At 48.2% G+C, this 56,449-nt stretch carries 58 protein-coding genes (1 of these 58 running past the window's edge); 22 read left to right on the top strand and 36 right to left on the bottom strand.

Features of this window, described 5'->3' with window-relative positions; translation table 11 throughout:
• Positions 1-1,038: the 5' portion of a sensor histidine kinase gene (locus ACI1P2_RS11475; RefSeq protein ID WP_355319820.1), read on the bottom strand. The gene continues 561 nt to the left of window position 1, outside the view; the window shows 1,038 of its 1,599 coding nt (coding positions 1-1,038); the start codon lies at positions 1,036-1,038; the stop codon falls past the left edge of the window.
• 219 nt (positions 1,039-1,257) lie between these two features.
• Here ACI1P2_RS11475 and ACI1P2_RS11470 point away from each other — a divergent pair, with 219 nt between their 5' ends.
• The 4 genes from ACI1P2_RS11470 to ACI1P2_RS11455 are packed head-to-tail and all read left to right on the top strand — an operon-like array spanning position 1,258 to position 5,809.
• The gene (locus tag ACI1P2_RS11470) at positions 1,258-2,283 is read left to right on the top strand and encodes a Bug family tripartite tricarboxylate transporter substrate binding protein (RefSeq protein ID WP_355319818.1); all 1,026 of its coding nucleotides are present in this window, start codon (positions 1,258-1,260) and stop codon (positions 2,281-2,283) included.
• Between the two features lie 56 nt (positions 2,284-2,339).
• Positions 2,340-2,795 (top strand): tripartite tricarboxylate transporter TctB family protein, encoded by a 456-nt coding sequence (locus ACI1P2_RS11465; RefSeq protein WP_355319816.1) that lies wholly within the window; start codon positions 2,340-2,342, stop codon positions 2,793-2,795.
• A 21-nt stretch (positions 2,796-2,816) separates the two neighbouring features.
• Positions 2,817-4,343: a tripartite tricarboxylate transporter permease gene (locus ACI1P2_RS11460; protein WP_355319814.1), complete on the top strand. Its 1,527-nt coding sequence runs from the start codon at positions 2,817-2,819 to the stop codon at positions 4,341-4,343.
• A gap of 44 nt (positions 4,344-4,387) precedes the next feature.
• The gene (locus ACI1P2_RS11455; RefSeq protein ID WP_355319812.1) at positions 4,388-5,809 is read left to right on the top strand and encodes an NAD-dependent malic enzyme; all 1,422 of its coding nucleotides are present in this window, start codon (positions 4,388-4,390) and stop codon (positions 5,807-5,809) included.
• Positions 5,810-5,922: 113 nt separating this feature from the next.
• On the opposite strand, the gene ACI1P2_RS11450 is transcribed toward ACI1P2_RS11455, so the two are convergent.
• The 3 genes from ACI1P2_RS11450 to ACI1P2_RS11440 form a co-directional block, all read right to left on the bottom strand.
• Complete coding sequence (locus ACI1P2_RS11450) at positions 5,923-6,630, bottom strand: aspartate/glutamate racemase family protein (RefSeq protein ID WP_408976201.1); 708 nt, start codon at positions 6,628-6,630, stop codon at positions 5,923-5,925.
• A 290-nt stretch (positions 6,631-6,920) separates the two neighbouring features.
• Positions 6,921-7,595, bottom strand: a complete 675-nt coding sequence (locus ACI1P2_RS11445; RefSeq protein WP_355319810.1) for a pectate lyase — start codon at positions 7,593-7,595, stop codon at positions 6,921-6,923.
• A gap of 273 nt (positions 7,596-7,868) precedes the next feature.
• Positions 7,869-8,012, bottom strand: a complete 144-nt coding sequence (locus tag ACI1P2_RS11440; protein WP_355319808.1) for a hypothetical protein — start codon at positions 8,010-8,012, stop codon at positions 7,869-7,871.
• Between the two features lie 26 nt (positions 8,013-8,038).
• Here ACI1P2_RS11440 and ACI1P2_RS11435 point away from each other — a divergent pair, with 26 nt between their 5' ends.
• Positions 8,039-9,532 carry a peptide MFS transporter gene (locus ACI1P2_RS11435; RefSeq protein ID WP_355319806.1) on the top strand — a complete coding sequence of 498 codons (1,494 nt, stop codon included), beginning with the start codon at positions 8,039-8,041 and terminating at the stop codon, positions 9,530-9,532.
• Positions 9,533-9,691: 159 nt separating this feature from the next.
• Here the strand turns inward: ACI1P2_RS11435 and rlmN are convergent, their stop codons facing one another.
• The 4 genes from rlmN to ACI1P2_RS11415 form a co-directional block, all read right to left on the bottom strand.
• Entirely contained in the window at positions 9,692-10,756 is a 1,065-nt protein-coding gene (gene rlmN / locus ACI1P2_RS11430) for a 23S rRNA (adenine(2503)-C(2))-methyltransferase RlmN (RefSeq protein WP_355319804.1), read from the bottom strand.
• A gap of 310 nt (positions 10,757-11,066) precedes the next feature.
• Positions 11,067-11,252 (bottom strand): aspartyl-phosphate phosphatase Spo0E family protein, encoded by a 186-nt coding sequence (locus ACI1P2_RS11425; protein WP_355319802.1) that lies wholly within the window; start codon positions 11,250-11,252, stop codon positions 11,067-11,069.
• Between the two features lie 405 nt (positions 11,253-11,657).
• Positions 11,658-11,786, bottom strand: a complete 129-nt coding sequence (locus tag ACI1P2_RS11420) for a hypothetical protein (protein WP_355319800.1) — start codon at positions 11,784-11,786, stop codon at positions 11,658-11,660.
• Positions 11,787-11,880: 94 nt separating this feature from the next.
• Positions 11,881-13,257 carry a helix-turn-helix domain-containing protein gene (locus ACI1P2_RS11415; protein WP_355319798.1) on the bottom strand — a complete coding sequence of 459 codons (1,377 nt, stop codon included), beginning with the start codon at positions 13,255-13,257 and terminating at the stop codon, positions 11,881-11,883.
• Positions 13,258-13,599: 342 nt separating this feature from the next.
• On the opposite strand from ACI1P2_RS11415, the gene ACI1P2_RS11410 reads away from it, so the two are divergent.
• On the top strand, positions 13,600-14,490 hold the full coding sequence (locus tag ACI1P2_RS11410; RefSeq protein WP_355319796.1) for an AraC family transcriptional regulator: 891 nt from the start codon (positions 13,600-13,602) through the stop codon (positions 14,488-14,490).
• Positions 14,491-15,056: 566 nt separating this feature from the next.
• On the opposite strand, the gene ACI1P2_RS11405 is transcribed toward ACI1P2_RS11410, so the two are convergent.
• The 8 genes from ACI1P2_RS11405 to ACI1P2_RS11370 all read right to left on the bottom strand — a co-directional run bounded on the left by ACI1P2_RS11405 (position 15,057) and on the right by ACI1P2_RS11370 (position 21,662).
• Positions 15,057-15,356 (bottom strand): helix-turn-helix transcriptional regulator, encoded by a 300-nt coding sequence (locus ACI1P2_RS11405; protein WP_408976200.1) that lies wholly within the window; start codon positions 15,354-15,356, stop codon positions 15,057-15,059.
• Complete coding sequence (locus ACI1P2_RS11400; RefSeq protein WP_355319792.1) at positions 15,353-15,733, bottom strand: type II toxin-antitoxin system RelE/ParE family toxin; 381 nt, start codon at positions 15,731-15,733, stop codon at positions 15,353-15,355. Before ACI1P2_RS11400 ends, ACI1P2_RS11405 begins: the two co-directional genes overlap by 4 nt.
• A gap of 202 nt (positions 15,734-15,935) precedes the next feature.
• Positions 15,936-16,559, bottom strand: a complete 624-nt coding sequence (locus ACI1P2_RS11395; protein WP_355319788.1) for an AAA family ATPase — start codon at positions 16,557-16,559, stop codon at positions 15,936-15,938.
• Between the two features lie 5 nt (positions 16,560-16,564).
• The gene (locus tag ACI1P2_RS11390; protein ID WP_355319786.1) at positions 16,565-17,431 is read right to left on the bottom strand and encodes a class II fructose-bisphosphate aldolase; all 867 of its coding nucleotides are present in this window, start codon (positions 17,429-17,431) and stop codon (positions 16,565-16,567) included.
• Positions 17,432-17,487: 56 nt separating this feature from the next.
• A complete protein-coding gene (locus ACI1P2_RS11385) occupies positions 17,488-17,886 on the bottom strand; it encodes a tetratricopeptide repeat protein (RefSeq protein WP_355319784.1) in 399 nt (132 codons plus the stop codon).
• 13 nt (positions 17,887-17,899) lie between these two features.
• A complete protein-coding gene (locus tag ACI1P2_RS11380) occupies positions 17,900-19,189 on the bottom strand; it encodes a PTS sugar transporter subunit IIC (protein WP_355319782.1) in 1,290 nt (429 codons plus the stop codon).
• Between the two features lie 27 nt (positions 19,190-19,216).
• Positions 19,217-19,525, bottom strand: coding sequence for a PTS sugar transporter subunit IIB (locus ACI1P2_RS11375; RefSeq protein WP_355319780.1), 309 nt, complete (start codon positions 19,523-19,525; stop codon positions 19,217-19,219).
• A gap of 34 nt (positions 19,526-19,559) precedes the next feature.
• Positions 19,560-21,662: a BglG family transcription antiterminator gene (locus ACI1P2_RS11370; protein ID WP_355319778.1), complete on the bottom strand. Its 2,103-nt coding sequence runs from the start codon at positions 21,660-21,662 to the stop codon at positions 19,560-19,562.
• Between the two features lie 241 nt (positions 21,663-21,903).
• On the opposite strand from ACI1P2_RS11370, the gene mntA reads away from it, so the two are divergent.
• The 3 genes from mntA (at position 21,904) to ACI1P2_RS11355 (ending at position 23,756) form a co-directional block, all read left to right on the top strand.
• A complete protein-coding gene (gene mntA, locus ACI1P2_RS11365; protein WP_355319776.1) occupies positions 21,904-22,308 on the top strand; it encodes a type VII toxin-antitoxin system MntA family adenylyltransferase antitoxin in 405 nt (134 codons plus the stop codon).
• A 4-nt stretch (positions 22,309-22,312) separates the two neighbouring features.
• The gene (hepT, locus tag ACI1P2_RS11360) at positions 22,313-22,723 is read left to right on the top strand and encodes a type VII toxin-antitoxin system HepT family RNase toxin (protein ID WP_355319774.1); all 411 of its coding nucleotides are present in this window, start codon (positions 22,313-22,315) and stop codon (positions 22,721-22,723) included.
• Positions 22,724-22,871: 148 nt separating this feature from the next.
• A complete protein-coding gene (locus tag ACI1P2_RS11355; RefSeq protein WP_355319772.1) occupies positions 22,872-23,756 on the top strand; it encodes a TIGR01777 family oxidoreductase in 885 nt (294 codons plus the stop codon).
• A gap of 56 nt (positions 23,757-23,812) precedes the next feature.
• On the opposite strand, the gene greA is transcribed toward ACI1P2_RS11355, so the two are convergent.
• The gene (gene greA / locus ACI1P2_RS11350) at positions 23,813-24,289 is read right to left on the bottom strand and encodes a transcription elongation factor GreA (protein WP_355319770.1); all 477 of its coding nucleotides are present in this window, start codon (positions 24,287-24,289) and stop codon (positions 23,813-23,815) included.
• Between the two features lie 96 nt (positions 24,290-24,385).
• A complete protein-coding gene (locus tag ACI1P2_RS11345; protein WP_355319769.1) occupies positions 24,386-25,327 on the bottom strand; it encodes a ParA family protein in 942 nt (313 codons plus the stop codon).
• A 351-nt stretch (positions 25,328-25,678) separates the two neighbouring features.
• On the opposite strand from ACI1P2_RS11345, the gene ACI1P2_RS11340 reads away from it, so the two are divergent.
• On the top strand, positions 25,679-27,022 hold the full coding sequence (locus tag ACI1P2_RS11340) for a helix-turn-helix domain-containing protein (RefSeq protein ID WP_355319767.1): 1,344 nt from the start codon (positions 25,679-25,681) through the stop codon (positions 27,020-27,022).
• Positions 27,023-27,295: 273 nt separating this feature from the next.
• Here ACI1P2_RS11340 and chrA read toward each other — a convergent pair whose 3' ends face one another.
• The 4 genes from chrA to ACI1P2_RS11320 form a co-directional block, all read right to left on the bottom strand.
• The gene (gene chrA, locus ACI1P2_RS11335; RefSeq protein WP_355319765.1) at positions 27,296-28,456 is read right to left on the bottom strand and encodes a chromate efflux transporter; all 1,161 of its coding nucleotides are present in this window, start codon (positions 28,454-28,456) and stop codon (positions 27,296-27,298) included.
• Between the two features lie 203 nt (positions 28,457-28,659).
• Positions 28,660-28,866 (bottom strand): FeoB-associated Cys-rich membrane protein, encoded by a 207-nt coding sequence (locus ACI1P2_RS11330; protein WP_355319764.1) that lies wholly within the window; start codon positions 28,864-28,866, stop codon positions 28,660-28,662.
• A gap of 33 nt (positions 28,867-28,899) precedes the next feature.
• Positions 28,900-30,909 carry a ferrous iron transport protein B gene (gene feoB / locus ACI1P2_RS11325; protein ID WP_355319762.1) on the bottom strand — a complete coding sequence of 670 codons (2,010 nt, stop codon included), beginning with the start codon at positions 30,907-30,909 and terminating at the stop codon, positions 28,900-28,902.
• The gene (locus ACI1P2_RS11320; protein ID WP_355319760.1) at positions 30,906-31,133 is read right to left on the bottom strand and encodes a FeoA family protein; all 228 of its coding nucleotides are present in this window, start codon (positions 31,131-31,133) and stop codon (positions 30,906-30,908) included. Before ACI1P2_RS11320 ends, feoB begins: the two co-directional genes overlap by 4 nt.
• 346 nt (positions 31,134-31,479) lie before the next feature.
• On the opposite strand from ACI1P2_RS11320, the gene ACI1P2_RS11315 reads away from it, so the two are divergent.
• Positions 31,480-31,779, top strand: a complete 300-nt coding sequence (locus ACI1P2_RS11315) for a type II toxin-antitoxin system Phd/YefM family antitoxin (protein WP_355319759.1) — start codon at positions 31,480-31,482, stop codon at positions 31,777-31,779.
• Positions 31,780-32,169, top strand: coding sequence for a type II toxin-antitoxin system RelE family toxin (locus ACI1P2_RS11310; RefSeq protein ID WP_355319757.1), 390 nt, complete (start codon positions 31,780-31,782; stop codon positions 32,167-32,169).
• 423 nt (positions 32,170-32,592) lie between these two features.
• Here the strand turns inward: ACI1P2_RS11310 and ACI1P2_RS11305 are convergent, their stop codons facing one another.
• Together ACI1P2_RS11305 and ACI1P2_RS11300 are read right to left on the bottom strand one after the other, a co-directional pair.
• Entirely contained in the window at positions 32,593-33,327 is a 735-nt protein-coding gene (locus tag ACI1P2_RS11305) for a Bax inhibitor-1/YccA family protein (protein ID WP_355319755.1), read from the bottom strand.
• A gap of 171 nt (positions 33,328-33,498) precedes the next feature.
• On the bottom strand, positions 33,499-34,488 hold the full coding sequence (locus ACI1P2_RS11300; protein ID WP_408976199.1) for a radical SAM protein: 990 nt from the start codon (positions 34,486-34,488) through the stop codon (positions 33,499-33,501).
• A 232-nt stretch (positions 34,489-34,720) separates the two neighbouring features.
• On the opposite strand from ACI1P2_RS11300, the gene ACI1P2_RS11295 reads away from it, so the two are divergent.
• The gene (locus tag ACI1P2_RS11295; RefSeq protein WP_355319752.1) at positions 34,721-35,089 is read left to right on the top strand and encodes a DUF805 domain-containing protein; all 369 of its coding nucleotides are present in this window, start codon (positions 34,721-34,723) and stop codon (positions 35,087-35,089) included.
• A gap of 106 nt (positions 35,090-35,195) precedes the next feature.
• On the opposite strand, the gene ACI1P2_RS11290 is transcribed toward ACI1P2_RS11295, so the two are convergent.
• The 3 genes from ACI1P2_RS11290 to ACI1P2_RS11280 form a co-directional block, all read right to left on the bottom strand.
• Positions 35,196-36,404 carry a DUF4179 domain-containing protein gene (locus ACI1P2_RS11290; RefSeq protein WP_355319750.1) on the bottom strand — a complete coding sequence of 403 codons (1,209 nt, stop codon included), beginning with the start codon at positions 36,402-36,404 and terminating at the stop codon, positions 35,196-35,198.
• Positions 36,391-36,927 (bottom strand): sigma-70 family RNA polymerase sigma factor, encoded by a 537-nt coding sequence (locus ACI1P2_RS11285; protein WP_355319832.1) that lies wholly within the window; start codon positions 36,925-36,927, stop codon positions 36,391-36,393. Before ACI1P2_RS11285 ends, ACI1P2_RS11290 begins: the two co-directional genes overlap by 14 nt.
• A 99-nt stretch (positions 36,928-37,026) precedes the next feature.
• A complete protein-coding gene (locus ACI1P2_RS11280; RefSeq protein ID WP_355319749.1) occupies positions 37,027-37,734 on the bottom strand; it encodes a DUF421 domain-containing protein in 708 nt (235 codons plus the stop codon).
• Positions 37,735-37,817: 83 nt separating this feature from the next.
• Between ACI1P2_RS11280 and bluB the strand changes: the two genes are divergently transcribed.
• The 5 genes from bluB (at position 37,818) to ACI1P2_RS11255 (ending at position 41,894) form a co-directional block, all read left to right on the top strand.
• Positions 37,818-38,474 (top strand): 5,6-dimethylbenzimidazole synthase, encoded by a 657-nt coding sequence (bluB, locus tag ACI1P2_RS11275; protein ID WP_355319747.1) that lies wholly within the window; start codon positions 37,818-37,820, stop codon positions 38,472-38,474.
• A 116-nt stretch (positions 38,475-38,590) separates the two neighbouring features.
• On the top strand, positions 38,591-40,342 hold the full coding sequence (locus ACI1P2_RS11270) for a carboxylesterase family protein (RefSeq protein ID WP_355319745.1): 1,752 nt from the start codon (positions 38,591-38,593) through the stop codon (positions 40,340-40,342).
• Between the two features lie 130 nt (positions 40,343-40,472).
• Positions 40,473-41,258, top strand: a complete 786-nt coding sequence (locus tag ACI1P2_RS11265) for a MerR family transcriptional regulator (RefSeq protein ID WP_355319743.1) — start codon at positions 40,473-40,475, stop codon at positions 41,256-41,258.
• The gene (locus tag ACI1P2_RS11260; RefSeq protein ID WP_355319742.1) at positions 41,236-41,580 is read left to right on the top strand and encodes a DMT family transporter; all 345 of its coding nucleotides are present in this window, start codon (positions 41,236-41,238) and stop codon (positions 41,578-41,580) included. Before ACI1P2_RS11265 ends, ACI1P2_RS11260 begins: the two co-directional genes overlap by 23 nt.
• Positions 41,580-41,894 (top strand): DMT family transporter, encoded by a 315-nt coding sequence (locus ACI1P2_RS11255; protein ID WP_355319740.1) that lies wholly within the window; start codon positions 41,580-41,582, stop codon positions 41,892-41,894. The genes ACI1P2_RS11260 and ACI1P2_RS11255 overlap by 1 nt, the downstream gene beginning before the upstream one ends.
• A 6-nt stretch (positions 41,895-41,900) precedes the next feature.
• On the opposite strand, the gene ACI1P2_RS11250 is transcribed toward ACI1P2_RS11255, so the two are convergent.
• Positions 41,901-42,488, bottom strand: coding sequence for an NAD(P)H-dependent oxidoreductase (locus ACI1P2_RS11250; RefSeq protein WP_355319738.1), 588 nt, complete (start codon positions 42,486-42,488; stop codon positions 41,901-41,903).
• Positions 42,489-42,606: 118 nt separating this feature from the next.
• Here ACI1P2_RS11250 and ACI1P2_RS11245 point away from each other — a divergent pair, with 118 nt between their 5' ends.
• A complete protein-coding gene (locus ACI1P2_RS11245; protein ID WP_355319736.1) occupies positions 42,607-43,035 on the top strand; it encodes a MarR family winged helix-turn-helix transcriptional regulator in 429 nt (142 codons plus the stop codon).
• Between the two features lie 140 nt (positions 43,036-43,175).
• Here the strand turns inward: ACI1P2_RS11245 and ACI1P2_RS11240 are convergent, their stop codons facing one another.
• The 8 genes from ACI1P2_RS11240 to ACI1P2_RS11205 all read right to left on the bottom strand — a co-directional run bounded on the left by ACI1P2_RS11240 (position 43,176) and on the right by ACI1P2_RS11205 (position 52,449).
• Positions 43,176-44,234, bottom strand: a complete 1,059-nt coding sequence (locus tag ACI1P2_RS11240; RefSeq protein WP_355319734.1) for an LLM class flavin-dependent oxidoreductase — start codon at positions 44,232-44,234, stop codon at positions 43,176-43,178.
• Between the two features lie 186 nt (positions 44,235-44,420).
• A complete protein-coding gene (locus ACI1P2_RS11235; RefSeq protein ID WP_355319732.1) occupies positions 44,421-44,906 on the bottom strand; it encodes a DinB family protein in 486 nt (161 codons plus the stop codon).
• Positions 44,907-45,053: 147 nt separating this feature from the next.
• Positions 45,054-45,965, bottom strand: coding sequence for a LysR family transcriptional regulator (locus tag ACI1P2_RS11230; RefSeq protein WP_355319731.1), 912 nt, complete (start codon positions 45,963-45,965; stop codon positions 45,054-45,056).
• Between the two features lie 406 nt (positions 45,966-46,371).
• Positions 46,372-47,082 (bottom strand): DUF6518 family protein, encoded by a 711-nt coding sequence (locus tag ACI1P2_RS11225; protein WP_408976198.1) that lies wholly within the window; start codon positions 47,080-47,082, stop codon positions 46,372-46,374.
• A 284-nt stretch (positions 47,083-47,366) separates the two neighbouring features.
• Positions 47,367-48,383, bottom strand: a complete 1,017-nt coding sequence (locus ACI1P2_RS11220; RefSeq protein WP_355319727.1) for an SDR family oxidoreductase — start codon at positions 48,381-48,383, stop codon at positions 47,367-47,369.
• 228 nt (positions 48,384-48,611) lie between these two features.
• Positions 48,612-51,008: a carbohydrate-binding domain-containing protein gene (locus ACI1P2_RS11215; protein ID WP_355319725.1), complete on the bottom strand. Its 2,397-nt coding sequence runs from the start codon at positions 51,006-51,008 to the stop codon at positions 48,612-48,614.
• Between the two features lie 21 nt (positions 51,009-51,029).
• Positions 51,030-51,713, bottom strand: a complete 684-nt coding sequence (locus ACI1P2_RS11210) for a DUF4956 domain-containing protein (protein ID WP_355319723.1) — start codon at positions 51,711-51,713, stop codon at positions 51,030-51,032.
• Positions 51,706-52,449, bottom strand: a complete 744-nt coding sequence (locus ACI1P2_RS11205; protein WP_355319722.1) for a polyphosphate polymerase domain-containing protein — start codon at positions 52,447-52,449, stop codon at positions 51,706-51,708. The genes ACI1P2_RS11210 and ACI1P2_RS11205 overlap by 8 nt, the downstream gene beginning before the upstream one ends.
• Positions 52,450-52,701: 252 nt before the next feature.
• On the opposite strand from ACI1P2_RS11205, the gene ACI1P2_RS11200 reads away from it, so the two are divergent.
• The 3 genes from ACI1P2_RS11200 (at position 52,702) to ACI1P2_RS11190 (ending at position 56,352) form a co-directional block, all read left to right on the top strand.
• Complete coding sequence (locus ACI1P2_RS11200; protein WP_355319720.1) at positions 52,702-53,382, top strand: response regulator transcription factor; 681 nt, start codon at positions 52,702-52,704, stop codon at positions 53,380-53,382.
• Positions 53,382-54,662: a sensor histidine kinase gene (locus ACI1P2_RS11195; RefSeq protein WP_355319718.1), complete on the top strand. Its 1,281-nt coding sequence runs from the start codon at positions 53,382-53,384 to the stop codon at positions 54,660-54,662. The genes ACI1P2_RS11200 and ACI1P2_RS11195 overlap by 1 nt, the downstream gene beginning before the upstream one ends.
• A 664-nt stretch (positions 54,663-55,326) precedes the next feature.
• A complete protein-coding gene (locus ACI1P2_RS11190) occupies positions 55,327-56,352 on the top strand; it encodes a type II TA system antitoxin MqsA family protein (protein ID WP_355319716.1) in 1,026 nt (341 codons plus the stop codon).
• Positions 56,353-56,449 lie beyond the last annotated feature (97 nt).

Below are 56,449 nucleotides of genomic sequence, written 5' to 3'. Positions count from 1 at the left end.
CAGCCCGTAAATGGTATACAGCTTGTTGGAATATTCGTGGGTCTGCGTGCGGAGCGCCTCCGCATACCGCTTTACTTGGGTCAGTTCCTCCGTAACACGCAGCAGCTCCGATTTGTTGCGGAAGCTGGATACCGCGCCGATGATCTGCTGCCCGTGATCGCGGATCGGAAGACGATTCACGACAACCGTGCTGCCGTTAATCAGCATTTCCTGATCGGACTCCGCTCTTCCCGTCCGCAGCACTTCCATCAAGCGCGATTCCGGCAGCAGCTCAAGAATGGGTGTGCCGATGATTCCCTCCTCTTCTTGTCTGCTCAGCAGCTTCATCGCCGTCTGGTTAACCAACGTTACGCCGCCCGCAGCATTCACGGCAATAATTCCTTCGTGAACGGTTTCCAGGATGGCTTTCTTTTCCTGATACAGCATGCCGATTTCATGGGGCTCAAGCCCAAAGATGGACCGCTTCACCCGCCGGGCGATCCATATGGCGCCTGCACAGCCGGACAAAAGAGTGAAGGCGGCGGTAAGCAAAATGTTGGTCCGGTAGGCGGCCACTTCCCGCTGCAACTTCTCAATCATAAAGCCTACGGAGACGACGCCGACGACCTGGCCGGTGCGGTCAAATACAGGCGCCTTCCCCCGCACCGAGGACCCCATCGAACCGACCGCCTCCGATATAATGGCATGCCCCTGCAGCACCGGGCCGTTATCGCCCCCCACCATCTTCATACCGATCCGCTCTTCAATGGGATGGGCATAGCGGATGCCGTCCCGGTTGCCGACCACAATGAATTCGGCACCGGTTTCCGTCCGTATCTGCTCGGCGACCGGCTGAATGACAGAGGAGGGATCATCCGCCTCAAAACCGCTGCGGATCACCTCCATCGAGGCCACCGCCTTGGCGATTTTCAGCGCGGCCGCGCCTGTATTCTGCTGCTGCACCGCAGCCAGCATCCGTTCAAAGCTCAGGGTCAGCACAATAATTGTGACCAGCAGCAGCGTGCCGATCAGGAGAATAAGCCTTGTCTGCAATCGCATCTCTGGTCCCCCCTGCAAGGTGAAGCTCTTGATGTATATGCATAATCATCTAAAAATCCCGTGAACTTTATGAACAAAATGCACAGTAAGGCCTTTTTTTAACTTATGTTCATATGCTGTGCAGCGAAAATATGGAGTGGTAGTATAAGCATACGAATTTGAGTAAGCGTTTACAAAAAAATTTTGAATACTCACTTTTGCTCAAGGAGGAATCGCTTCATGAGAACAAAACGGAAATTTTGGACCGTCCTTCTGCTGACTGCTATTACTGCCCTCAGCATGACGGCATGCAATTCTGCGTCATCGGGTGACGGGAAGAAATCTGCCTCCGGGTATCCCGAAAAGCCACTGATTATAACCGCTCCATCCGGGGCAGGCGGAGGCTGGGATAAAACCGCAAGGTCGCTGACCAAAGTGCTCTCGGAAGCCAACCTTGTCGATCAGACAATGACGGTCGAGAATAAGCCGGGCGGCGGCGGCACTGTCTTTCTGGCTGAATATGTGACCAAGGATAAAAACGATCCTTATAAGCTGTTCGTCAGCTCTCCTCCACTGCTCATCAACAAGCTGAAAAAGGAGGGCAACAGCCCTTACGGCTACCAGGACGTTACCCCGCTGGCCCAATTGACGAAGGACTACGGCGCCATTGCCGTGGCGGCTGATTCCAAGTACAACGATCTCCAAAGCCTGATTGACGACATTAAAGCCGATCCCTCGCAGGTTACGCTTGCAGGCGGCTCTGCGCCGGGCTCCATGGATCATTTAATCAGCATTTTACCAGCATTCAAATCGGGTGTCGACCCGAAAACTATTAAATATCTTTCTTATGACGGGGGAGGAGAAGCCATCGCCGCTCTACTCGGCAGCAACGCCGATGCCATCGGAACCGACGTCTCCTCACTCGGCAGCTATCTGAAGTCCGGTAAAATCAAAATCCTCGCCGTAACCTCCGCGGAACGGCTGGATGGCGATTTCAAGGATATTCCAACCTTGAAGGAGTTGGGGATCGATTCGGAATTTACGATCTGGCGGGGCGTGTTTGGTCCGAAGGGCATGTCGGAGGGGGAAATCGCTTACTGGGATAAGACGCTGCAGGCCCTCTCCGAGCATGATGTCTGGAAAAAGGAACTGCAGGCGAATGACTGGCAGAGCGAATATCGCAACTCCACCGATTTCGCCGCGTTCCTGGAGGAGCAGGACAAAGTGGTGCTTGAACTGCTGACCGCGCTCGGCATGCAAAAATAATATCCGCTGAGGGGCCCATGACTCCCCTCATTGCAAGCATCAGGAGGTGTATTTCCTTGAACAAAACGTTTGACCGCTATGCCAGCATTGTGTTCCTGCTGCTTGGCATCGGATTCATGTGGCAGAGTACGCAGATCAGCGCGTCTGCCTACGGGAGCACCGTCGGGCCGAACATCTTCCCCTTCTGCCTGGGCGGGCTGCTGATTCTGCTCAGCATCCGTCTTTTCTACGAAGTGCTGGTTTCCAAGGGTGGAGATTACAAGGCGGCAAAGCTGGATTACAAGCGCTTCCTGCTCATTTTCGTTTCAGCCGTGCTCTATGCGCTATTGTTTGAAACGCTCGGGTACATCCTTACCACCTTCCTGTTCCTGCTGTTCTGCTTTCAGGTGCTGGAACGGGGAAAGTGGCTGAAATCGGTGCTGATTGCCGCGCTCTTCGCGGTTGGCGTATACGTTCTTTTCGTAGTTATTCTGGAAGGCTCCATGCCCGGCTTCCCGGTATGGTTCTCATGATCGGCAGAAGGAGGGACATTCATGGGTACACTGCAATATCTTGCTGAAGGATTCGCCACCGCCCTGCAGTGGCACAATTTGCTGTTTGCTTTTATCGGTGTGCTGATCGGCACGGCCGTCGGGGTGCTGCCTGGCATCGGACCGATGAGCGGGGTTGCTCTGCTAATTCCGGTCACAGCATCAATGACTGGGGGGCTGAGCCCTGAAGCGGCGGCCACGAGCTCCATTATTCTGCTTGCAGGCGTCTATTACGGAGCGATGTATGGCGGCTCGACCACCTCCATCCTGCTGAATACGCCGGGGGAATCCTCCTCCGTCGTCACGACGCTGGACGGGTATCAGATGGCCCGCCAGGGCCGGGCTGGCCCGGCGCTCGCGATTGCGGCGATCGGTTCGTTTGTCGCGGGTTTGGTCGCTCTGGTGGCCCTCATTCTGCTGGCGGACCCGCTCTCCAATGTGGCCATCAAGTTTGGGCCCGCCGATTACTTCTCCCTGATGCTGCTCGGGCTCTGCGCCGTCAGTGGCCTGGCCGGCAAATCAGTAACGAAAGCGCTCATCATGACGGTCAGCGGGCTGCTGCTCGCCACGATCGGCATGGACACCGTTTCCGGAGTGGCACGGTTCACCTTCGATATTCCCATTCTGTACTCCGGTCTCGAATTTCTGACCGTGGCCGTCGGCCTGTTCGCCCTCGGCGAAGTGTTCAAGACCATCCTGGAAAAGGATTACTCAGGAGGCAAGATCGCCAAAATCGGCCGCATCCTGCCCACCCGCCAGGATATGAAAGACAGCGCCGGACCGATTGCGCGCGGCTCGCTGCTCGGCTTTTTCATCGGCATCCTGCCCGGCGCGGGAGCCACGCTCGCTTCCTTCTTCAGCTATATTGTAGAGAAGAAGGTGAGCAAGCATCCGGAAACGTTCGGCAAGGGCAATATCGCAGGTGTGGCGGCCCCCGAATCGGCGAATAACGCAGCCTCCGGCGGCGCCATGATCCCGCTGCTCACCCTGGGCATACCGGGGTCCGGCACGACGGCCATTTTGATGGGTGCCCTGATCATGTACAACATTCAGCCAGGCCCGCTGCTCTTTGATGAGCATCCCCAGGTGGCCTGGGGGCTGATCGCCAGCATGCTGATCGGCAATTTGATGCTGCTGGTGCTCAACTTGCCGCTGGTCAAGGTGTTTGCCAAGATTATTCAGACGCCGCCCAAATATTTGCTGCCCATCATTATCGCCATCTCGATATTTGGTGTATATGCCGTGCAGGTGCAGCTGTTCGATCTCCTTCTGCTGCTCGGATGCGGCGTGGCCGGCTTCCTGCTGGCGCGCAACGATTATCCGCTGGCTCCGCTGGTGCTGGGACTGGTTCTGGGGCCGATGATTGAAAACAACATGCGCCGCGCGCTCACGACCTCCAACGGCGATTTTATGATTTTTCTGCAGAAACCGCTGTCCGCCGTCTTTCTGCTAATTGCCGTACTTTGGCTGCTGGTGCCTGTTTTCATGAAAAAGAGAGGGAAACAGGTGGTCGTTAACGAAGAAGTGTAGAGGCGATATGCCAATTCAAATCACGTGAACCGGAGGAGACTGCAATGGGGAATACCAGACTTGGGGGAAAAAGCATCATACTCAGACTCGAGATTCAAACGGACACGATTAATTTCGGACAGGTAGCGTCCGTGATCTTCGCCGCCGGCGGAGATATTGTGGCCATTGATGTGATTTCGACGAGCCGGAACATGACCGTACGCGACATCACCATTACCGTGACAGACAGTGTGGATATCAGCATCATTACGGAAGCGGTAAAAAATATGGAAGGCGTACGTCTGGTTAACATTTCGGACCGCACCTTTCTGCTGCATCTCGGCGGTAAAATCGAGACCCAGCCCAAAACCCCGATCCAGAACCGGGACGATCTGTCACGTGTATACACCCCGGATGTGGCGCGCGTCTGCATGGCGATCCATGAGGAGCCGGACAAAGCCTATTCCTTGACGGTAAAAAGAAACACGGTCGCCGTCGTGTCCGACGGCAGCGCGGTGCTGGGACTCGGCAATATCGGCCCGTACGCCGCCATGCCTGTAATGGAGGGCAAATCCATGCTGTTCAAGCAGTTTGCCGGGGTCGATTCCTTCCCCATCTGTCTGAACACCCAGGATACCGAGGAGATTATCGCAGCGGTTAAAGCCATCGCTCCCGCCTTCGGAGGCATCAATCTGGAGGACATCTCCTCTCCGCGCTGCTTCGAGATTGAAGAGCGGCTGCGCCGGGAACTGGATATTCCCGTCTTCCATGACGACCAGCACGGCACTGCTGTAGTTCTCTACGCCGCCCTGATCAACGCCCTGAAAATCGTCGGCAAGTCCATCGACAGCCTTAAAGTGGTGGTCTGCGGCATTGGCGCCGCCGGCATCGCATGCAGCAAGATTCTGCTGTCCGCAGGTGTCAAAAATATCATCGGCGTCGACAAGATGGGAGCCATCTCTGCGGGCAACCAGTACGACAACCGCATGCTGCAGTGGTATGCAGAGCATACGAATCCGGAACGCGTGCAAGGGACGCTGCAGGAAGTCATCCACGGAGCCGACGTATTCATCGGGGTGTCCGCAGGCGGCATCCTCAGCCGCGAGGATGTCCAAAATATGGCCGAACAGCCCATTGTATTCGCCATGGCCAACCCGGTGCCGGAAATCCGGCCGGAGGAGATCGAGGATATCGCCGCCGTTATCGCCACCGGGCGCTCCGATTATCCGAATCAGATCAATAATGTGCTCTGCTTTCCCGGGATCTTCCGGGGAGCGCTGGACTGCCGTGCCTCGGAAATCAACGAAGAGATGAAGCTTGCGGCCGCTGAAGCCATCGCTTCCGCCATCTCGGAGGAGGAGCTTAATCCGCTTTATATTATTCCGAGCGTCTTCAACCAGCAGGTGGTCAAAGCCATCCGCGACAAGGTCGTGCAGGCCGCCATGCGTACCGGCACGGCCCGCAGAATTCCACGCGAATACAGATAATCCGCAGGTCTTGGAACCCGAAGCCGTCATGCTGGAGGCAGACAAACCACCGTTTTCAGGAGCCAACCTGGTCCCGGTGGTTTGTCTTGTCTCACGCGGCTTTCCAGATATTTTTACCGGCGCTCCAGCCCCAGTGTAACGGTCAGGGAAGGAACAAGCGCCTTCAGCGGGTTGCCGATTTCGCAGCGGCACTGCCTTTCAACCGCCTCGGCCGCCTCTGTCATGGACAGCTGCGCCGCAAAGATCATGCGCTGTTCTCCGGTTTGAATCAGCTCCTTCATATAACCGGACACTCTCTCCAGGTACTCTTCCTTCTTCCCTTCCATAATGAGCCCGAAGCTCCCTTCGATCAGTTGTGCTTCCACTTGCGGTACTTTGCCCACCTCATCTGCAAAGGCATGCAGTCTTCTCATTGTGCCTTCCACCGTCCCCGGATTCGTAAACAGCACAATTTGCGGCTGTTCATTGCTGCACAGGACATCAAAAAAAGGCTCATTGATTGTGATCACCGGCACCTGCCACTCCTGCCTGCTCTCTTCCAGCAGCGCTGCGTATTGGGTGCAAGTCACCAGCACGGCATCCGCACCGCAATCCATCATCCATTCCAGCTGATTCGTTGCATGTTCCAGAGCCTCTGCCTGGCTAAAACGCGGATCGGACGACATGCGACGGATGAGCCCGGGGTCCGTGTAATGCACAAGCTCCAGTCCGTAGGGAGCGAGAGCCTGTTCTATGTATTCAACATTCGAGTAGTGGGCATGCAAACAAGCCAGCCTTTTCATCACAGCACCTGCCTTCTTAATATCCTGCAAAATATTCAATTGGCATTCAGCCCGGATTCATATGCTATCCCAAATATTTTGGGGTGGGCTTTATTTCAATTTGAAGTGGTACACCATTGTCTTCATCGGTAAATTGTAACAGCACCTCATTATGCTCAACAAGTCTGCCGCTCTTGATGAGAAGCTCGTCCACACATTCTGGTATGACAGTCAGGCCTGCTAAGAAAGCGGCCATAGGCGAAAAAAGCCTGCCCCGCGAGAGGGACAGGCTTTACTTATGCTTTGAACCCCTGCCGCTTACAAGCCCTGCTGCATAACTTTAAGCAGGCTTAATACTCTGTATTGCCTGACTGGCTTGTCTTGCCGGATGCAAAGCCTTTGAACAGCGTTGGTACATTCGAGTATCTCGTGTTGGTTATTTTCGCCGTGCTTTTGCTGCTGTCTGTTCTGAAGATGGAGTCCTTGACATCGGAAATGTCCGAGTTGTCCAGCGTGAAGTTCACCTGATAGGACGTGCCGCCGTTCTGGCGGGCCAGCTTGCCGATATCATTGGCCTTGAAGTTCTTGATGTTAATGGTTCCTTCTGCATTCGCCTGGAACACTTTGTCATATGCTTTATAGGCTCCTCCGCCTGTAATGTTAACCGTACCTTTGGCTTTCAATGTCAGAGCATCTTCTCCTACATCCTGCCAGGTTACATTCGAAATAGTAGCGTTTCCATAACAATGTACACCATCGGCTCCCGGAGCGCCGATAATTACATTTTTAAGTGTGGCTCCGTTCTCAAGGCGGAAAATGGGCTTCTGCCCTTCATCTTGGCTGCCGTCTCCGAGTGTATCCGGATTAGCCACATAAGTTTGTCCTTTTCCATCAAATGTCTCGCCCGCCTTTACGAGAATCGTTTGCGAAACCACCTGAGGCGCGGCGTGCACCTTGCTGCTTACGGCGCCGAATGAAGTGATCAACAATGCGGATAACAAAAGAGCTGTCAAACCTTTTTTCATAGCCTTTGCATCCTTTCTATACCTTGAGATTTACGATAAGACCCACCCCCATTTCTCATGCTGTTTTCCTAAAAGAGATGTGCACCTCTCTTTTGTGAACGTTTTCAATAACCAACGCGAAATGGAAATCACCTTATCATATTGGTATATTTTTCAATTATAATCATTTCTGCAATTCCTTCAATCCTACCTTGTAACTATACAGAATAGAGGCCGTTTAACCCATTGGCCTCCCGAACTCTTAGTTCGTTTATACTAAATTTTTCCATATCATCAAATCCACAGCCCGGGTTCCAGCCAGCAATCTGCCAGAACGGAGCCGATTATATCTACCAGATTCTCTTTATGGGAATTACGCGGCGACAGGTTCATGCTGTTAAAAGACTTATTCGTCTCCAACATGGGTAATATATTCATTGACGTTATAAAAAGGAGGTTATTACGTGGCGGATTCTACAAAAGAAAGGGTATCTGCCAGCGTGCCGCAGACAGGCTTTTTCGGCCATCCCCGGGGATTGTTCACGCTGTTCTTTACGGAATTCTGGGAGCGGTTTTCTTATTACGGCATGAGAGCTATTCTTGTCTATTACATCTACTACGAAGCAACCCGGGGTGGTCTGGGGCTGCCCGAGCCAACGGCTCTCGCCATCATGTCCATTTACGGTTCGCTGGTGTATATGTCTGGTATTATCGGGGGATGGCTGGCTGACCGGATGCTCGGAACTTCACGAGCTATATTTTACGGCGGTATTCTGATTATGCTGGGCCACCTGGCACTGGCGGTTCCCGGAACCGTCTATATGTTTTTCATCTCGATGGTGCTTATCGTTCTTGGTACGGGGCTGCTAAAGCCGAATGTATCCAGCGTTGTCGGTGAATTGTACAGCGAAAAGGACGAGCGGCGGGACGCGGGCTTCAGCATTTTTTACATGGGAATCAATCTTGGCGGCTTCCTGGCACCTCTAATCGTGGGCACCGTGGGCATGGATTACAGCTTCCATCTCGGATTCGCCATCGCCGCGGCAGGGATGTTTCTCGGGCTGGTTCTGTTCGTCTCTACGCGCAAGAAATATCTGGGCCTCGCCGGCACTCTCGTACCCAACCCGCTGTCGCCTCAGGAGAAAAAGAAGGTGTTCGGCATACTGGGTCTGTGTGCGGCCATCATCGCTGTGCTAGTCGCGATTGCGATTCCTGCAGGAGCTCTCACCTTTGACAGCTTCATCACGCTGGTGGGGATCCTCGGCATATTGATCCCGATTGCCTACTTCGTGGTCATGTACAAAAGCTCAAAGACCACCGCCGTAGAACGGTCCAGAGTGCTTGCATATATCCCCCTGTTCATCGCCGGGGTAATGTTCTGGGCGATTCAGGAGCAGGGCTCTACCATTTTGGCCAATTATGCGGATCAACGGACACAGCTGAATTGGGCGGGAATTGAGCTTTCCCCGGCATGGTTTCAGTCGCTGAACCCGCTGTTTATCATTGTGCTTGCCCCGGCGTTCGCCTGGCTCTGGGTTAAGCTGGGGCGGAGGCAGCCCACTATTCCGCGTAAATTCTCGTTCGGCCTGCTGTTTGCCGGGCTGTCCTTTCTCGTCATTCTGCTGCCTGCCTATTGGAGCGGCCCGGATTCGCTGGTGAACCCGCTATGGCTTGTGCTCAGCTATTTCCTCGTTGTGATTGGCGAGCTGTGCCTGTCACCGGTCGGCCTGTCCGCCACTACCAAGCTGGCACCTGCCGCCTTCTCCGCGCAGACCATGAGTCTCTGGTTTCTGTCCAACGCGGCCGGTCAAGCTATTAACGCGCAGGTCGTTCAGCTCTACAGCGCGGAGAATGAGATGGCCTACTTCGGTATCATCGGTGCGGTATCCATCATTCTTGGCCTTCTCCTTTTCGCGGCAGCGCCAAAAATTCAGAGCTTTATGCAGGGGGTGCGTTAGATCGGAAGCCTGCATTAGCTGCTGAGCAGCCGTTCCGGTATCGGCGGCGTAAGAGAGCTGGAGAGAAAAGTTCTTATCGCGAAACGGTAAGGTGTTGAGCCTAGGTAAAGAAAGAGCCATAAGAACGGTTAAAACCGCTTTCTTATGGCTCTTTTCGGGTCAGGCTGTATTTTTGCGGATCTGTTTGCTGCGCAGCTGGCCGCAGGCCGCATCAATGTCCGTTCCATGCTCCATGCGTACCGTACAGTTGATCCCCTGCTTTTTCAGCGTATCATAAAAGCCGAGGATCGACTCCTGCTCGCTGCGCTGATACTGGCTGTGTTCATCCACCGGATTGTACGGGATCAGGTTCACGCTGGCGAGCCGCTGTTTGTCCTGCAGCAGCTCCGCAAGCTCCAGCGCGTGCTCCTTCTGGTCATTGACATCCCGGAGCAGGATATATTCGAACATAATTCTCCGCTTGGTCTTCTCCAGATAGTAATCGACCGCTTCCATCAGCTGTTCTATCGGATAGGCACGGTTAATCTTCATAATCCGGGTACGAAGGTCATTGTTTGCGGCATGAAGCGAAATCGCCAGATTGACCGGCAAGCCGCTGTCAGCAAATTCCCTGATCTTGTCAGGCAGCCCGCTCGTCGATACCGTAATACGGCGCACGCCAATGGCAAGGCCCTTATGATCCTTGATGATGTTAAGGAAATCAAGCAAATTGCCGTAGTTGTCGAACGGCTCCCCGATGCCCATCACCACCACATGGGTCACCTTCTCCCCCTGCTGCTTCCCGTCCAGGTGAAGCTGTACCTTCATAATCTGCTCAACGATCTCACCGCTCGTCAAATCCCGGCTCTTCTTGATCAGACCGCTCGCGCAAAAGCTGCAACCGATATTGCAGCCGACCTGAGTCGTGACACAGACCGACAGGCCGTATTTCTGGCGCATCAGCACCGTTTCAATAAGATTCCCGTCTTCCAGTCTGAACAGAAACTTGATCGTTCCGTCCGACGCTTCCTGTCTGACATGCTCTTCAAGTGTCCGGATGACAAAATGCTCTTCAAGCAGTTGAATGCAGGATGGGTGAAGCTCCGTCATCTCGGAAAATGCCGCAACACGCTGGCGGTACAGGTATTCCCACACCTGGGTAGCGCGGTGCTTCTTGTGGCCTCTTTCCTCCAGCCATGCCGTCAACTGTTCTATCGTCAATCCATAAATGGATGGTTTATTCATTCAACACCCTCATTTCCATCTATATCGTGAAAAATGTTTCCACGTGAAACATTTTGTCGGATTTTGCAGGCCTGGAGCGTTTCAAAGCCTAATTCTTATTTTCCCAAAATTTCAGTGTATAAACAAGAGGAACCGGCAGGGATTTTTACGAAAGCATGCGGGGAGCGCTGGCTGATTGTCTTGTGGCAGGAGAGCTTGCAGCTGCCGTGGCAAAAGTATGTCTTAAAATAATTTCGCTGACCTTTTCATGATCTGATAAAATAAAAGGGCGAGGCAACCCGGTAAAAGTTTCTCGCCCAAAGTCGATTGTTTACGCAATCGGCTTTTTAATTTTCTCTTTCCCCATTCGGTTGTACTGATTGATTAGCTCATCCAGTCGAATGGATTGTTTAAGTACTCTTGGATGACTCAGTTCTCCATACTTCTGTACCATCAGATGCAATCTTTGCCGCTCCCGCTCAATGCGGATTCGCAGTATTACTTTGCTGCTTGTCATAGGCTACAACCCTCCTTATGTGGTATTTTAGGTTTATTTGTCAAATAATTGCATAAGACAAAGATGGTAAGTAACCAGTTATTGGAACCCGGTGGTATCAACCCGATCGCTATCCTGGTTTTCTGCCCAAGCTTCCCCATTCAATCCAGCCGACCGGAGCGGCCCAGGCTCCTGCAACTGAATGATCTCCAAGCCCTAAACCAACCTCATTGTCCAGGCTTGGTTTAAACCAAACCCAGGTTGCAATCCGGCCAGAAAAATGTTGGTCCCACAGCTATCTGCTAAGAAAAAAAGACCTTCCGTATGGAAAGTCTTCAAAAAAATACTGCCAATATAAAAAATTATCCTCCGCCTATTCCATGACCCATTGTTGTTACAACCGTCGAAACAACTACAACCACAAAGCTACTCGTAACCAAGGATAACCAAATTCCTATTTTTCTCATTGATCTGATTCACCTCACCTGACAGCAACTTGAAATCCTGTACTTCTTCCTCGCTCGCCCAATCCATGTACATTTCAAATAGCGTCATATCATTAAGGAAGTTCCTTGATATAAAAAATTAGCCTCCTCCCCATCCATGACCCATTGTTGATACAACTGTCGAAACAACTACAACCACAAAGCTACTCATAACCCAGGGCAACCAAATACCTATTTTTCTCATTGATCCGATTCACCTCACTTGACAGCAATTTGAAATCCTGTATTTCTCCCTCGCTTGCCCATTCCCTGTACATTTCAAATCGTGTCAAACAGTTAAGAATATTCTTTATGCTGTTGATTCTAATCGATAATCGCAAACCTTCGAGTATGGGGTTTATTACATTACCCTGGCTCTTTTTGAATCGGTATGCACCTAAATCGCCATAGAATTGGGCAAGCTTTTCCTTCACCACAGAGTTATTATATGGACCATATTTTCCTTCCATCTCTGTAGATGGTATATACGCCGAGAAGCGCTCCAATATGTGATCAATATTAAAATTAAAGCGGTTAGCTGCTTTGACCATATAGCCCAACGCATAAAAGATTTCATCTGGCCGGGAAGCGACAAAATCGGCGTACTCCTCTAACGCGTCAGATTGTCCGGATAATACTCGGTATAAATAGGTATTGGCCGTTGCCCATTCCGCAAATTGGTGAATATGCCTACGCGCTTCTTCGTCTTTCTCACGAATCCACGATTCTCCTTGTCCGTACTGTGAAACATAATTTAAAGCCCCATCGAAATCCTCGAATTCATCACAGACAGTGGAGCGAGCAAGCCAGCCATACAAAATATAAAAATAGAACGGCCGTTTCGGTTTTCGCTCAGTTGAAGGCTGTTCATACTGGATCGTAGCGATCCGAAGCATTTCCACTGCAAGTTCATCTACCTTTTTCCACTTATGAGCGGTCACCATAACATCAATCAATTCTTTCAATGCATCGAGCTGATCCGCTTCATCCAAACGACTCACATACGCCTCAAACAAAATAGCCGATCTTAAATTCTCTTCCAGGTCATTTCCTAACGAGAGTTCGAATAAGCGATAACGGCAAATAGCCAATCGTTCTGAATGCTGGAATCTTTCCGCTTCGCTCACCTGGTTATAAATAATCGCCGCAGCTTGTCTATGTTCAGAAGCAAATAAGTCTTCTGCCATATCAAACAAAGCGGAAGTGTACGACAGATCATCCAATAACCGATGAACAATCCGTTCGATCAAGTCTACTCGGTTCAGTTCAGCACACCGAAAAATAAAAGGGCGAATCCGCCGCATGCTTGTGGTGAAAGCAAAGCATTCTTCAACATAGGATTCAAACAAAAAATCCTCGGGTAACTCCATCGCTGATGTTATAGACTCTAACTGCCGCATTGAAATTGGCTTCGTACCTTGAAGAATCCGGCTCAACGTGCCGGCATTCAGGCCTGAAATTTGTAGAAACTGAGTGAAACTTAAATTATGTTTATGCATGTATGTATTGAGTGTTTCACGAATTATATTGTCTGACTTCAAACCAGACTCACCCCCTCTACCACACATGAAAAAACCAAAATTTAGTATTAATCTATAGATTATAGTATCCGATAAATTGAACGTTGGTCAATCACTTAAAAACGTCAATATCGAGCAAATAAAGCTGAAAAAGTCGAATTTTCCAGCCAATAAGCTTTATATCTCCTGTCTGTAGGTATATGTAGAGCCACTACTACGTCAGGCTATGGCTGACAGGGCGGAACTAAGGAATTCGTCTCCCAAGAAGTGCACCACTTTTCCTTTTTGTGTGATATGTTAGTTTTAGCAAAATCTGTCCAATGACAGCACGTTAGAACAGGAAGGCTCCAGCATGCCGGTGGTATGATCAAGGCAAGGAAGGTGAAGAGGTTGGAATGGTTGACACGCATGAAGGATGCTTTGGATTATATCGAGGAGCATATGGAAGAACCGATATCCGCCAGTGACATTGCCAAGGTCGCCAGTTCCTCTACATTCCATTTTCAGCGGATGTTTCATATGCTGACGGGCATGACGGTTGCTGAATATATCCGCAAGCGCAGGCTGACGCTGGCCGCACAGGAGTTAGCAATCTCCTCCTCGAAGGTGCTGGATACGTCGCTCAAATACGGCTATGACTCGCCTGAGTCCTTCGCTAAAGCATTCCGCAAGCTGCACGGGATTTCACCCTCGGAAGCGCGTGAGCCCGGGGTAAACCTGAAGGCCTTTCCGCGCATATCCTTCCATTTATCCTTGAAAGGAGATCAGGACATGGATTACCGTATTGTGGAGAAAGCAGGCTTTACCGTTGTAGGCAAGTCGATTCAGGTGTCAATGAAGGATGGAGAGAACTTTAGGGCGATTCCCGCCTTCTGGGAACAGAGCAACTCCGACGGCACGACTGATGAGTTGATGGCACTAAGAGAAGATGGCGTAACTTTGGGAATATGCATGGCAGTAACGGACGATCCAGATCAGCTTACTTACATGATCGCTGCAGAGAGTGAAAAGGATGCTGCTGCATCGGATGACTTCATTACGTATGAGGTGCCTGCCTCCACCTGGGCCGTATTCCCTGTGGTCGGTCCCATGCCTGGAGCCATACAGGACGTATGGCAACGGATCTTCCAGGAGTGGTTCCCTGCCACTGGTTATGAGCATGCCGATGCACCGGAGCTTGAGGTGTATCCGCCCGGCGACCCGACAGCGGAAGACTACCGTACGGAAGTATGGATTCCAATTATGAAGAAATAAAAACGTCTATCGACGTAACCTCAAAGAAGACATACCGCAATTAGCGAATTTTTTTCTTGCGATATCAGGAAACTTTTACTTCGAAGCTTATTTTTTTGAAATTATAAACAACAAAAATCCGGTGAGAGAGCACCTCTACCGGATTTTTGTTTCACGCTTATTCACTCAAAAGACATATTTATGTTCTTTGTGCACATATTTTTCTTAGAAGGGATTGTTAATGTTGAAAAGCTTAGCTGGAAACTTGGTTCTTACGTTTTTTACTGCTCTCTTCGCTATTTATTTGTTTTCTGGAAAAGTAGATTTATATGGTTTAATCGTTTGCTTAATTAGCACAGGAATAGTAGCACTCGGTTATCTGTTTGTGTACTTAATAAAGAAAATCCGTAAATGAAACCGCATTTTTAATGCTAATTCGATTCCGGAATTTTTCGGCGTATCCTACATCTCTTAACAGACCTCATAGAAGCGTGGCAGATGCCTTCTGCTCTCACACTGTACATGATAAATTTCTTTCGTTTTATAAATTACAGTACAATCGAATACTATAACGCATCCCACCAGCCTTAGCCTATACTCACAGTCGCAGCCTCCTCCGCTCCATGCAAGCTTAGCTTCATCCCTAGGGCAATCGCTAGTTTAAATACTGTATCTAATCGGGGAATAGATCCACCATTTTCAATTCGCGCAATGGATTCCTGATGAAGCCCTACTTTATCGGCTAACTCCTTTTGTGTCCATCCAAGTTCGATTCGTCTTTGATGAATAGCATTCACAAGTTGGGCAACAGCTTCAAGCTCATTCATCCGTATTGGATCTATGGACTTTAACTCCTTCTTCTTATCGCTCCAGTTTTTCATCATCATTCACTCCTTTCGTTTCTCAGCAGCCAACTGTCCATTCGTTTTTTAGCAATCGCAATTTCCTTTGGAGGTGTCTTTTGCGTTGTTTTGGCAAAGTGATGTAGGAGAACAAGGTGATTTCCATTCCATCCAAAAAAGAGAATACGATTATGACCTGGGCGTAGCTCCCATATATCACCTGAAATCCTCTTAGTAAACCTCTCACCAGCTCGTGTTCCTCTATCTTCTAATCGATTCAAGCAGTAGAAGATCTGTTCCAATTGAACTCTTGCATTCTTATTATTGAGCGCGGCAGCATCAAGCTCATCAATGAAGTTCTCAACTGGCTTGTTACCGTTTTCGTCCTCATAAAATAATATATTATACAAAGCTGCCTCCATTTTTATAAGTGTACTCCCTCATCAATCTAATTATAACATATAGATCATAAATAATGTTAAGCTCCGTAACTAGGAACAAAGAGGTTATACAAAGGACTTCCTTTGTGATGGATCAAAAAGCAGCCGAAGATTAAAAAAGACTCCACAAACGTGAAGTCCCTAATTGCGCAGTCTGACACTTTTGAATTTTTCTTATACTTGCTCAATTCTCTGTATGATTACTTTCATCCCACAGTTTTATATCTTCCAACAGCTTAGAATAATTCACTTTTGTATAATCCGTTACATCTACTTCATATAACTTTCCTAACTCAAACGTGTCATATCCTCTTGTTGAGCATCTTTTTATAAATTCTTCATACGTCAATAAATGATCCGCTTTGCTTCGATCGGCCAGATACTGCCCCTTGTGGTATGAGGTTACAATATGACTTAAATGCCTTGTTGGATCCAAATCCCGTTTTTTTTGCCGTTCAAATAAAACATCCAGATCTGCAATTAATCGAATAGTCAGAACCCTATAATCATAATCTTCCGTTAATTTCTGAATAATGGGTTTCTGCTTCTGACTAAAAGGATAATCAGATAGGATATTGCTGCCTGCTTGCATTTGCTGCTCCATGATTTTATAGTATTTGGCCCATGCTGTCTGTTCTACTTCCCGCTTTTCGTTTAAATTATTAAAACCATACAAATCACAATAATATTCTTTTAGACTATCCTGGGAAAGCATATAAAATGAACCGAAAAAATTATTCAGGATATTACTGAGATAGGTTTTTCCCGTTCCCGGCAGACCTGCCAATAAGATCAGAACTCTATCCATTCCTGTCACCTCATGGTATTGAGACGACCCTCTTTATTCATAAAGATGCCTATTTTATGTTTTACAATTTCCTTCACTGCTTCATTACATGGGATAATATTGTGACGTAATGATTTACTCACTTTTGTTTCTTTAAAGTTCTCCTTCGCTGTTTGCGTCCATGTGACTAGCAACTCCGTACCTACATTAAATTTACGGATTCCGTTATCGATTAATTCATGAATATCCTCTTCCTTTACTCCCGTACCCCCATGAATAACCAAAGGCACATCGACTGCCGCATTGATTTCTTTTAATAGCGGTATATTTACTTCTGTTTTGGACTTATATTGACCGTGATTAGTACCGATGGCAATGGCCAAGGCATCTACCCCTGTCGCTCTGACAAACTCTGCGGCATCTTTGGGGTCCGTATAAACCTTCTTATCTTCATCGACATGGATCCCTTCTTCAGTACCGCCAATTGTTCCTAATTCACCCTCTACCGAAACACCATGTTTGTGTGCATAGTCTACTACCGCCCTTGTCTTCATAATATTCTCTTTAAAGGGCAAATGAGAGCCATCATACATCACGGATGTATAGCCTTTGTCAATGGCCTCTTTAATATCATTGAAATCTCTAGCATGGTCCAAATGCAGCACCACATCTACCATTTCTGTTGTGGCCATAGACTTGCATACAGCAACGAAATTTTCATGACCCACATATTTCGCTGTATCTATACTTGTTTGAATAATAATCGGTGCTCCTTGCTCTTTTGCCGCACGTATCATATCAGGTAACATCTCTAAATTATGGGCGTTAAATGCACCAACGGTATAATTTAATTCTTCCGCTCTGCGTGTCGCTTCTTTTAATGTGATATACATGAATCAGTTTCCTCCCCATATTAACTTTTTGAACTCACACTGTTTGTTTTTCTGCCTTATCGCACACCACGCGTAACATCTTTGGAAACCTGCATCATTTGATCCATCTTTTTTAAATAGAGCTGTAGTGATTCTTCATCATTTATTTTTGCTGCTTCCGCGCGTTTCTTGTTATATAGTTTTAATAAAATCTTATACCCCTCTCCAACCGACTTTTTCGCTTGCAGACTTTTTTCAAACGCATCCATCGCATGATCCTCTTCACCAAGCTCATACAATGCCAAGCCGATCTCCTCATAAACTTTCGCTTGTTCCTCTCCGGCTATTTGATTGACTTCTTCCTTCTTCAAAGCGATCGTACGTAATAGTTCTTCCTTACGTTCTTCGGTTAATACCACTTCTGCTGCCTCTTCTTTTTTCGATTCTTTATCCCTCTTCTTGCCAAATCCGAACATGATGCAAACCTCCCTAAAATGCTTTCAGAAGTGGACCAATGATCCATGCATATAGTAAAGCGGCTGCTACGGTATCCACATCTGTCGCTGTTGCATTGACAAATCCCATATTGTTGAAAATGGTAACTAGCAGTGCCGGCAGCAGTGTAATGAAGAAGCCGTGCACAATACCTCCAATAATGGCTCCACGGCGTCCGCCTGTTAAGTTGCCAAAGATACCGGCAGTACCACCCGCGAAGAAGTTTGTTAGAATACCTGGCAAAATCATAGCCCAACCAAAGACAGGCAATACAAACATGGCAATAATGGAACCGATCGTAGTTGTGATGAACCCTACAATGACTGCATTAGGGCTATATGGAAACAATACTGGACAATCCAGCGCAGGCACCGCATTGGGAACCAGGCGCATGGCGATCCCTCTGAATGCCGGAACAATTTCACCCAGCAATAAGCGAACCCCGGCCAATAAGACATACACCCCTACTACGAATTGAATAGACTGGATGAACGCAAACATGATATAGTTGGTGCTTCCTGATAAGGTAGAACCAAACTCTTGACCTGCAAACGCGGCCGTAATGATATAAAGAGGAACCATGACTACCATTAATGATAGATACGTGTCTTGCAAAAATTCGAATTGCGCAGGTAATTTCAAATCTTCAACTGATTTTTTCTTTTCACCTTTTTCACCAAATAGCTTCGCTACACCCGCTTCCAGCACATAACCAATCGTACAAAAATGCCCCAGAGCAATTTCATCCATACCGGTAATCCTGCGGACAAACGGTTGTGCGATCGCCGGCATAGCTACGGCAAAGACGCCCCCAATGAAACCGCCTACTAAAATCAATGCAGCACCACGCAAGCCTGCAAAATAACCAAACACCGTTGTCATCGTTGACATCCAGAGAATAGCCTGACCCGTTAAAAAGATATACTTCCATTTCGTAAAGCGGGCAATTAAAATGTTAAATACAAAGATAGCTAAAAATGTTAGTGCGATATCCCGGCCTAAGCCTAATTCATTCATTGCCTGACCGTTAATTGCTTCAATCGAAGGAATAATCCCTTGCATATGGAAGCCTTCTGTAAAAATCTTGCCAAAATAGGTTAGACTACCGACGATAATACTGGAACCCGCCGACAGTACCATGAACCCTAACAATGTCTTTAACGAACCGGAAATGATTTGTCCTACGGACTTCTTTTGCAAAATCAATCCCAACATCGCAATCAACGCAACGGTGATGGATGCTTGTGTCAAAATGTTCTGGATGATAAAGTTTACAACTTCCATTTTCCCCCTCCTCCTCTTGGGAAGCTATTAAGCTAAAACGCCCTTTTCCTGTAATACCGGGGTGATTTTTTCTTCAATTTCTTGTTTGGATACAATATTTTTCAAATAAATAATGGTCGTCTGTTTAGGATCAATCGAGAATTTTTCAAATTGAGTGCGGAAATTTTGCGCGGTCATGATAATATCCGGTTTATTCGACACTGCGGACGAGATATCGCTATGATCCAGTTTTGCATCAACACCTAACTTACTTAGAACATCCTCAGCCGCCATTTGACAAGCGAAACTGCTTCCCAAGCCTGCTCCACATACGAATAAGATGTTTACCTTTTTCATGCTGCTCTCCCCTTTATTCGATTTATTTTGGTTACTATATATCATGAATGGGGGTATCCCCATGCAACGCCTGATTAAATGTCCTCACATCTTTGGCAACAAATAACTTATCTAATTTTTCAGTATCATCAATTAACTCAACCAGACTTTTCATCACTTTGATATGCGAATGAGAATTCACTGCGGCTAAGCAAAAGACAATTTTCACAGGATCATTATCCGGATGGCCGAAATTCACTGGCTCCTTTAATGTCATGACACTGAGGCCTAATTTATTCACCCCATCTTCCGGCCGCGCGTGTGCTAAAGCTAAATGCTTCCCTACCACGATATAGGGCCCAAATTCTTCAACAGACTTGATCATGGCGTTGATATATCGCTCTTCAATGACCTCCTCTTTGACCAGAGGCAGCGCAACCTTTGTTATTACCTCCTTCCAGTCCTTCCCTTCTTGATTTAGTAGAATATTAGAACCCTTTAAAACATCCTGAAGCATCGGCTGTATCTCCCTTGTATTAATTTTCAAATCATGTTTTTTAAAAGTTTCTTCTACTTTCTGATAGCTTTCCTGTGTTATCGTACCGCCGCTTTCTACAATCAACGCCAGCACATCCTGCATCAGCTTTGTGGCATCCAATTTGTTGGAAACCATTCTTTTTTTGTCCTCATTCTCAAATAAAAACGCTTTCAATTCTTTTTTATCACTTTCCCTTAAAATCGGATTCAGTAATAAAACCGGTTTTTGGGGATATTCAATCGGTATTGAAGTGAAGATTAAATCTACATCCAACTTGTCAATAAAGGCCAATTCATACGAGCTCAAAACCGCTACAATCTCGATATTAAATTGCCTTTTTAAATTCGCAGCCAGCAGCTTTCCTGTTGAAATCCCATGATTACAGACCACAACCGCCTGATACACATACTGTTCTTCCTCGTTCATCCGGCTAGCTGAAGTGGAAAAATATACGGTCAGGAAGCCGATCTCATCTTCCGATAATGCTTTCTTTGTATATTCCTCTATTCGCTTACTAAAGCAAGCAACTGCATCATACATGACTGCATAAGACTCTTTAATTGTATCTTTTAAAGGGTTACATGCCTGTAAATCATTCTTTGCTCTGCTTAACAACCCGGTGATGTGCTTATATAAGCCTTCATACAAGTCTCCTTCTTCCTGAGAAAAAGGAATTCCCGTTACTTTCTCGACATGCTCTATTAATTGAATAGCTAATAATTGTGCTGCAACCCAATCCAATGAATTATTCATATCTTTGGGATTGAACGATTCGATGGTGAAAGTAATATATTTAATTTCATTTAACGAAGGGTATAATGAAAAATCCGCACAAATCGCATCTACAAAATTTCTTACCGGGCCATTCTCGATCGCTGCTCTTACTTTTGCAAATTCACTAACGGTATTTCCTTCTTGCATGCGTCTTACCCATATACCTAAGAACAGAATGATCTGATTGCGATACACATGATTAATCTCCACTCTGGACTTTTTCAAGACTTCATCATACTGTGCCCCAAGTACCTGCAATACACTTTTATCCAAATAATCCAGGACAAATTTATTTACAGCATCTGGATCTCCGTCCCGCATGAGATGATCAATATCTGTCATACTATGAATCACACCATACAGCATAGATCGTATGGACCGCTCATCCCCTTCCAATACAATACCTTGCTTCGTTAAACTCACTACTGAAATGGCATATGGATTTAAATATTGACGAAGTTTACGCATATCCTCATCCAACGTACTTTTGGATACCTGCAACTTCTCTTCCATTTCATATAGCAGTGTAGTTTTTGTGGAATCCGCGATATCCAAAAGCAATGCAAGAAAACGTTCATCTGGCCGATAATAACCTTTTTCCCAACTGCCACCGACTTGCGCCAACAACTTTTCAGATTCTTGAGCAGGCAGGATTAATTTCATTCCTTTACCTCTTGTGGTAGTCACCATTGGATAATGATGCTCAGCCAAGTATTCATTAATCAGCACCAGTTCGTTTCGTAAAGTACGTTCACTAATACGGAATTCTTTGCTCAAATCCTCAAAAGTCAACGGTGTATTCACTCTTAAAAATCTTGCAAATATTCGCTGTGTACGCTCCTTCATGAAATGTAACCCCTTTCTTGACTTTGATTATAGGTTTTCAATTTACAAAAGTTTAGTGTAACTTTTTGCAACTTCAATCCGCAAAAATGTAAGCGCTGCACATAATGCACTCCATATATTGAAGGGGAAATTAAGCATCGAACGGCTTGCTTGTATTTCTGCACGTTTTTGGATACGCTCATGGTAAGGGTATCACTTGAAGGAGTCGCCCAAATATGATTTATTGAATGGATGGTGTGTCATGCCTTATCCGGGACTCGAACCAAGGCAAAAATCAGCCATAACCGATTATTTGAGTGAGCGTTTCAATGCTTATACTGTGATTTTATTCGGATCGGCTGCCAGGGGAGAAATGCGTCAAGACAGCGATGTGGATATTGCTTTTATATCCGATATCCCAGCCCCTTCCCCTTATGAATTATTTATGGCTTCATCAGAATTGGCCGATCTTGTCAAACGTGAAGTAGACCTGATTTATTTTCCTCAAGCCTCCTCTGTTTTTAAGGCCCAGATTATTGGAACAGGCGAGGTACTGCATGATTCGAAGCCTTATGTACGTCAGACGGCATTTATGCGGGCTTTGAAGGAATATGTCCTGCTTAACGACGAGCGAAAAGAAATCATGGAGAGCTACCGGAGAGGGTGAAGAAATGAACCGAGATATAGTGGCTAACAAATCGGAAACCATCAACAGATGTATGAGACGAATCAAGGAAGAATACGATGGAAAAATGGATAATCTCCTGAACTATACCAAGCAAGATTCCATTATTCTGAACTTGCAGCGAGCCTGTGAGGCATGCATCGATCTGGCCATGCATCTTGTTTCAGAAAATAAATGGGGAATCCCTCAAACCAGCCGGGATGCTTTTGATCTACTGATGGAAAATGGAGTGATTGACGAATCGCTTAACCGTAACTTGAAGGCCATGGTTGGCTTCCGCAATATTGCCGTACATGATTACAGAAGCATACGAGTCGATATCGTCCAGGCTATTATAGAGAAACACATGGATGATTTCGCTTTATTTGTGACAAAAATCAGAGATTGGGGTTCATAAATTCCCCAATGTCTGCAACAATCGCCGTAGAGTAATTTAAATCAATAAAACTACACTTTACCCCAGTTCCTGTGCAGCCTGCCGTCAGAAATGTAGTATACTCATGATGTACGCCCAAATCCATCCAATTTGGAAGCGAGTTGATTTCATGACACGTAAGGTTGTTTTAGCCGGCGGTACAGGCTTCATCGGGCGTTACCTTGAAGAACAATTCACTCAGCTCGGATACACTGTCGAAATCATTTCCAGACAGCCCGGGCATATTCCATGGACAGATCAAGCGCGCATCATTTCATCCCTGGAGGACGCCGAACTACTGGTCAACTTGGCAGGAAAGTCGGTGAACTGCCGGTATAACAGCACCAATAAAGCAGAGATTTTAAACTCCCGGACCCGGACGACCCGCATACTCGGTGAAGCACTGCTCGCGTGTAACAATCCCCCTGCGTTATGGATCAATTCAAGTACCGCAACGATCTACAGGCATGCGGAGGACCGCCCCATGACAGAGCAGGGCGGGGAGATCGGCACAGGCTTCTCCGTTGACGTGGCGCGGGAATGGGAGCAGGCCTTCTTCTCCTTCAAGCTGCCACGGACACGCCAGGCCGCGTTAAGAATCGCCATCGTGCTGGGCAAGGGCGGCGTCATGGGCCCTTACAAAAATCTGGTGCGCTTCGGCCTCGGAGGCTCCCAAGGCTCTGGACGGCAGAAATTTAGCTGGATTCATGTTGACGATCTGTTCGGCATCATTCGTTTTTTGCAGAGCAGGCCTGATCTGGACGGTATTTTTAACGCCTCCTCGCCCTATCCCGTTACAAACCGCGAGCTGATGCAGCAGCTTCGGGAAACGATGCATCAACGCATAGGACTTCCTTCTCCCCGCTGGATGCTAGAGCTTGGCGCAATTCTGATTCGCACCGAAACGGAGCTGATTCTGAAAAGCCGCTGGGTCCTGCCCGAAAGGCTGCTGAATGAGGGGTACGCCTTCCGCTTCGAGCGGCTTGACAGCGCACTTCAGGATATATTGGGCTGACGCAAAAAGCCATCTACCCGCTGTCCGTAAGGTAGATGGCCGTTTCGCCTGTTTTGTTAAGCTTTAATCTCCAGCAGCTCGTACTTCAAAACGCCGACCGGGGCATCCACACTGATGATGTCACCGACTTTTTTGCCAAGCAGCTCTTTGCCGAGCGGGCTTTCATATGAAATGGTGTTTTCTTCCACATTCGATTCTGCCGGCCCTACAACCCGGTACTCGATCTTCTCGCTGAACTCAATATCGTTCAGCACCGCAACCGAACCCACGCTGACCGTTTCCAGGTTCATTTGATCGGCCTCTACCACGCGGGCCGTCTTCAGCATCCGTTCCAGCTGCAAAATCCGGGTCTCCATAAAAGCCTGATCTTCCTTGGCGGAATGATATTCGCTGTTCTCCTTCAGATCCCCGTAACTGATGGCAACCTTCAGCCGTTCGGCGAGCTCTCTTCGTTTGGTGCCCTTGAGCTCACGAAGCTCCTCTTCCAGCTTCGCAAGTCCTTCCTTCGTTAAAATCGTTTCCTCATTGCTCATTTGCTACACCCCCTTGCGCTCTTACCTTCTATTTTACCCAATTCCCTCCCATCTTTCTATTCGTTGTATTGAAAAGACGAGCGTAATGAGTTCGGACTAATTTCCAGTTTGAATAGCATCCGACAGGACATCGTATAAGGAATCTAGACTACGATTTATCCTCTCCCGAGTTTGAGAAAACAGTTCATATAACTGCTGCTTCTTTTCCTCTTCTCTTGTTTCATCAGAAGAACACTCTTCAGAAGTTTCGATAAAATTCAGTAGATGCTTCAATAAATCATGAACTGCATTTTGATATTCAAAATTACTTTTTGAAGGTGTGAAAGATTTGTTCGTGTCAGGGAAATGCCCTTGTTGAACATGAAACTGGAGCTTTTTTAATGTTTCATAAAAATCGGGTATATCGATATTTCCAAACCCCTTAGCACCGCAGTATTCACGCACTAACGGCAACATTTCCGCGTTTAGTCCGGTGACTTCGTCCACCTTCATGGCCACGACGCCATCGATGATCAGTTCCGGGCGATAGTTTTTCTGAAAATTCAGAATGATATCAGTCATCTGAACCAACGCAGCTACCGCAAACAACTCCGGCTCGAATGGGATGATGATCCGATCGGCAGCCCCTAGAACATTGCTCGTGAGCATCCCAATATCCGAAGGGATATCGATAAAAATAAAATCGTACTGTTCCCGAACCTCCTCGATCATACCTTTCAGCAAATCCAGCGGATTGGGGGAAGCGGCAAAAGGAAAGTTGAACATCCTCTGATTGGCGGGGATGAGATCGAGCCCGTCGATAAGCGGAACTTTGACGTCCTGGATAGGGACCTCTCCAGCGAGCACATCATAAATGGTGAGCGTAAATTCTACAGGAGACTTCCCGAAGGCGATGGCTAAATTCCCTTTGGGGTCTGTGTCCACGAGCAGCACGCGAGCATGAGGCTGCGTTCGAGCCACGGCTGCGCCTAGGTTGCTGACAAAGCTTGTTTTCCCTACACCGCCCTTGGTTGTTGCAACTGCGTAAATCAAACCCATAGCAATTCACTTCTTCCTCAAAGTTGTATTTGCTCTATTCTATGAAATCAAGCCGCAAACTATTACATGGAAAAAATAGTATAATGATTCCGTTATCTACAAACCAGGGGGAATTGAATATGTGAACATTTTTGCATGGCCCGATATTCCGCAACTTAATTACGATATTTCGGGCAGATTTCTCTTAAAAAAGTGCCTGAAAAATATACACATCCCTACCAAAAAGCAGTATACTGATTCAGACAGGTAAAATATCCTCAGTTTGTTTGGTGAAGGGATGCGATATCGAAGTGAGCTGAGTTTGACATCAGGATTTACTGAACATGTCAACTTATGAAGGAGTGGTTTCATATGAGCAACATCACCACCATACGCTCGGAAGTCGAAAAATTTATGGAGCGTGAACAGCTTTCACTTAGCGATTTAGGACGCAAAACGGGACTGAATGTAGGGACTCTCAGCTCGATCTTCACTGGTGGCAGAATCATGTCGGTGAATCAGCTTGACCGGATCACCTCACTGATGGGGCTTCCCGAGGGCCATTTTTACGAATTATACATACAACAAGATAATATGGATGCAACCCAGCCGAACTGGAGACGTCTCAGACCCTTTATATTCAGATGTGCCGAATTGAACAAGCTGGATTGCATTAGGTACGCCACCGGTTGGCTGCTGGATAACATCGTATATTGTCCCGTGCTGTTTGATGCGGCGGAAGAGCTGCTGCGGGAAGGAAAAAAAGAAGCCGCAGCCATTCTTTACGAAAGTGTGGCCATCACGGAGCACTCCCAGCATTCCGAACGTCTGGCCCTCTGCCAATACCGCTTGTTTACGATCCGATTAGGTGAAGATCAGGCGCAAAATTTACAGGTCGCCGCCCAATTTGAGCCGTACGTGGAGCGCTTGGACGAGGTAATGCAATTAGATGCGCTCAAGGATCTGGCGAACGTCTACCGTTCCCTGCGAAAATGGGACAAAATGGATAAATTTGCTGAAATGATGGGAAACAGAGCAAGAAGGCATTACTTTGCAGAGACCCGGAGAAAGAGGAGTGGGGAAGACCTTTATTCCAAACTGAGCAGACCGTTGTTTGTGTATATTGCATTCAGTGATTTGCTTCGTGGTGAGATGTGTCATGAGCTTGGAGAATATGGGCAGGCTCTGCAATTTATTTTAAATTATACGGATTTGAGCTGGGTTAAGGAAAACGATACAGAGGCTTTGCGCTGGAAAGATCTTTTTCTGGAATGGGCAAAAACGAATATGTATGTCACTAAATTGTTTTCCGGAGATTTGAGCGTACTGTCGGAATATATAGCATATATTGATACTCAAAGGGATGACATTCTCCTGTCCTTGCTTAACATCGCTGAATTGGCGAACCGGTTTCACATTAATGTTGATGAAACTTTCGAGCATTTCAGCCCGGAGATTCTGTTGTTGTTAGAAACAGAAAACATACCGGGGATTCACCATAAGAGTCTAAACACAGAACGACTTACACGCTTACTTGATGAATTATCTGAATACTACTTGCGAAAAGGCGAGGTTCAAGCTGGATTTAAATATTTATTAAATAGTTTAGCAAAATCAGCTACAATAAACTATGATAGCAACATGTTTAAACGCGTAGAGTTATTTGAGTATTTCAGGGAATATGCGGATTCCGAAACATATTTGAAATACCAATAACTTTTTACAGGGGTGTACCAAAATAAAAAAACAATCGTCTTGCTCGTAACCGTCGTTAGCCTTTTACTTACGACCCCTGTACAAACGCCGTCGCCTTACCAAGTTATGGACCATAAGGGCGGGGCATAAAAAAGTAACATAATCGAATCAGACAGGCCAGCTTCCGCAGCTGGCTTTTTAACATTCAACCTTTCCGAGGTGCCGTTATGAATACAGTGACAGGCCGATCCCTCAAGGGTATCGGACTGCTGTTCGTTTAAAATTCTACTTATGCTAATAAATCAAAGCACCCGCGATTGCTCCGGCGATAACCACAACCCAGGGCGGCAGCTTCCAGAAAATCAGCATGACGAAGAGGATGGCTGCTATTGCAAAATCCAGCGCTCCCCGGACGGAACTCGTCCAGATCGGATCATAGAGCGCAGCGAGCAATATCCCAACTACGGCGGCATTTACACCCGATAGCGCTCCCTGCGCTCGGGGCAGACTGCGGATGAGCGTCCAGAAAGGCAATGCGCCGGCTACGAGCAAAAATGCGGGTAGAAAGATCGCGACAGTAGCGACCAATGCTCCCTGCCATCCGTCAGCAGCCGCCCCGATATAGGCGGCGAACGTAAACAGCGGACCGGGAACGGCCTGGGCGGCTCCATAACCGGCCAGAAACTGCTCGCCGCTGAGCCAGCCTGACGGCACGGTCTCCCTTTCCAGCAAGGGCAGCACGACATGTCCACCGCCAAACACCAGCGAGCCCGCTCTGTAAAAGCTATCGAACAAAGCAAGCCGGAAAGACGGGAACGCCTCTCGAAGCAGCGGCAGCAGGAACAAGAACGCAGCAAAAATGAGGAGACAGGCAGCGCCAGCCTTGCGGCTGACAGTCGTTTGCGCCGCTGCAATGATCGTCGCGTTCGTACTGCGGTACAGCACTAATCCTGCAATTCCGGCGGCAACTACAACAATCAGCTGACTTAAAGCCGTAGGCCAGAGCAGAACTATCACCGCAGCCAGAACGGCAACGGTCGCTCTGCTTCGGTCAGGCGCCAGCTTTTGTCCCATCCCCAATACGGCCTGGGCAACAATCGCCACCGCCACCAGCTTCAGCCCGTGAATCCAGCCGTCATTCATCATATCCGTACCCTGTAGCAGATAAGCGAACAGCGCCATGGCCACGGCCGAAGGCAGTGTAAAGCCGATCCAGGCAGCAAGCGCCCCGAGCCAGCCGCCCCGGAGCCAGCCGATGCCTATTCCCACCTGACTGCTTGCAGGGCCGGGCAAAAATTGGCACAGTGCCACCAGATCGGCATAGCTCTGTTCATCCATCCATTTTCTGCGCCGGACATACTCGTTATAAAAATAGCCCAGGTGAGCGACAGGACCTCCAAAGGAGGTCAGGCCCAGCTTGGCGGATACGCTCAGAATCTCCAACCATGATTTCATATTGCCCATTTCTTTAGTTGTCACCCCAACTCATGTTTGCCGCTCGATACTGAAGCTTGCTGTTCTATTATCACTGCCTTTTGTTTGTGATGTTATCGGTTTGCATTATCACAATATCAATTCTATTTCACGATTGCCCGCTTTTGAAAGCAAAAAAAGAACCCGAGCCACAATCGCAATCCGGATTCCTTTCCAAGATAATTTTAAATTTTTGATTGCTCTCCCTCTGACAGTCCATGCTCGCCGTATTTTGCCTCCGGCCGTGGTGCAGGACTGCACTGGGAAGCCCCGCACGAATCGGACAGGCTGCAGCCGGCGCATTTGCCTGCTTTCGTTCTACGGACATAAGCAGCGATGGTCCAGCCTGCATACCCGAAAACCAGGATACCGATGACAATGCTCACCAACACTGTACCACTTCCCTCTCCCTTAACGAGATTTGTTCAGCTATAACCCAACATTCTTCCCACATATACAATGGCCAATGAAATACCGTAGGCAATGATCAGGCCGTACAGTACGGAAAACCATGTCCAGCGAGCCGACATCGTTTCTTTCCGGATGACGCCTATGGTAGCCAGGCACGGCACATAGAGCAGAACAAATGCCATGAACGAATAAGACTGAAGAGCTGTAAACTGCCCTGCGAGCAGTCCCTGCAGAGCGGCTGTATCAGGCGTAACATAAATAATGTTCATGGAAGAGACAACGACCTCCTTGGCCAGAAATCCCGTAAGCAGTGAGGCTCCCGCCTGCCAGGTGCCAAATCCGAGCGGAGTGAGCAGCCAGCCCACCCCAGCGCCGATGATGGCCAAAAAACTCTGATCCATCTGAACACCGATGCCGGACGGCCCCGTATAGGTTAACAGCCAAATGACAACCGACCCGCCAAAAATCAGGGTACCCGCCTTCCGCACAAATCCTTTTCCCTTTTCCCAGGTGCTTCGCGACAACGACTTCCACTGCGGAATCCGGTAAGGCGGCAACTCCACCATAAACATGGACTCCTGCCGCTTCAATAGCGTCGCAGAGAACAGCTTGGCCAGCAATAGGGCCATCATAATCCCCAGCACGTATAAGGACAACACCACAAGTGCCTGATGGGTTTGAAAGAACATACCGACAAATAGACTGTACACCGATAGTCTGGCGGAACAGGACATCAGAGGTGTTAATATAATGGCAAGCAGCCGCTCCTTGGGCTGTTCGATTGTTCTGGCGGCCATGATGCCCGGCACGTTGCAGCCAAAGCCGATAATCATGGGAATAAACGCTTTTCCATTCAGTCCCACAGCCTCCATCAGGCGATCCATCACGCAGGCAATCCGTGCCATATAACCCGAATCCTCAATAAAAGAAATGATAAAGAATAAAATAAAAATTTGCGGAATAAACACCAGCACCCCGCCCACGCCGGCAAAAATACCGTCAATCACCAGCGACCGAATAAAATCAGCGGCCCCCAATCCCTCCAGCAGCCGGTCTGCCCCTGCTTTTAACGGACCGTTGATGAAGGCATCCACCCCATCCGACAACGGACTCCCCAGCCATTCAAATGTCAGCTTGAAAGTCAGATACATAAACAGCAGAAAAATGGGAATCCCCAGCACCTTGTCCGTAACAATTTTATCAATCCGTTCTGTAAAGGTGGTCCCTGCCTGCCGCGAACGGGCACAGCACTCCCGCAGAAGCGCCTGAATATGCTGACCGCGCTGCTTGCGGATATACTGTGACAGCCGTTTGGTCCCTTCTGCCTCCCGAATGGCTTCCTCTGTGCTTTTATACAACTCATCCAGCCAGTGAGCATCCATCCGTGCGGCCAACGCTTCATGCACCACCGAATTGCCTTCAAAAAACTGTATAGCCAGCCAGCGGGGTGAAATCATATCCTCCGCAATTTTATCGATCAGCCTGGAGACTGCCCCTTCCAACAGTTCGCCATAGGAAAGAGCATACGGCTGTGTTAATTTCATGAGCGGACTGACGTCCAATTCCTTCAGCACCTGTTCACATCCCCGGCCGCTTCTGGCCACGATGGGGATTACCGGCGTGTTCAGCAGCTGCGACAGTCTGGCAGGGTCGATCTGCAGGCCCTGTCTTTCCGCCACATCCATCATGTTCAGACCGATGACTACCGGCTTGCCGTACTCCAATAGCTGAATCGTTAAATTCAGATTCCGCTCCAACTGCGAGGCGTCGACTACATTCAGAATTAGCTCAAAGGATTCATGCAGCAAAAAGCGTGACGCCACCTCCTCATCGCGTGACAGAGGATTCAAGGAGTACAGGCCCGGCATATCGATCAGACGTCCGCCGCCGGATTTCAGCTGACCTACCTTCTTTTCAACCGTAACGCCAGCCCAATTCCCCACATATTCATAAGAGCCTGTTAACATATTAAACAATGAGCTTTTCCCCGTATTCGGATTGCCAGCCAGGACGATATCCGTCATACAGCCTCCACCGCAATCTGAAGCGCTTCTTTACGGCGTATGGCGATGTATTGACCGCCTGTCTCCAAGGTTAGCGGCCCCCCGAAGGGCAGGCGTTGTGTAATGCTTACCACGCTCCCTTCGAGAATACCCAGATCGTTGAGCCGTCTGCATATGCGCTGATTGCTGCATCCGATGTCGACCACCCGCACTGCTGCATTTATATTCGTTTCGACCAGCTTCATAGCTCCCACCCCAGCAAGTGATAATGATTATCAGTTAGTTAACCGGATTATATGACGTACGGTTTTCCCCTGCTGTGACATTTGTCGCACGGCCAGACCCGCCCGGAACGGACATTTCCCGAAGAGATTCACTGCACAGCAAAAAGGCCGCCTGAAAGGCGACCTCCGTAATGCAACCAGAAAAGCATTTGAACAACTAATTTCCAGATTGAATAGCCATCGTATAGGGAATGAAGTATGATTTCACGGATAAAAATACGTAAAATTATACGGAAGTAATGACAGACGTGGTATACTTAAAGAGGCAAACGGAATACTATATACCAAATCAAAGGAGAAGATAGGGATGGAAACCATGGCGAAACCTAAGTTTGATGTGGACCAAATGATCAGTTCCTCCGAAGCCTCCAAAAAATTTGGGGAGCTGCGCAAAAAAGCACAGCAGCTTCCGCAATATATTACGGATAACGGTACCGTTGAAACGGTACTGATCGGCTACAAGATGTTTGAACAACTCTATGACCGTCTAACCCAACTGGAGGAACAAGAGGAAGAGCGCATTTTGCTCGAGCGTATTGAAAGCCTTGAACGGAATCCAGCATCCGCAAAATCCTGGAAAGAAATCCGCAGGACTTCAAAAAACTGAATGGAGGAACGGTTTGATGTTCGCTTGCACGAAGCAGCGGAGAAAGAATATAACCGGCTGGATGGTTCTGTTCTGGAAGAGGTCGACAAAGCTATTGGCGAACTTATATATCGTGCAGATGAAGTCGGTAAAAAATTAAGTAATCACGGTCATACCAAGCTTGCGGGCTGTAGAGAAATCAAGCTCCGAAGCGCGGGAATCCGGATTGTTTTTCGGGTCACGAATGAAATCGTTGATGTCCTCCGTATCGTACATGTGCTTACGATTGAGAAAAGGACACGGGATTTGGCTTTTACAGTGGCGCATAAGCGCTTGAAAGCGGTCAGAAGTATTCCCAAGGATCAGCTGCAGAAGTATCTTGAACAGTTAGGGCAGTGGAGAAAAGGTTAAGACTATATGGCTTTCATCATTTGCGGTAAGGGAGCTGTGGCGAAAGCAAGCATATTAATAATAGTTTGGCAAAATCGGCTACAATAAACTATGATAGCAACATGGTTAAACGTGTACGATTGTTTGAGTATTTCAGGGGATATGCGGATTCCGAAACATAGTTGAAATACCAAAAAACAATCGTCTTGCTCGTAACCGCGGTTAGCCTGTTATTTACTTTTACTGTACAAACGCCGTCGCTTTACCAAGCTATCGACCATAAGGGCGGGGCATAAAAAAGATTACATAACCGAACCAGACAGGCCAGCTTTCGCAGCTGGCTTTTTACGTTAACCGTTCCGCATACATAAACGCTGACGAAGCTCTGTCCACAGCAAAAAAGGCCGCCTGCAAGGCGACCTCCCTAATATATTGCCTATACTGTTAATCCCGGCTGCGCAGCTTGGCCAGCAAGCGGATAATCTCCACGTACAGCCATACGAGCGTGACCATCAGGCCGAAGGCTCCGTACCACTCCATATATTTCGGTGCCCCTTGCTGTGCCCCGCTCTCGATAAAATCAAAGTCCAGTACAAAATTCAATGCGGCAATAATGACGATGACCACAGAAATTCCAATCCCGATCAGGCTGTTATCATGCAGGTAAGGGACCGTGATCCCGAACAAACCAAGGATAAAGCTCAACAGATACACGATGGCTATGCCCGCCGTAGCGGCAAATATGCCGAGCTTGAAATTCTCCGTTGCCCGGATCACACGTGTTTTGTACGCGATCAGCAGAGCGATGAATACACTGATGGTAATCAAGGCCGCCTGCATGGTAATGCCATAATAGAGCGTTTCGTAGGTTGCAGAGAGCGCACCCAGGAATAGTCCTTCAGCCACTGCATAGACCGGAACCAGGTACGGGGCGGCTGTAGGTTTAAAACTGATGATGAGCGCCAGAATAAAACCCGCTACAGCGCCGCCAATAGCCAAGCCTCCTACGTTGTAGCCGTTGAAATACATCGTCCAGGATACGATGGCTGCCGCTATAAGCAAGGCAAGGGTCATAAACGCCTTGTTTACCGTACCGCCAATCGTCATCGGGTCATGTGCAGAATCAAAGCGGTCAAAAGTGTTATCGCTCAATGTCGGATTGCCACTGCGTCCTATCAAGATAATCCCCCTACAAAGTCATTTTTTTTCAACTTTATCATAGACTAAACCATCACCAAAGTAAAAACCTGGTAATCCCATGCATGTACACCCGTCCTCTAAGATATATAGGCAATAATTATCCAAATTAGTACGGCTCACAGCATCCGGCAGCCCTTTTTTGTGTACCCCTTACCGTTCTTGCCTTAAATCTGAGGGAAAAAGCGCATCGTACGCAGGGCAGGGAAGCTTCGCCAGAAACTGTTGTAGCAGCTCGGGCTTGTGAGTGTAAATATCTTTTAATACGGTCCCTTCGTAAATGTTGCCGATGACGACCGGGTGGCACAGCTCGCAAATCAGAATGTTGCCATTCCCGTGCAGGTGAAGCTGCTTTTTGCCATCCACACAGTGTGAAAAATAAACACCAGACTGCTCCCTGAACCCCAGCGCTTCCGCAAACCGGTCCATACAGGTAAAGTAAAGCACCGTGTCATCCCTTTTACATGCAATTAGCTCCTGAACCGACCGGATTAACGCTTCTCTGGAGGCAATGGCGTTCCAGCTGCTGTGATTCATGACAATGCTGTTCTGAATTTCATGAATACGCACACCAAGCTCATATACTTTATCACTAATCTCCCTCATATTGTTCTGGGTTTCCGCAAAAAGCAGAGTTTCCAGCACCGTTTCCAGCTTGGCTTCCGTGCATAAGCGGATATTCTCCGTGATTTTCTCGTAGATGCGAGGGTGAATGCGGTAATAAGCAGCGAATTGCTCAGCATTTGTAAAATTAAATGAGATATGGATGTTCGTGAGTCCGGCATCGCGCAGCCGCTCAATCCGCTCGGCGTTCAGCAGGCTTGCATTGGTGTTCAACTGGGTGGCAATCCCCCTTGATGTACAATGGGCTACAATTTCAAGACAATCCTCATACTTGAGGGTCACTTCGCCGCCTGACAATCGCACACGCTTCAAAGTAGGGATATCATCGATAATCCGGATCACCTCGCTGCCGCTGATGATCTGTCCGTCGTTCCGTTGGTAAGCACAACAATAATCGCATTTGAAATTGCAATTTGAGGTCACTCCGACCTCAAGCCCCTCCAATTCATAAACTTGCGGCTTTTGCAGTTCAAGGGACTTATACTTCGTCTCCCAAGTCACTTTCAGGTTCCTCCCCATCTTAAATATGGTTTCTTGCACATCCTGCAATTATATCCAAGGGGATCACGTGCGTAATATGACTTAAGTTGCTCTTTTTCGAGCAAATTTGCTTGAACGCGTAAACGCCAGCCGGAATTTTTAAGCCGTCGGTATGATTCAAACTTGCAAGCGGTTCTCCGATAATAACTAAAGGTGTGGATGCGGTTTATACTCCTTCCACCATACATATACACTTTACAGGAGGAAAATCATGAACTGGTATGTATCGGTTTTAAAAAATTACGTAGGCTTTCAGGGAAGAGCGAGAAGAGAAGAGTTCTGGATGTTCTATCTTGTTAACTTTGGCATTACCATTGTACTTGGCCTGCTGCAAGCCTTGCTCGGTATTGGTCAGTTCTTAACCACGATTTATGGCCTGGCCATTCTGCTGCCATACTTGGCCGTAGGCGCCCGCAGACTACATGACACCGGAAGAAGCGGCTGGTGGCAGCTGCTCTTTCTGATTCCTATCGTCGGCATCATTATTCTGATCGTGTTCTGGGTGCAGGACAGCCGATTCGGGGACAATCAATACGGACCTAACCCAAAACATGGATCTAATCCAAATCTGAAGTTCTAAAAGAGACGCAAATGCGATCTTCCTAAAGCTTAAACCCTAGACAGTGGGCCCTCCCTGAGCCATCTTTGGATGACTTTCGGGAAGGCCCCTTGTTTTGATACATAGTTTATTTCTGGCTGTCATAGAGCTTTGCCAAGTCGGCCTTATTGACCGGAATCGTGATTTCCAGGTCCTTCAGGTATGTCTTGACAATCTCCCCGTTGCTGTCGAGTTTATATTGGCCGCCTTTCGCGCCAGGAACCTTAAACTCGGGCTGGAACGCTTTGAGTGTAATGGACCCAGGGGCCTCTTCAAACCGGTCAAACAGCAGCTCTCCACGCTGATGTTTTTGACTGTTATCCGTGTAGATCCCCATTCCGAATACCAAGCCCAACTCCCGGCCCTGATCATCCCATATCTCGAAAAGCACATTTTCATCATTAACAATTTCTGATGGATCGGTCTGCTCGATATCCATTTGGAGCGCCGTGGTGATTGGCGTGAATTTAAGCTGTTTCAGCGTTAATTTGAGGCTGCCCCACTGTCTGGTTTCCTTGGTTGGCACAACGATTTGCTCCGTATTTTTATGAACAGGGATTTCCATGACAAACGGCTCAGCTATCCCTTCAAGCATAACTTTGACCTTTAATTGAAATTGGTCGGTCAAGACGGCCTTCCGCTGCTCCAGGTGGGAGAAATCACTCCATTCAAACAGCATCGCGTTGGGATCGGAAGTCGGTTTGCCGACCCAATTCATCCTCTGGCCTGCAGTGGAGAAGTCGCGGGTCGAAGTGCCGTTTATAAACGTCTCCATCTCGGTTATGGTTCCCCGAGGATAAATATCTTTAGAGGTTTTCCCTTCCCTTACCGTTTCATGATCCATGATCCCTCCGACCAATCCTTCACCCTCACGCTTAACGGCCACGGACAAACGGATTCCGTCATAGACGACCTGAGGGATGCTGAGCGTTACTCCTTCATGTGTGACGCTGGCATTCGGCTGATCCACCAGCCCGCGCTCCTCCGCCGTCTGCAGCCCCAGGTCTTTGGCCAGCTTGAAAATGCTGCCGACGACCGGGATTTTCTTAAGCGTCTCTGCCATAACAGGCGATATATAAGCGCTGCTTACCACTCCGATGACGGCTGCTGCTGCAGCCGCCCCAAGAACCCGGCGAATCTTTTTGGCACGGGGGCTGCGACCGCTCCGGGTGTGCATGGGGAGATCGGCCAAGGAAGCATAGACCTCATCCTGGCGTCTGCGGATCATATCCGGTACCTCGGTCAGCAGCTCTTGTCCTGTCTTTCGGAGCTCTTCATCCAGATCAGCGGGTTTCATAAGCCCATCCCTCCTTTCGTGTGCGCTGTATCCGTTCCATCAGAATCGAGCGGGCTCTATGCAGGCGTGCCCTTACTGCACCTTCCGAGATATCCAGCGCACTTGAGATCTGTTTAACAGGCAGATCCTGAAAATAAAACAGATGAATGACGATGCGAAGCGACTCATCCAATTGGCTCACCGCTTCATGCAAATCGATTTTGTGGCTGTCATCATAATAAACAGGAGACCGATGTGCTTCAGGCGGCTCGGCCATGGCAATGGTTCTGCCCCGGCTGCGGAGCAGTTGGTTGCACTCATTTATTAAAATCCGGATCACCCAGGTTTTGAAATACTTGGGCTGGCGCAGCGAAGCCAATGATTTATAAGCTTTAAGTGTCGTTTCCTGAAAAGCATCCGCACAATCTTCATCGTGTCTCAAAATGGACTTCGCCAAGCCGTACAGCTCGGGCTCCAGCCTCCGGAAGAGCCGGATAAATGCTTCACGATCTCCCCGCTGTGCTTTCTTGACTTCCAGTTCCATATCCTGCACGGGTTTCAACTCCTTTTGAGGGCCCTCTATAGGATTAGATGGATAAGCACCCGGAAATGTTATATTGCCGGCAAAAAAAAGCCGATTGATCTATTCCTTATCAATCGGCTTGTTCACTTGATCCTTATAGTAATCAAAAAAAAGCTGCTGGCGCGTGCCCCTCACGGCATAAAAGACATCGGATATGCTTTTTCCTTTCTTTTGCAGCTCCTGCTCAAGCCATTCTCTCGTCAGGTTGCTTTTTTGCAAATTTTTGTCGATCACCTGTCCGTCCATAATGAGCTCAACGGGAAAATGCTCATCAGCCGGTGCATGCATAACGTCTTGCTTGGTCGCATGCTGGTATTTTTCTTTTCTTAGTACAGACAGTTTCCCATTATCCTCTAGAACTGCATACTTGACTTCATCGACGTTGAAGATATCCTTTTCCCTTAGGGCCTGGTTGAGCGAATCGAGAGTATACCGCATTTTCCTCATATTATCTTCAAGAATCTTCCCATCCTCAATCATGACTGTAGGCGCCCCCGAAATCCGGTTTCTCCATTTCCTGCTCTTCAGTGCCAGCACGGATAACAGCAATGATGCCAGGGTAAACACAGTAAATGCCAGTATAAAATGCCTCCAGTTGATGGACTCATTAAAAGACAAGTTGGCGGCAATGGAACCCACGGTTATACTTGTTACAAAATCGAGAAAGGTCATATTTGAAATCGTCTGTTTGCCCAAAATCTTCGCGATGAACAAAAGCAGTACAAGGGCAGCGACGGTTCTTATCAAAATTTCCATATACACATTCATTCGTGAGCACCTCCACGGACTATGATTTCCAAATTAATGAAGGTGTATCCATGGCAACTTGATCTGCAAAGGAGCTAATCCATATGTTTAGTGAACAGGAAAAAGAGGCATTGTACAAAGTCATTTACACGCGCAGAGATATCCGGACATTCTTGGACAAGCCTGTTCCGGAGGACTTGATCCCTAAAATACTGCATGCCGCCCACCATGGCCCGTCCGTCGGTTTCATGCAGCCGTGGAATTTCATTCTGGTGACCGGCGAAGAGACCAAGGCGCGCCTGGCCTGGGCGGCTGATAAAGAAAGAAGAGCGCTGGCCATTCATTATGAGGACCAGAAGCAGGAGCAGTTCCTCAGCCTGAAGGTGGAAGGAATTATGCAGGCTCCGCTGACGATCTGTGTAACATGTGATCCCACACGCGGCGGCTCCCATGTGCTCGGCCGGAACTCCATCCCGGAAACCGACGTGATGTCCACGGCATGCGCCATCCAGAATATGTGGCTTGCGGCCTGCGTGGAAGGTCTGGCGCTCGGATGGGTCAGTTTTTATAAAAAGAACGACATCCGGGACATCTTGAACATTCCTCCCCATATTGATCCGGTCGCTTTGTTATCTGTCGGTTATACAGACCATTATCCTGAGAAACCGATATTGGAGACCTCCAATTGGGAAAAAAGGAGAGGCTTGCAGGACCTGATTTATCACGAGCATTGGGGAAACGCCCATCTCCATCAGACATAGTATGTAACCTTTTGGTCATAACCTATATTGATGCATGTGCATTGATGTAAGTTTCTGGCTTATCCGTGATTCCTATCCGGAATCCGGATTGGCCGGTCACAAAAGGAGGCATAAAGATGAAAGGAAGATCCTTGTTGTCTACTTTTCTCATTGCAAGCTTGCTAATCGTGCTGGTTTTGGCAAGCGTTTACAAGACGGCGCAAGCAGCCAATAAAAACAGTGAAGGGGAAGCCACTGCCTCCTTTTCTCCGAAGATCATACAGCAGACCGAATTCGGCAAAGTCAAAGGCTACAAGGATGAGGCCAATAACACATTGATCTGGAAGGGCGTACCGTATGGCGGCCCGACATCTGGAGCGCAGCGCTGGAAAAAGCCAATAGATCCCAAACCATGGAAAAACGTGTTGGATGCCACCAAGGATGGCAATGTTGCCATTCAAGCAGGCCCGAGCGGCGCAATTGGGTCGGAGAACGCATTGAATCTGGATATTTACCGCCCCGCCAACCATAAGCAAAACCTGCCCGTCATGGTCTTTATTCACGGGGGAAATAACCAGGGCGGCGGGTCCGGCGAAATCGCGGGTCATTCGCTGGTTAACGATATCGATGCGATTTTTGTATCCGTCAATTACCGGCTTGGCCCATTGGGATTTAACCCGCTGCCTGCTTTGAATACCGGGGACCCATTGGAGGATTCCGGAAACTATGCTTTGCTGGATATCGCCAAGTCGCTGGATTGGGTCAAGGAAAATATCGGGTATTTCGGCGGAGATACCGGCAATGTGACGGTCACAGGGTTCTCAGCTGGCGGACGAGATGTCATGGCCATGCTGGCTTCACCTATTTTCAAAGACAAGTTCGATAAAGCCATCTCTTTCAGCGGAGGTATGACCATCGCGGATAAAACGGACAGCGCGAAGGTATTTGCCAAGGCTATTGCCCCGCTGGCCGTGCAGGACGGGAAGAAGAAGACGGAGGAGGAAGCTTATCGCTGGCTGCTGGCCCCGGGCTCTGATGTGAAAAATTATTTATACAGCATCCCGGCGGAGAAGCTGGCGGGACTGATGGGCAATGCATCGATCCGGATGAGCGTATTCCCCCATTTGTACAATGACGGCGTCGTATTGCCCAAGGAGGGCTTTGACACCACCGTGTACAACTCTGTACCTCTGCTTATGCTTACGGGTGAGCAGGAATTTTCCTTATTCGCCAGATCTGACCGATATTTCGCAGACAGCGTCTCCAGCGGAGAGATTAACACCGATCCAGATAAAGTGGCCGAATACAATTTTGTGAATCGGTACGGCGGCCAGCTGTACAGCCTGTTCAATGTAGAGGAATCCGCCCGGACCATGAAGCCCCACTATCCTGCCGATATTTATGGCGTAGAAATTGAATTTGGCAGCGATCCATATGTGGCCGGTGAAGCCATGGCGGCATACGGCTCATTCCATGGTGTTTTTATGCCACTGCTGGATACTGCGAATCAGAACTACAAGGATCTTGCCGGAGATGGCTATAGATCCGCAGGGGCCAAACAACTGAGTGTTATTTTTCAAAAATATATCGGAAATTTCCTGAAAACCGGCAACCCGAACGGGGATGGCCTGGTGACCTGGAAAGCATGGACGAAGGAGAACGCCGCCGCGGGCCAATCCATTCTCAGGCTGGACGCCAACAAGGCCAGAGCCATTGTCTACATGTCCAATAAGGAATTCACCTATGAAGATGTGCTGCAGGCTATGGATAACGACCATACCATTTCTGCAGAAAGCAAACAGGCCCTGGTCTCTCAGGTGCTTAACGGAAGATGGTTCAGCCAGAGGCTGGACGAGAAATATAATAATCCGTCACTGTGGGTAAAATAACAGGCCAGACTTATGTCACCTGCATGATCCGGAATAGCCATGATGCTGACGCTTCACGGCTATTTTTTTGCCCCCTTGACTCTCATGTATACTTGAGACTCTATAATCGAAACCGAAAGGAGATTTGCTCATGTACACCATTGGCCAGCTGTCCAAAAAAACAAAAATCCCCATTAGCACACTGCGCTATTACGATGAGGTTGGAGTGCTTAAGCCTGCCCAAGTAGCCGATTCGGGTTATCGGTATTATTCAAATGAAGAACTAAGGGTACTGCATCATATCACTGCCTTGAAAGAGCTGGGCTTCACTCTCTCCGCCATCAAGGAGCTTCTGGCTGCCGAAAAGAGCGAGCAGGAGTTCAGGTGGAAATCTTATCTCGACTTTGAGCTCGAAGCGGTTGCCAAACAGAAGGCACATCTTGAAGAATTGGAAAAGCTGCTGCAGACGACCAAATACGCGCTGGAGATGAAGGGGGAAATCGAGCCGGAGGATATTTTTTTGTTCATTCAGGCTCTTCAAACACCCCCGGACTTTCGGGACTCTTTCCTTACCCGGCATTTTACTACTAGGGAAATTGAAATTATTCGCAGCCTTCCGGATTTAAGCTCTGACGACCCGCGCTCCATGCAATGGGCCAAAATGGTCCGCGCAGCCAAAGAGCATCTTCACGAACCGCCATCATCTGCAATTTCTCGGGAGCTTGCCAGGCAGTTCGTTCAGATTTCAATGGATTGGTTCGGGCAGGACGAGCAGTTGATTGAAAAATACTGGGCACTCATTCGTCCCGAAAGGGATGAAGAGGCAAAATTGTTCGGCATGGATCGGGAGACCATGGATTATATAGACAGCATTGTGGACTGGTACCTTGAAAACGAACAGGAGGAAAACGTTGATGGCAAAGGAAAAACAGATTAGCTCAACAAGAGCATGGATTTATGTCATTACTGGCGGCTTGCTTGAAATTGTCTGGGCAAGCGGCTTTAAATACGAGAGCATCCCCGGCATCATTGTTCTTGCATCCCTGATTGCCAGCTTCGAGCTGATCATTATGGCGGCAAAGGTTCTGCCGGTAGGAACGGTTTACGCTGTTTTCGCAGGCATGGGGACACTTGGCACGACAGTGGTTGAGATCACCCTTTCCGGCAAAGCCGTCAGCCCGCTGAAGATTGGATTCATTCTGCTGCTGCTCGTCTGTATTATCGGCTTAAAGCTAACGGCTAAAGGAGGGAAAGCCTGATGGATTGGCTGATGCTTATCGGTGCGGGACTGCTGGAAATCGTAGGGGTTATCGGGATACAGCGGGTTGCCAAAAAAAATAACTGGACCAACAATCTCATCATGATCGCCGGTTTTATACTCAGCTTCATGCTGCTCTCCAATGCCATGACAACGATACCTTTGGCTACGGCCTATGCCGTGTGGACCGGTATCGGGACCGTCGGAGCCGCGATTGTCGGCATGTGCTTTTTCAAGGAATCGAAAAGCTGGCTCCGGCTCATGTGCATACTTGGCATCATTATATCTGTTGTTGGTTTAAAATACTTCAGTTAGTCGTTCTTAATGGTCTATGGCTTTAAAATAGCGATAGACCTTTTCCAGCTTTTCTTTGTGCCTGCCTTTTGGGTTCTCCATGCTGCCAAACTCAAAGAATTTCACCTTTTTTACACCAACATAGCTGAGCAAGGCCCGTTTCATAAGTATTTTGTGGGCGTTGTTCAGCCATAACAGGGGGTAGCCTGCCGGACCTTTCATCACCGATATACAAACCGCCGACTTCCCTTTTAACAGCCCTTCCGGAAAAAGTCCGCCTGTATCCCTGTATGCAAAGCCTGACGCAAACATCCGGTCTATATATCCGAGCAGCATGGCCGGCGGCCGCCCCCACCAGATCGGATACACCATCACGATTTTATCGGCCCATGTAAGCTGTTCCCTGTACTTGGCCAATTCCGGGTCAGTGTGCATATCCCTTCTGCGTTTGGTTTCATTGAACACCAGCGCAGGGTCAAACTGCTCCTCATATAAATCCAGCACCTGGACCTCTTCAATATGAGGATTCTCACGACAGCCACGCAGGACTTCCTGCAAAAAAGCATAACTCAAGCTCTGATGATTGGGATGCGTATAAATAACCAACAGCTTCATTTTTTATCCTCCAATTACTTATCATTTGATAACAGAAAGATATCATCTCCACATTTAGTTGTCAATTGATAATTGTTTTTTGATAATTTTTTTGCTATCGTCACCTAGAGGTGATTCTATGGATACAAGCTCTTTTTTTCAAAAAATTGTGGCCTTCACGACCGCCGTTCATGAAGTAAAGCTGGAACTGACCAAAGATGTGAAATCCGAGGCCATTACGCCTGTTCAATATAAAATTCTGGAATACCTTGTCGTAAGCCAGCCCGTGACGCTCAGTGAAATCAGTGAATGTACACAGATGTCCATGCCAAATACAAGCCGTGAGCTGCGGAAGTTAAGCGAAAAGCAGCTGTGCGAGAAGCATACCGACACGGAGGACCGCCGCAAGCAGGTGATCCGTCTTTCTGAAAAAGGAGAAGCGATGATGCACAAGAGCTTCGAACGTATCGAGTCTCGATTTGCGGAGCGGATAAAAGAGGTATCGGAGGAAGAACTGAAAGAGATTGAACGTGCGCTCGAGCTTCTTCATCATAAGGTGTTCTATTGAGAAGATAAGTCTGCTCAAGTCTTCACTGAATGTTATGGAGCACGAAAAAAAGCTATGCCCTCAAATCTTAATGAGGGGAGCATAGCTTTTTTAGGCTTTCTTGTTCCTTATATTCAACTTATATTCAGCTTCATCATGGGTTATTTTATCCCATTCTCTGCTTCCCATTGAGCTACTTCTTCCCGTACCCGCGGCGCTACCTCGGTTCCGAGCAGCTCAATTGCGCGCATTACGTCTTCATGGGGCATCGTGCCGAGCGGAACATGCAGCATAAAGCGAGTAATGCCCACGTTCTTGCGCAGATCAATGATCTTGCGGGCCACCGTGTCCGGGTCTCCTACATACAGCGCTCCTTCGGGGCTGCGTGCGGCATCATAGGTAGCTCTGGTATATGGGCCCCATCCCCGCTCCTTTCCAAGCTGGCTCATGACCGCTTGGGTGGGCGGGAAAAATTTCTCCACAGCCGTCTCCAGATCATCCGCAATAAATCCGTGCGAGTGGGACGCCACCGACAGCAGGGAAGCATCATGTCCGGCATGGGCAGCCGCTTTTTTATACAGCTCCACGAGCGGCGCAAACTGAACCGGTCTGCCGCCGATGATCGCCAGCACGAGCGGCAAGCCGAGCAGGCCTGCCCGGATAACGGATTCTGTATTGCCCCCGCTGCCAATCCACACCGGCAGTGGATTCTGTACGGGTCGCGGATACACACCCAAATTGTTGATCGCCGGGCGATGACCGCCTTTCCAGGTGACTTTTTCGGACTCCCGCAATTTCAGGAGCAGCTCCAGCTTCTCATCGAACAGCTCGTCGTAATCATTCAGATCATAGCCGAAAAGCGGAAATGATTCGATAAACGAGCCGCGGCCCGCCATAATCTCCGCCCGCCCGTTGGAGATGCCGTCCAGTGTGGCAAAATCCTGAAACACCCGCACCGGATCGGCGGAGGACAGCACTGTAACCGCGCTTGTGAGCCTGATGCGTGTCGTCTGTGACGCAGCCGCAGCCAGCACCACGGCGGGGGAGGAGGCCGCATAGTCCTGACGATGGTGCTCACCCACCCCATATATATCCAGCCCCACTTTATCGGCAAGCACTATTTCCTCAACGACTTCACGTATACGCTGCGCATGGCTTATCAACTCACCGGTTACAACATCCGGCGTTGTTTCGACAAATGTACTGATTCCTATTTCCATTGAATGATCCCTCCTGGTTCATATCCTGTTTTATCACAAAAGGTAGGCCTATAGATTGCGTTAAATCGAATATCTTTATATTGAACTATTTTCGCAATCATTTCAAGTCCTACGCAAAATAAAAAAGGGACTCAGATTGTTTTCTGAATCCCTCGTTTTTACTATGTTGGAGAGCAGCAGTCGACGTTAAGACAAGCTGACCCAGCGATCCTTACGGTACTGCTTGGCGATATAAACGATTTGACCGGTATGGTATGCGTTATGGTACAGGCTTTTTTCAATGGCCTCGATGACGGTTACGGACTGTCCCTTGATCTTGATTTCCGTCAACAGCTGCTCTTCCCGGAGCGCGGCGAGTTGTCCCAGGAACAGGCTCCAGGCATATTCCCAGCGATCCAGCAGGGCTGCGCGGTCAAGCTCTTCATGAATGAACTCCGCATCGCGGTTTCGGTCCGGCTTCTCTCCGTCGGTGGTAAACATATCGGTCCATCGGGAAATCATATTCCCGCTCATGTGCTTGACGATCACGGTGATGCTGTTGGAACCGGGTTCAGGCGTCCAAGAAAGGGCGGCATCCTCGAGCTGCCCGATGGCAGCTTCAGCGGTGCGTTTCATGTCTTCCAGGCGGACTTTTACCGTGCTTTGGTATGCTGTGAACAGTGTTGATGTCATAAGTTGTGCCTCCTTTGGGATATCGGTCTGAAACACAAAAAATCTCATCTATGCCTCCTCTGCAGCGGTTTCAAGACCGTGCTGTACTTTCAGCATAATGAGATTCAGTGTATAAATCCAATATATATATCAAGCAGTAACATCAATTTAATTGATGATTGATGATCCGACCTGGGATAGCGGAGGAGCAATCATGGCCATAAAGTTAGCCGCTGGTGCCAAAGGCTCTTCGCCAATCCGGGTGTACAGCCGGATCGGGTCCTTGACGCGCATCCCGGGAACGCGCACTTCCGCAAGCTCGCCGGATTTGAGCTCCCGGGCTACCGCAAGCGAGGGCACCAAAGAAACGCCATATCCCGCTTTGACAGCTTCAATTGTTTCATGCATCCCTTCAATGCAGATCCCCGTTCGCGGCTTCGGCACTTCGTAGGCGTCGCAGAGGGATAGAAGCTTTCTGCGGGAATAGCTGCCTTCTTCCCGGAGAATAAAGGTGGTTTTCATCAGCTCCTGGAGCGTAGTGGCGGCGCCCGCCAAGGGGTGGTCCCGGTGGGCGATGAAGATTAGCTCATCCTCCAGCAGCGTGACGTATTCCAAGCCGGAATCCTTCGGGCCTTCGCCGCAGATGAGCGCAATGTCTACCGTGTGGTCAAGCAGCCGCTCCATCGCGGTGCGGGAACTGCCTCGAGTCAACTGAACATGCACCTTCGGATACTGCTGCTTGAAGCGGACGATCCAGGCGGGAATCACCGTCCGGCCGGGAAGATCCGTGGCGCAGATCCGGAGACTGCCTTCCAGCCCGATTTTGAGTGCGTTCATTTCCCGCTCCATCTCATATTCCAGCGAAAATAGCTGCCGTGCCCGGGCGGCCAGCCGCGCGCCAGCTGGCGTCAATTGGATGGAGCGCCCCTTGGAGGCAACCAGCTTCATCCCGAGCTCCTGCTCCAGATTCCGCAGCTGGGCGGTAGCTGCGGGCTGGCTGAGCTGCAGATTGCCGGCGGCCCGGGTCACACTCCCCTTACTGGCCACCTCCGCGAAAACACGCAATGCGTGCAGATTCATTTTTCTCCCACCTTTATCGTTGGATTATATTCAAATCGTCTTATATTTGTAGTTGTATACCTGCCTGTGACCTAATCATCAATTTGATGAATGCTTTGAAATATTGCATCCACCAGACCGATGAGTTGTTCTTATTGTACTTTGCAGGATGCTGGCCGTAAAGGTCGCTGGAGAAGAGGCATATGCATATGCATTAACGAATTTATGAAAAAAAAGGGCCTCTGACATGGGAGGCCCCTGAAAAATTTAGCTAGTTACTCCTGAAAAAGTCGATTTTTAAAGAATGCAACACACCCTTGGCATTTTTCAGTGAAGTCAATTTAGTCTTTGGCCGAATATCTATGTACTTACTTTCTTTAACAAGTGCTAATGTAGATTGTCTTATATTTGGTACATGACTCCATCATTATAATACACCGTTCATTCCACCAAAGATGCTTCCGATAATTCTAAAATTTATAACTATAAACGATAAAAAAATAGATATCAGGAATATAACTAAATATTCACTTCTTTTTTTCGGAATTAAAAGTAGTAAAACAATGATCATGATTATATATATTCCCATAAGCCAAGGTATTAAGTAATAATGATGGTGAATGGGTAAATAAGCATTACGTAATTCAAACCCTTCTGACAGCAATAATGTGATTGGAAGTGCCAAAACAATATTAGAAAATAATCCGTTTCCACGGGCATACCACATTATATAAGCACAAAAAGGCGATACTGCCGCACATATACTCCAAAAAATAATAGCTCTTTGTGGAAAAAAATGTAGAAAAAGCGTTGTGTAAGCATAATACACGGCAAGCATTGCTGCAAAAAAGGCGAATACTCTTATAGCTGCTAATTTGGGCGAATAGCTGAAAACAGATAAAAGTGTTGCAACAAATATCCATATACCAAGGCGCCCGCCAATATTATCGAATATTGGGTTGATATTTGGACTATCCACAAGTTTGGCAACTATACCCAAAACTGCTCCAATAATAATTGCATATACTATTGAAAGAGTTTTATGTTTTGTGTTTGATTTAATGGTAGCTCTGACCTGATTCAACCTGTTAATTATCACCGTTTTAATCCCCCCCCCATTTTTCATTCTTATTTTCATATACCAACAAGATCATATCATAATTTACATTAATTTACACAAAATTTGGACGCCTCAAAACTCAAGCAAGACAGCATTGAATTATGAAATTCATTCTACTAAAAAATAAAAAAACGGTTCGTATAATAAACTTTTGCGTACCAGGTTAGGGGGCTTTACGCCGCACGCTTGCCGCGAAATTTATTAACGAACCGTTTGTGAACATATACCTTTTGCGTACCCAAGCATGGCTCCTTATGCCGCACATTTGCCACGAAGGTATACATTCTTAGCGCTTAGGATTTTTAACTATTCAATTTTTCGAATCCCTGTTGCATTGTGGAGATGACATCATCACACCACTGGTCAAACTCCGGGTCTTCCCTTTGGAATTCGGGATGAGCCAGGATGTACTGAACTGTCCGCTTGATCCCCTGGTCAAGCCGGGTTGTGGCCGTGAAGCCGGGAACGAGCCTTTTCAGCTTTGAATTATCAAAGACTACGGAATTCGCCTTGTCCCCCAGCAGGGAGCCCCTGAGATCCTGCTTGCTGCAAGCAGCCAGGAATACGGATGGAACATGCACTGCGTTCAGCTTGACGCCAAGCGCATCGGCTATGATTTCATAGATCTGATTCCAGGTCACTGTCTCATCCGAAGTGATATGAACGGATTCCCCAATCGCATGAATATTGCCCATCAGTCCAATAAAACCTTTGGCAAAATCGCTGTTGTGCGTCATGGTCCAGAGGGAAGTTCCGTCCCCGTGGATAATAACGGGCTTATTCTCCAGCATGCGTTTGGCTACCTGCCAAGAGCCATTGCTTCCATGAACCCCAAGTGGGATGGAACGCTCATCATAGGTGTGGCTGGGTCTTACAATCGTTACCGGGAAGCCGTTATCTCGATACTGCTTCATCAAATACTCTTCGCAGGCAATCTTGTTTCTGGAATACTGCCAGTACGGATTGGATAAAGGTGTCCCTTCCGTAATTCGGTAATCGGACAAAGGGGTCTGATAAGCGGAAGCCGAGCTAATGAACATAAACTGCTTTGTTTTTCCCTGGAACAGGCGGTAATCACGCTCGACATGAGCAGGTTCAAAGGCGATAAAATCAGCCACGACATCAAATTCCTGACCTTCAATCAGTTGGGCGACATAGTATTCATCATTAATATCCGCCTGAAGGATTTGCGCCCCCTCCAGCAAAAACTCATTCCGATTGCCTCTATTCAGCAAGTAAAGCTCGCAGCCCTGCTTCAACAGCTTCCTGGTGATCGCCGAGCTGATCGTTCCCGTTCCTCCGATAAACAACGCTTTCATAAACTGCACCTCCCGGAATCGAATGAAATGAGTAATAAATAAACTTGCAGCTATAGCGTTATGCAGTTTTACCATCTTTACGATACCATGTACACCCGGCAATCACAATTTCGCAAACGTTGTCCAGACCGTGCTGTGAAATCAGCATATGTATGGCTGCTCCACAATAGTACCAAACATAGATAACAACCACCCCGTCCTGGAGTGGTTGCTATTTACTATATTTCCTTATTCAGCTTCTGTTGTCCCGTTGGTGTCCGTTGATTGTGGCGCTCCCGGCCCGCGGCCGGAAGGCCTGCTGCCACCCATGCCACCGCCAGGTCTGCGGGTGCCGCCTCCGGTCGTTACGCCGGATTCATTCAGCCATGTGGTCACACTGCCGGAGATGGCGAACTGAACAACCTGTGTTCCCCCTTCATACTCCCCTTCTGTGTACAGTCCATCCTGCACACCGCCTGTCGATGTGCCGCCGATATACAGCGTGTAGGAGGTTCCGTCCTTCAGGTCCGGTGAGCTGATGATCACACTCCGGAAGTCTTTGGCCGGCGCGAAGGTTGCTATCTCATTGCCGTCACTGTCTTCCAGATGAACCAGCGTTCCCGCCGTCTGGGTCTCCGTAAAGGTCATAGCCTCGGAAAGCTGGCTTGAGTCGTCCGAAGGAGCCTGCGCCATGCCTGCGCTGCCTGCAGCAATCAGGGTTCCGCCGCTGATCTCGAAGGTGCCGTCATAATCCAGCGCGCCATTGCCGTCGTTCACCGGGCCGTTGACGATTACTGTACCGTCAGTCATGGTAATTGTTCCGTTCGAGTCGAGTCCATCGCCATCCGCATTGACGGTCAGAGTCCCGCCGGAAATCGTCAACCGTGCGTTCTGGGCAGCGCCGAATCCGCCTGGTTCACCTGGTCCTCCCTGTCCGCGGCCTGCCGGAGCGTTCCCGTTTGCAGTGCCTGTCGAGGCTGTACCGCCTTCAACACCTGCTTCTCCGGTGGTAGTGTTGCCCTCATCGGCAGCTGTTCCTGTGGTTGTGTCACCTTTAGCAGCTGCTGCATCTGTGGTTGCATTTCCTTCGGCGACATCTGCCCCTGTAGTTGTATTGCCTTCAGCTGCAGTTGCGTCGGTGGCCACGTCACCCTCCGCCGCGTTGACACCGTCGTCGGAAGCGACAACATGGATATCGCCGCCGGCAACTGTAATGTCCGCTCCTTCGAGTCCTTCATAGCTCTTGGTAATGTCAATGGTTCCATCGGTAATCACCAACGCCGCGTCGGCATGTACCCCATCATCACCAGTGGCAATCCCGAGGTCCCCGCCTGTAATCGTTACATTGCTGTTGCTGTGCACAGCATCATCCTCGGTGTCGATGGTAAAAGATCCGCCGTTGATGGCCAGATCCGTTCCGGCCTTGATGCCTTTCATGCTTGGCGACTCTTCGGTGTCTGCAGTCATCTCCGAATCTGTCGAATCACTTGCACCAGACTCACTCGCACCAGATGCCGCGGCTTTATCCGTTGTTCCTGCTGCCGCAGCCGTCGTATCGGATGCCTCCGACTCTACTGCTCCAGTTGTGTCGGAAGCATCTGATGTGCTGGAAGCCCCCGAAGTATTCGTGCTGTTCGCAGCATCTGTCATACCCGGTGCGCCCATCGGAGCGCCGTCTCCTGGCATTCCGCCTTGACCCATGGGCCCAGGGCCGCTTTCCGTCTTGACTTTGGCATTCGCGCTTCCGCCGCCTGTTACGATATGATAAGTGCCTCCTTCCGCCAGGAGAGAGGTCTCTGCCTGAATACCGTCGTTTCCGGCTTGGATATCGAACGTTCCTGCCGCAATCGCGACAAATCCTTTGGTCTCGTCTTTGTCATTCGAGGATTTCATGCCGTCTCCGTCCGCGTCAATGGTGATTGTACCGTCATTGACAGCAAGCATGTCTTTTCCGACAATACCGTCATCGACAGCCTGAATGCTAATCGTACCGCTCATGATTTTCAGATCGTCTTTGCCGGTGATTCCATCATTGTAATTTGCGGTTACGGACAGGCTGCCCGTGCCGTTCATCGTCAGATCAGCCTTGCTGAAAATGGCCGCACTGGGCTCGTCGGTGCTGTCATTCTCAAACACATAGGTTTTCCCATCCACAATCGAGTTCTCGGTGCCTTCCTGAAGTGTCATGACGACTTTGCCCGCATCTTTTATGTAGACCGGGGCACTGTCGCTGTCCGTAATATCCACCCCGTTCAACACCAGATGAACGGTCCCTTCATCCCCCGCATCCACTACGACTTGGCCGTCGGAAAGCGTTCCGCTGAGGACATAGGTTCCGGCTTCCGTGATCTTCACCGTTCCGTCTGCCCATTTGGCCCCGGAGCCGCTGATGTCCGCTGTCGTTCCGCTCAGCTTTATAGCGGTTGAGGTATCTGCGCTCCAATCCGTGGCATGGTCTTCATCATCAAATGTCACCAGATCCGCCATCTTCAAATTAACCGCCTCGGCGGACGATGCCGTCGCGGCTGTCGAAGCTGCAGTAGCCCCACCGGTCTGCGCTTCCGTGGTCGTACTGCATGCCGTCACTAGGGCAGCGCACAGCAGTACTATGGCCGTTGCTTTTGTTTTACCGTTTAATTTCTTCATATCAATCCATCCTTCCGTATTTTAATATTCCGCAGTGGTGGGGCTCATGGTCAGAGAAAGATCCAGATTGCCGTTTCTGCACCGGATCTCATCCAGAAATTCCTTCTGATTGGTCTGCGGACTCAACGTAACCGCGTAAACCAGCTCATACAGGCTGCCGAGCTCGGTCGTTTTGATCTTCTTCAGTTCGTATGGGACATTAAACTTTTTGAACACTTCGTCAAAAGCTTCTTCATATCCCAAATTCTCGGGAATGGTTACCTTAAGCGTTTTTTGCATCGTTTTTCTGGCGCCATAGTTAAAGCGACTCAGCGTAAACATGAGCACACAGAGAATGATGGTGAACAATACGGCATAACCGTAAGCGCCGACGCCGCACGCCAGGCCAGCAGCCATCGTAAACAGGACATAAGCAATATCCTTCGGGTCGCCCGGCGCGCTTCTGAACCGGATGATCGAGAATGCGCCGGCAAGGCTGAATGCTCTTGCGATATTGCTGCCGATCATCAGGATGATAATGGCTACAATGACGGGCAGGATGACCATCGTTAACGTGAAACTCTGGGCGTAGCCGTTTGGATTGGTTTTCATATAGGTCATGCTGATGATGCCGCCCAGCACAATCGCCAGTAAAATGGTAAGTATCGTACTTGTCAGCGTCATCTCCGTACTCGTTAAAGTAGTGGTAAAAAGGGATTCAAGCATATAGAATTCGCTCCTGTTCCGTGCTGCTGTTCTTCAACATTTTCTTGTATTCATTGCCGTATTTGGAGAAGCTGGTGCGGTACAGCTTGTGCTCGGACAGCATGACCGACAGCCACACCGGAACCGTCTTTTCCGCCTTCACTTCCATCAGCCATTGGTCTTCTTCCAGCAGCTGCTCTCCATAGTCGCCTTGCTCTAAGCTGAGGTCATACCGCCTGCTGCGAATGTTGGTGTCAAACGTGATTCTCAGATCGCGGTTATTTTTGCAAAACAACGCCTTCCGCTCATAAGCGAGATACACCTTGGGCTGCAGATCGTACAGCCGCAGGAAATAGCTGATTTCATTTACAACCTGACGGTTCATGTAATCCCTGAGCTCCGGTGCCTGTCCGGTGCGGACAAACTCGTAGGCTTCGTCCAGCTTCAAGGCGGTGCGTCTCTTATTGACAAGACCAAACACCTTTTTCTTAATCTCCAGATATACCTTCGCGTCCTTTTCAGGAACACCATAAGCTCTCAAGCGGAGCTTCTCCTTGTACTTCGGCTTGGCCAGACTGGCCCGGATCAAGGAGTCATGGACCGTATCAAAATATAAATTGCTTATGGAATAAAACTCATGCTGCTTGTTATATTCGTCAGGCTCCATATATTCCAGCAGATCCTGGTATAACCTGCGGTACGCTCTGCCGTTCAGCAGGTATTTGCTCTCATAGCGGTTGAATACCTCGATAGCCATATGCCCCATTCCTTTCTGTTGTTCGTGTGCCTCATGTGCTATGTTGGTATCGTAACGGGCAAACCTTTAATGAATCTTAAATGGTTTTACATTCTCTTAACTTTTTTTGCATTCCGTTGACGTTTCCGATCCTGACCAAATTTTCCTTCATTATATGGCTCTCGTACTGGCGGTCCGGTTAAGGTTGATTAAAGGTAAGCTTGATATACTCTCACTGCAAGCAATGACAGATCATATAGAGGATGACAAACGATGAGAATATTAATTGTAGAGGACGAGCTTCATCTGGCAGAGGCATTGACCCAAATTTTAAAAAAGGAAAATTACTCGGTAGACGCCGTCCATGACGGCCTAACGGGGCTTGATTACGCGCTGAGCGGCATATACGACCTGCTGCTGCTCGATATTATGATGCCGGAAATGGACGGAATCAGCGTGCTGAAGGCTGTGCGCAAGGAAGGGCTCTCCACCCCAGTCATCCTGCTTACGGCCAAGGGCGAGGTGTCGGATAAAATCACGGGACTCGATTATGGAGCAGACGACTATATCGCCAAGCCGTTTGCCTCCGGCGAGCTGCTGGCGAGAATACGCGCCGCTCTGCGGCGAAAGGGAGAAGCGGTAATCCCTGAGGAGGGGCTGAAGTTCGGGGATATCGAGCTAAACACGAATGCTTTGAGACTTTCCGTGAAAGGTAAAGAAATCAAACTCAATTTAAAGGAAAGTGAGCTGCTGGAGCTCCTGGTATCCAGGAAGCAGGCCGTCACCTCCAAGGAGCAAATCATTGAAAAGCTGTGGGGCTTCGATTCAGACGTGGAGCATAACAATGTGGAGGTCTATATTTCCTTTCTCCGCAAAAAGCTTGTCTTCCTGGATTCGGCAGTCCGTATCAGCACCATCCGGGGTGTCGGGTATGTATTAGAGGTGAGCTCCTGATGTTTACGAAGCTGAGAAACCGATTCCTGATTGTCAATCTGGTCACCATCACGGTCATTATGCTTGTCGCCTTTGCAGCCATCTACACCATCACCTACCGGGATGTGCAGAGCGACATCAATATGGAGCTGCGGAAAATATCGGATTCCTATCAAACGAAGTTCGGTGAATCACCTCCGCCTCATGGTGGCACGACCGGCCCCCAGAGTCCAGCGAACGGAAAGAAGATGGACGACAACGGCCCGCCGCCGGAACGGTCGATATCCTTCATGGTGCAAACCGACCAGGATTGGAACCGCACCTCGGCCAAATCTCACTTCGGCACAGACAATATGGACAGCGATTTTTACGATCAAGCGCTGGAGCAGGTTATTTCCAAGGATAGCACGCGCGGCAAATTCACATTGGACGGGAGCGACTGGACCTTCAGCGTACAGCCGGATGATCAAGGGTATATGATTGTGTTTATGGATACCAGTGCGCAGCAGGAGATTCTGGCGAACTTAATTTATACCTTCACAGCCGTCGGGCTGGGCATGCTGATTGTCCTCTATTTCACCAGCCGTTTCTTCGCCAACCGGTCGATTGAGCCGATCAAGGAAGCCTTTGCGAAGCAGAAGCAGTTTATTGCCGACGCCTCACACGAGCTGAAGACACCGTTAACCATCATCAACACGAATACGGATGTTCTGCTGTCCAACGGCACGGATACGATCCAAAATCAGACGAAGTGGCTGCAGTATATCAAGTCGGAAACGGAAAGAATGACCAAGCTGACCAATGACCTGTTATACCTGACGGAAATGGACGATTCACGTACAGGTCTGCTCTTTTCCAGATTCGATATGAGCGAGGCGGTTGAAACCATTATTTTAACGATGGAGGCCGTCATTTTTGAAAAACAAATCAAGCTCGACTATGACATTGAGCCCGGGCTGACGGTGCTCGGCAGCAGCGAACAAATCAAGCAAGTGGTGATGATCCTGCTGGACAACGCTGTAAAATACACCCCTCCCTCCGGGAAGGTAACCGTCGCGCTCAAGAAGCAGCATAACGATGTCGTTTTAGCGGTTTCCAATACCGGAGAGGGCATAGCTCCTGAGCATCTGCACCGGATTTTCGACCGCTTCTACCGCACGGATACCTCCAGGGCGCGCAAGCAAGGCGGCTACGGTCTCGGCCTCGCGATTGCCAAATCGATTATCGATCAGCATAAAGGAAAAATCTACACCAAAAGCGTGGCGGGTGAATCCACCACCTTCTATGTCCAGCTTTCTTGAGGGAATAAAAGAGGCTGTCCGAAACAGATCATGGATCTGTGTGACAGTCTTTTTTCCCACTGTAAAAATTGTTTTTGGATTAATCTCCATTCATAAAGTATCAATTGATACCTTCTGGATTATCGTTTATAATCTTTTTAGGTATCAAATGATACCTTCAGGTGTATATTGTATGAGAGGCGTGATCAAAATGGGGTAAAAGAGGATTGTGAAAGCTTTCTAAGTGACATGCGTGATAAAATCGTCGCTAAAAAACGCCACTTTGTTCGAAGGACCATCGAAGGAAAAAGCTACCTCGAGCAACTTGGGGAATTACGTCTTACAAGTGTGGAAGCGGCTTGGAATTGCATAATGGATTTAACTTTCATCACTATGTAGATGGGCCTGACTTTGACCATCTGGATATTGAAAGAAAACAGGGTAAGATTATTTGGATTTTCAAAATGGAAATTAACGAAATTATTACTTATATCAAACTAAAAGATGAAAGTTTCGGCAGAGGTTGTGTATGTCTGTCTTTTCATAAGGACATGCCGAGATAAGACGGGTGCTTCTCTCACCCGTTTACTCTTGGTAAAAAAGTTTAATGATTATTCAGATCTGATTGATTAAATTTGGGTTAATAAATTAAAGAGTGCCCATGGAAAATGGAGGAAATAACACTATGAAGGAGACAAGAACGAGATTCTGCGACGAATGTGATTGTGAGCGGACAGTTCGTGTTCTTGAGCGGAGGGAATCAATGCCTTTCGGTGGAGAGTATTTTGATATCATTCGCCGTGTCGCAATTTGTGAAGTTTGCGGGCATGAAGTTTACGACGAAGAACTGGATACCGAAACATTACAAACATTGAGTAAAGCTTATGAAAAAAAGCATTCTATAAATGCCACTTTTATCAAGGACATTCGTTCCTTTTTTGGAATGACCCAGCCGATTTTTGCCAAGATATTAAATATGGGTGTGGCAACTATAAAAAGATACGAAACTGGGCAGTCAATTCCCAATAAAACACAAGCCGGAATTTTTAATATTTTAAAAAAGGATCCAGAAAATATAACTCAGTACTATGAAGAAAACAAACACAAATTAACTACACATGAACAAAAAATTGTTGAAGAAAGACTCAACAAGTTATTCGAAAAAAAGAATAAAGTTCAAGCTACATTGCACAATCTACTAATAATGAATTACAACCATTTTAAACAATCTAAAGATAATGGAGAAACTGGCTTTTACCTTAAAAAATTGATTTCATTAATTCAGTACTTATCAAAGAATGGAGTTTTAAAAACGAAACTTATGAAATTAATGTGGTATGCCGATTTTCTGATGTACAAAAGAAACTTTACTTCAATAACTGGTATGGTTTACGTCCATAAACCATACGGTCCTGTTCCTAAAGATCATGATTTTTTACTGAGCTGCCTTGAAACACTCGGTGAAATAAGAATAAGCACGGAGGAAAGCAATAATGGGTATACTCGTATAACAATAAAGTCTAATAAGCAACCTAACGAGAGCTATTTTACAGACAAAGAAATATCAGTTATCAAAGATATTTTAACTTTTTTTGAAGATTATAATTCCACTAAAATAAGCAATTTTGCACATGAGACAGATGCTTGGAAACAAACAAAAGAGGATCAGATTATTTCCTATGATTATGCCAAATCAATTCAGTTATTATAAACGAAAAAAATTACAAATTAAAGGGATTTTAAGAGATTACCAAAATAGCCATCCTCACTGGATGATTATTTTGAGTTATACTTGATCATATCATTCG

It is taken from the genome of Paenibacillus jiangxiensis (assembly GCF_046098255.1).
GTDB lineage: Bacteria > Bacillota > Bacilli > Paenibacillales > Paenibacillaceae > Paenibacillus > Paenibacillus jiagnxiensis.
The sequence above is the reverse complement of the archived record's forward strand: the minus strand, read 5'-3'. Positions and strand labels throughout refer to the sequence as shown.

Bases quoted from the DNA above. Each gene is read 5' to 3' on its own strand.
- ACI1P2_RS11470 (WP_355319818.1), top strand. From the start codon at position 1,258: ATGAGAACAAAACGGAAATTTTGGACCGTCCTTCTGCTGACTGCTATT.
- ACI1P2_RS11460 (WP_355319814.1), top strand. From the start codon at position 2,817: ATGGGTACACTGCAATATCTTGCTGAAGGATTCGCCACCGCCCTGCAG.
- ACI1P2_RS11455 (WP_355319812.1), top strand. From the start codon at position 4,388: ATGGGGAATACCAGACTTGGGGGAAAAAGCATCATACTCAGACTCGAG.
- ACI1P2_RS11445 (WP_355319810.1), bottom strand. From the start codon at position 7,595: ATGAAAAAAGGTTTGACAGCTCTTTTGTTATCCGCATTGTTGATCACT.
- ACI1P2_RS11440 (WP_355319808.1), bottom strand. From the start codon at position 8,012: ATGAATATATTACCCATGTTGGAGACGAATAAGTCTTTTAACAGCATG.
- rlmN (WP_355319804.1), bottom strand. From the start codon at position 10,756: ATGAATAAACCATCCATTTATGGATTGACGATAGAACAGTTGACGGCA.
- ACI1P2_RS11425 (WP_355319802.1), bottom strand. From the start codon at position 11,252: ATGACAAGCAGCAAAGTAATACTGCGAATCCGCATTGAGCGGGAGCGG.
- ACI1P2_RS11420 (WP_355319800.1), bottom strand. From the start codon at position 11,786: ATGACGCTATTTGAAATGTACATGGATTGGGCGAGCGAGGAAGAAGTA.
- ACI1P2_RS11410 (WP_355319796.1), top strand. From the start codon at position 13,600: ATGATCAAGGCAAGGAAGGTGAAGAGGTTGGAATGGTTGACACGCATG.
- ACI1P2_RS11405 (WP_408976200.1), bottom strand. From the start codon at position 15,356: ATGATGATGAAAAACTGGAGCGATAAGAAGAAGGAGTTAAAGTCCATA.
- ACI1P2_RS11400 (WP_355319792.1), bottom strand. From the start codon at position 15,733: ATGGAGGCAGCTTTGTATAATATATTATTTTATGAGGACGAAAACGGT.
- ACI1P2_RS11395 (WP_355319788.1), bottom strand. From the start codon at position 16,559: ATGGATAGAGTTCTGATCTTATTGGCAGGTCTGCCGGGAACGGGAAAA.
- ACI1P2_RS11390 (WP_355319786.1), bottom strand. From the start codon at position 17,431: ATGTATATCACATTAAAAGAAGCGACACGCAGAGCGGAAGAATTAAAT.
- ACI1P2_RS11385 (WP_355319784.1), bottom strand. From the start codon at position 17,886: ATGTTCGGATTTGGCAAGAAGAGGGATAAAGAATCGAAAAAAGAAGAG.
- ACI1P2_RS11380 (WP_355319782.1), bottom strand. From the start codon at position 19,189: ATGGAAGTTGTAAACTTTATCATCCAGAACATTTTGACACAAGCATCC.
- ACI1P2_RS11375 (WP_355319780.1), bottom strand. From the start codon at position 19,525: ATGAAAAAGGTAAACATCTTATTCGTATGTGGAGCAGGCTTGGGAAGC.
- ACI1P2_RS11370 (WP_355319778.1), bottom strand. From the start codon at position 21,662: ATGAAGGAGCGTACACAGCGAATATTTGCAAGATTTTTAAGAGTGAAT.
- mntA (WP_355319776.1), top strand. From the start codon at position 21,904: ATGCCTTATCCGGGACTCGAACCAAGGCAAAAATCAGCCATAACCGAT.
- hepT (WP_355319774.1), top strand. From the start codon at position 22,313: ATGAACCGAGATATAGTGGCTAACAAATCGGAAACCATCAACAGATGT.
- ACI1P2_RS11355 (WP_355319772.1), top strand. From the start codon at position 22,872: ATGACACGTAAGGTTGTTTTAGCCGGCGGTACAGGCTTCATCGGGCGT.
- greA (WP_355319770.1), bottom strand. From the start codon at position 24,289: ATGAGCAATGAGGAAACGATTTTAACGAAGGAAGGACTTGCGAAGCTG.
- ACI1P2_RS11345 (WP_355319769.1), bottom strand. From the start codon at position 25,327: ATGGGTTTGATTTACGCAGTTGCAACAACCAAGGGCGGTGTAGGGAAA.
- ACI1P2_RS11340 (WP_355319767.1), top strand. From the start codon at position 25,679: ATGAGCAACATCACCACCATACGCTCGGAAGTCGAAAAATTTATGGAG.
- chrA (WP_355319765.1), bottom strand. From the start codon at position 28,456: ATGAAATCATGGTTGGAGATTCTGAGCGTATCCGCCAAGCTGGGCCTG.
- feoB (WP_355319762.1), bottom strand. From the start codon at position 30,909: ATGACGGATATCGTCCTGGCTGGCAATCCGAATACGGGGAAAAGCTCA.
- ACI1P2_RS11320 (WP_355319760.1), bottom strand. From the start codon at position 31,133: ATGAAGCTGGTCGAAACGAATATAAATGCAGCAGTGCGGGTGGTCGAC.
- ACI1P2_RS11315 (WP_355319759.1), top strand. From the start codon at position 31,480: ATGGAAACCATGGCGAAACCTAAGTTTGATGTGGACCAAATGATCAGT.
- ACI1P2_RS11310 (WP_355319757.1), top strand. From the start codon at position 31,780: ATGGAGGAACGGTTTGATGTTCGCTTGCACGAAGCAGCGGAGAAAGAA.
- ACI1P2_RS11300 (WP_408976199.1), bottom strand. From the start codon at position 34,488: ATGGGGAGGAACCTGAAAGTGACTTGGGAGACGAAGTATAAGTCCCTT.
- ACI1P2_RS11295 (WP_355319752.1), top strand. From the start codon at position 34,721: ATGAACTGGTATGTATCGGTTTTAAAAAATTACGTAGGCTTTCAGGGA.
- ACI1P2_RS11290 (WP_355319750.1), bottom strand. From the start codon at position 36,404: ATGAAACCCGCTGATCTGGATGAAGAGCTCCGAAAGACAGGACAAGAG.
- ACI1P2_RS11285 (WP_355319832.1), bottom strand. From the start codon at position 36,927: ATGGAACTGGAAGTCAAGAAAGCACAGCGGGGAGATCGTGAAGCATTT.
- ACI1P2_RS11280 (WP_355319749.1), bottom strand. From the start codon at position 37,734: ATGAATGTGTATATGGAAATTTTGATAAGAACCGTCGCTGCCCTTGTA.
- bluB (WP_355319747.1), top strand. From the start codon at position 37,818: ATGTTTAGTGAACAGGAAAAAGAGGCATTGTACAAAGTCATTTACACG.
- ACI1P2_RS11270 (WP_355319745.1), top strand. From the start codon at position 38,591: ATGAAAGGAAGATCCTTGTTGTCTACTTTTCTCATTGCAAGCTTGCTA.
- ACI1P2_RS11265 (WP_355319743.1), top strand. From the start codon at position 40,473: ATGTACACCATTGGCCAGCTGTCCAAAAAAACAAAAATCCCCATTAGC.
- ACI1P2_RS11260 (WP_355319742.1), top strand. From the start codon at position 41,236: ATGGCAAAGGAAAAACAGATTAGCTCAACAAGAGCATGGATTTATGTC.
- ACI1P2_RS11255 (WP_355319740.1), top strand. From the start codon at position 41,580: ATGGATTGGCTGATGCTTATCGGTGCGGGACTGCTGGAAATCGTAGGG.
- ACI1P2_RS11250 (WP_355319738.1), bottom strand. From the start codon at position 42,488: ATGAAGCTGTTGGTTATTTATACGCATCCCAATCATCAGAGCTTGAGT.
- ACI1P2_RS11245 (WP_355319736.1), top strand. From the start codon at position 42,607: ATGGATACAAGCTCTTTTTTTCAAAAAATTGTGGCCTTCACGACCGCC.
- ACI1P2_RS11240 (WP_355319734.1), bottom strand. From the start codon at position 44,234: ATGGAAATAGGAATCAGTACATTTGTCGAAACAACGCCGGATGTTGTA.
- ACI1P2_RS11235 (WP_355319732.1), bottom strand. From the start codon at position 44,906: ATGACATCAACACTGTTCACAGCATACCAAAGCACGGTAAAAGTCCGC.
- ACI1P2_RS11230 (WP_355319731.1), bottom strand. From the start codon at position 45,965: ATGAATCTGCACGCATTGCGTGTTTTCGCGGAGGTGGCCAGTAAGGGG.
- ACI1P2_RS11225 (WP_408976198.1), bottom strand. From the start codon at position 47,082: ATGAAAATAAGAATGAAAAATGGGGGGGGGATTAAAACGGTGATAATT.
- ACI1P2_RS11220 (WP_355319727.1), bottom strand. From the start codon at position 48,383: ATGAAAGCGTTGTTTATCGGAGGAACGGGAACGATCAGCTCGGCGATC.
- ACI1P2_RS11215 (WP_355319725.1), bottom strand. From the start codon at position 51,008: ATGAAGAAATTAAACGGTAAAACAAAAGCAACGGCCATAGTACTGCTG.
- ACI1P2_RS11210 (WP_355319723.1), bottom strand. From the start codon at position 51,713: ATGCTTGAATCCCTTTTTACCACTACTTTAACGAGTACGGAGATGACG.
- ACI1P2_RS11205 (WP_355319722.1), bottom strand. From the start codon at position 52,449: ATGGCTATCGAGGTATTCAACCGCTATGAGAGCAAATACCTGCTGAAC.
- ACI1P2_RS11200 (WP_355319720.1), top strand. From the start codon at position 52,702: ATGAGAATATTAATTGTAGAGGACGAGCTTCATCTGGCAGAGGCATTG.
- ACI1P2_RS11195 (WP_355319718.1), top strand. From the start codon at position 53,382: ATGTTTACGAAGCTGAGAAACCGATTCCTGATTGTCAATCTGGTCACC.
- ACI1P2_RS11190 (WP_355319716.1), top strand. From the start codon at position 55,327: ATGAAGGAGACAAGAACGAGATTCTGCGACGAATGTGATTGTGAGCGG.